This is a genomic window from Joostella sp. (genome assembly GCF_048266025.1).
Taxonomy (GTDB): domain Bacteria; phylum Bacteroidota; class Bacteroidia; order Flavobacteriales; family Flavobacteriaceae; genus Galbibacter; species Galbibacter atrarenae.
Genome location: NZ_JBLXAF010000011.1, coordinates 1 through 57,671, shown reverse-complemented (window position 1 = coordinate 57,671; position 57,671 = coordinate 1). Strand labels below are relative to the sequence as shown.

47 protein-coding genes and 3 tRNA genes (1 of these 50 running past the window's edge) are annotated in these 57,671 nt (G+C 34.4%); 12 read left to right on the top strand and 38 right to left on the bottom strand.

What is annotated here, in order from left to right:
- A protein-coding gene (locus ACN0TY_RS15560; protein WP_236960073.1) for a SulP family inorganic anion transporter crosses the window boundary here: on the bottom strand, positions 1-402 show its beginning. The gene continues 1,269 nt to the left of window position 1, outside the view; 402 of the gene's 1,671 nt are visible here — the first part of the coding sequence; the start codon lies at positions 400-402; its stop codon lies off the left edge, out of view.
- 167 nt (positions 403-569) lie between these two features.
- Between ACN0TY_RS15560 and ACN0TY_RS15555 the strand changes: the two genes are divergently transcribed.
- Positions 570-2,309, top strand: coding sequence for a M14 family metallopeptidase (locus tag ACN0TY_RS15555; protein WP_417445203.1), 1,740 nt, complete (start codon positions 570-572; stop codon positions 2,307-2,309).
- A 131-nt stretch (positions 2,310-2,440) separates the two neighbouring features.
- Here the strand turns inward: ACN0TY_RS15555 and ACN0TY_RS15550 are convergent, their stop codons facing one another.
- A complete protein-coding gene (locus ACN0TY_RS15550; protein WP_417445202.1) occupies positions 2,441-3,022 on the bottom strand; it encodes an NUDIX hydrolase in 582 nt (193 codons plus the stop codon).
- A 7-nt stretch (positions 3,023-3,029) separates the two neighbouring features.
- Between ACN0TY_RS15550 and pyrE the strand changes: the two genes are divergently transcribed.
- Both pyrE and ACN0TY_RS15540 read left to right on the top strand, forming a co-directional pair.
- Positions 3,030-3,671, top strand: coding sequence for an orotate phosphoribosyltransferase (gene pyrE, locus ACN0TY_RS15545; RefSeq protein WP_236960077.1), 642 nt, complete (start codon positions 3,030-3,032; stop codon positions 3,669-3,671).
- Between the two features lie 7 nt (positions 3,672-3,678).
- On the top strand, positions 3,679-4,074 hold the full coding sequence (locus ACN0TY_RS15540; RefSeq protein WP_236960078.1) for an SRPBCC family protein: 396 nt from the start codon (positions 3,679-3,681) through the stop codon (positions 4,072-4,074).
- A 76-nt stretch (positions 4,075-4,150) separates the two neighbouring features.
- Here the strand turns inward: ACN0TY_RS15540 and ACN0TY_RS15535 are convergent, their stop codons facing one another.
- From ACN0TY_RS15535 to porV, 9 genes are all read right to left on the bottom strand, one after another.
- Complete coding sequence (locus ACN0TY_RS15535; protein ID WP_236960081.1) at positions 4,151-5,620, bottom strand: DUF389 domain-containing protein; 1,470 nt, start codon at positions 5,618-5,620, stop codon at positions 4,151-4,153.
- Positions 5,621-5,628: 8 nt separating this feature from the next.
- A complete protein-coding gene (locus ACN0TY_RS15530; protein ID WP_417445201.1) occupies positions 5,629-6,702 on the bottom strand; it encodes a mannose-1-phosphate guanylyltransferase in 1,074 nt (357 codons plus the stop codon).
- A gap of 3 nt (positions 6,703-6,705) precedes the next feature.
- Positions 6,706-7,305 (bottom strand): SprT-like domain-containing protein, encoded by a 600-nt coding sequence (locus ACN0TY_RS15525; RefSeq protein WP_417445200.1) that lies wholly within the window; start codon positions 7,303-7,305, stop codon positions 6,706-6,708.
- Between the two features lie 14 nt (positions 7,306-7,319).
- On the bottom strand, positions 7,320-8,000 hold the full coding sequence (locus tag ACN0TY_RS15520) for an SDR family NAD(P)-dependent oxidoreductase (protein WP_417445199.1): 681 nt from the start codon (positions 7,998-8,000) through the stop codon (positions 7,320-7,322).
- A 44-nt stretch (positions 8,001-8,044) separates the two neighbouring features.
- The gene (locus ACN0TY_RS15515) at positions 8,045-9,013 is read right to left on the bottom strand and encodes a M28 family metallopeptidase (RefSeq protein ID WP_417445198.1); all 969 of its coding nucleotides are present in this window, start codon (positions 9,011-9,013) and stop codon (positions 8,045-8,047) included.
- A gap of 181 nt (positions 9,014-9,194) precedes the next feature.
- Complete coding sequence (locus tag ACN0TY_RS15510) at positions 9,195-10,841, bottom strand: 2-oxo acid dehydrogenase subunit E2 (protein ID WP_417445197.1); 1,647 nt, start codon at positions 10,839-10,841, stop codon at positions 9,195-9,197.
- Between the two features lie 5 nt (positions 10,842-10,846).
- The gene (gene pdhA / locus ACN0TY_RS15505; protein ID WP_236960093.1) at positions 10,847-11,845 is read right to left on the bottom strand and encodes a pyruvate dehydrogenase (acetyl-transferring) E1 component subunit alpha; all 999 of its coding nucleotides are present in this window, start codon (positions 11,843-11,845) and stop codon (positions 10,847-10,849) included.
- Positions 11,846-12,006: 161 nt separating this feature from the next.
- The gene (gene cdd / locus ACN0TY_RS15500; protein WP_417445196.1) at positions 12,007-12,498 is read right to left on the bottom strand and encodes a cytidine deaminase; all 492 of its coding nucleotides are present in this window, start codon (positions 12,496-12,498) and stop codon (positions 12,007-12,009) included.
- 136 nt (positions 12,499-12,634) lie between these two features.
- Positions 12,635-13,801: a type IX secretion system outer membrane channel protein PorV gene (gene porV, locus ACN0TY_RS15495; RefSeq protein WP_417445195.1), complete on the bottom strand. Its 1,167-nt coding sequence runs from the start codon at positions 13,799-13,801 to the stop codon at positions 12,635-12,637.
- Between the two features lie 345 nt (positions 13,802-14,146).
- Here porV and gldJ point away from each other — a divergent pair, with 345 nt between their 5' ends.
- Together gldJ and ACN0TY_RS15485 are read left to right on the top strand one after the other, a co-directional pair.
- Positions 14,147-15,790 carry a gliding motility lipoprotein GldJ gene (gene gldJ / locus ACN0TY_RS15490; protein WP_236960099.1) on the top strand — a complete coding sequence of 548 codons (1,644 nt, stop codon included), beginning with the start codon at positions 14,147-14,149 and terminating at the stop codon, positions 15,788-15,790.
- A gap of 68 nt (positions 15,791-15,858) precedes the next feature.
- Positions 15,859-17,136, top strand: a complete 1,278-nt coding sequence (locus tag ACN0TY_RS15485; RefSeq protein WP_417445194.1) for a UDP-N-acetylmuramoyl-tripeptide--D-alanyl-D-alanine ligase — start codon at positions 15,859-15,861, stop codon at positions 17,134-17,136.
- Positions 17,137-17,212: 76 nt separating this feature from the next.
- Here ACN0TY_RS15485 and ACN0TY_RS15480 read toward each other — a convergent pair whose 3' ends face one another.
- The 7 genes from ACN0TY_RS15480 to ACN0TY_RS15450 form a co-directional block, all read right to left on the bottom strand.
- Entirely contained in the window at positions 17,213-18,298 is a 1,086-nt protein-coding gene (locus ACN0TY_RS15480; RefSeq protein WP_417445193.1) for a DUF5007 domain-containing protein, read from the bottom strand.
- Positions 18,299-18,321: 23 nt separating this feature from the next.
- Complete coding sequence (locus ACN0TY_RS15475; RefSeq protein WP_417445192.1) at positions 18,322-18,972, bottom strand: fasciclin domain-containing protein; 651 nt, start codon at positions 18,970-18,972, stop codon at positions 18,322-18,324.
- A 27-nt stretch (positions 18,973-18,999) separates the two neighbouring features.
- Entirely contained in the window at positions 19,000-20,532 is a 1,533-nt protein-coding gene (locus tag ACN0TY_RS15470; RefSeq protein WP_417445191.1) for a RagB/SusD family nutrient uptake outer membrane protein, read from the bottom strand.
- A gap of 11 nt (positions 20,533-20,543) precedes the next feature.
- Positions 20,544-23,747, bottom strand: coding sequence for a SusC/RagA family TonB-linked outer membrane protein (locus tag ACN0TY_RS15465; protein ID WP_417445190.1), 3,204 nt, complete (start codon positions 23,745-23,747; stop codon positions 20,544-20,546).
- Between the two features lie 675 nt (positions 23,748-24,422).
- Positions 24,423-25,253 carry a ferritin-like domain-containing protein gene (locus ACN0TY_RS15460; protein ID WP_236960103.1) on the bottom strand — a complete coding sequence of 277 codons (831 nt, stop codon included), beginning with the start codon at positions 25,251-25,253 and terminating at the stop codon, positions 24,423-24,425.
- Positions 25,254-25,334: 81 nt separating this feature from the next.
- Entirely contained in the window at positions 25,335-26,063 is a 729-nt protein-coding gene (locus tag ACN0TY_RS15455; protein ID WP_417445189.1) for a ferritin-like domain-containing protein, read from the bottom strand.
- A gap of 283 nt (positions 26,064-26,346) precedes the next feature.
- Entirely contained in the window at positions 26,347-28,980 is a 2,634-nt protein-coding gene (locus tag ACN0TY_RS15450) for an MGH1-like glycoside hydrolase domain-containing protein (RefSeq protein WP_417445188.1), read from the bottom strand.
- Between the two features lie 350 nt (positions 28,981-29,330).
- On the opposite strand from ACN0TY_RS15450, the gene ACN0TY_RS15445 reads away from it, so the two are divergent.
- The gene (locus tag ACN0TY_RS15445; RefSeq protein ID WP_417445187.1) at positions 29,331-30,617 is read left to right on the top strand and encodes a chloride channel protein; all 1,287 of its coding nucleotides are present in this window, start codon (positions 29,331-29,333) and stop codon (positions 30,615-30,617) included.
- A 61-nt stretch (positions 30,618-30,678) separates the two neighbouring features.
- Here the strand turns inward: ACN0TY_RS15445 and ACN0TY_RS15440 are convergent, their stop codons facing one another.
- From ACN0TY_RS15440 to ACN0TY_RS15395, 10 genes are all read right to left on the bottom strand, one after another.
- A complete protein-coding gene (locus ACN0TY_RS15440; RefSeq protein ID WP_417445186.1) occupies positions 30,679-31,605 on the bottom strand; it encodes a ketopantoate reductase family protein in 927 nt (308 codons plus the stop codon).
- Positions 31,606-31,692: 87 nt separating this feature from the next.
- A tRNA-Val gene (locus tag ACN0TY_RS15435) sits at positions 31,693-31,770 on the bottom strand.
- Positions 31,771-31,838: 68 nt separating this feature from the next.
- A tRNA-Val gene (locus ACN0TY_RS15430) sits at positions 31,839-31,916 on the bottom strand.
- A 69-nt stretch (positions 31,917-31,985) separates the two neighbouring features.
- Positions 31,986-33,194: a bifunctional folylpolyglutamate synthase/dihydrofolate synthase gene (locus ACN0TY_RS15425; RefSeq protein WP_236960113.1), complete on the bottom strand. Its 1,209-nt coding sequence runs from the start codon at positions 33,192-33,194 to the stop codon at positions 31,986-31,988.
- A gap of 93 nt (positions 33,195-33,287) precedes the next feature.
- Entirely contained in the window at positions 33,288-34,205 is a 918-nt protein-coding gene (locus ACN0TY_RS15420) for an energy transducer TonB (RefSeq protein ID WP_236960115.1), read from the bottom strand.
- Between the two features lie 2 nt (positions 34,206-34,207).
- Complete coding sequence (locus ACN0TY_RS15415; RefSeq protein ID WP_417445185.1) at positions 34,208-34,594, bottom strand: ExbD/TolR family protein; 387 nt, start codon at positions 34,592-34,594, stop codon at positions 34,208-34,210.
- 175 nt (positions 34,595-34,769) lie between these two features.
- Entirely contained in the window at positions 34,770-35,459 is a 690-nt protein-coding gene (locus ACN0TY_RS15410) for a MotA/TolQ/ExbB proton channel family protein (RefSeq protein WP_236960119.1), read from the bottom strand.
- A 55-nt stretch (positions 35,460-35,514) separates the two neighbouring features.
- On the bottom strand, positions 35,515-36,879 hold the full coding sequence (gene nhaD / locus ACN0TY_RS15405; protein WP_417445184.1) for a sodium:proton antiporter NhaD: 1,365 nt from the start codon (positions 36,877-36,879) through the stop codon (positions 35,515-35,517).
- 33 nt (positions 36,880-36,912) lie between these two features.
- The gene (locus ACN0TY_RS15400; RefSeq protein ID WP_236960123.1) at positions 36,913-38,139 is read right to left on the bottom strand and encodes a Glu/Leu/Phe/Val dehydrogenase dimerization domain-containing protein; all 1,227 of its coding nucleotides are present in this window, start codon (positions 38,137-38,139) and stop codon (positions 36,913-36,915) included.
- Positions 38,140-38,203: 64 nt separating this feature from the next.
- Positions 38,204-39,262, bottom strand: a complete 1,059-nt coding sequence (locus ACN0TY_RS15395; protein WP_417445183.1) for an anhydro-N-acetylmuramic acid kinase — start codon at positions 39,260-39,262, stop codon at positions 38,204-38,206.
- 85 nt (positions 39,263-39,347) lie between these two features.
- Between ACN0TY_RS15395 and ACN0TY_RS15390 the strand changes: the two genes are divergently transcribed.
- From ACN0TY_RS15390 to ACN0TY_RS15365, 6 genes are all read left to right on the top strand, one after another.
- Positions 39,348-40,490, top strand: coding sequence for an acyl-CoA dehydrogenase (locus ACN0TY_RS15390; RefSeq protein ID WP_417445182.1), 1,143 nt, complete (start codon positions 39,348-39,350; stop codon positions 40,488-40,490).
- Positions 40,491-40,840: 350 nt separating this feature from the next.
- The gene (gltB, locus tag ACN0TY_RS15385) at positions 40,841-45,364 is read left to right on the top strand and encodes a glutamate synthase large subunit (protein ID WP_417445181.1); all 4,524 of its coding nucleotides are present in this window, start codon (positions 40,841-40,843) and stop codon (positions 45,362-45,364) included.
- A 1-nt stretch (position 45,365) separates the two neighbouring features.
- On the top strand, positions 45,366-46,826 hold the full coding sequence (locus ACN0TY_RS15380) for a glutamate synthase subunit beta (protein WP_417445180.1): 1,461 nt from the start codon (positions 45,366-45,368) through the stop codon (positions 46,824-46,826).
- A gap of 186 nt (positions 46,827-47,012) precedes the next feature.
- The gene (locus ACN0TY_RS15375; RefSeq protein ID WP_417445179.1) at positions 47,013-47,402 is read left to right on the top strand and encodes a hypothetical protein; all 390 of its coding nucleotides are present in this window, start codon (positions 47,013-47,015) and stop codon (positions 47,400-47,402) included.
- A gap of 81 nt (positions 47,403-47,483) precedes the next feature.
- On the top strand, positions 47,484-48,749 hold the full coding sequence (locus ACN0TY_RS15370) for a DUF819 domain-containing protein (RefSeq protein WP_417445178.1): 1,266 nt from the start codon (positions 47,484-47,486) through the stop codon (positions 48,747-48,749).
- Between the two features lie 49 nt (positions 48,750-48,798).
- The gene (locus ACN0TY_RS15365; protein WP_417445177.1) at positions 48,799-49,533 is read left to right on the top strand and encodes a DUF4369 domain-containing protein; all 735 of its coding nucleotides are present in this window, start codon (positions 48,799-48,801) and stop codon (positions 49,531-49,533) included.
- Positions 49,534-49,570: 37 nt separating this feature from the next.
- Here ACN0TY_RS15365 and ACN0TY_RS15360 read toward each other — a convergent pair whose 3' ends face one another.
- From ACN0TY_RS15360 to ACN0TY_RS15315, 10 genes are all read right to left on the bottom strand, one after another.
- Complete coding sequence (locus ACN0TY_RS15360; protein ID WP_417445176.1) at positions 49,571-50,008, bottom strand: hypothetical protein; 438 nt, start codon at positions 50,006-50,008, stop codon at positions 49,571-49,573.
- Positions 50,009-50,084: 76 nt separating this feature from the next.
- On the bottom strand, positions 50,085-50,522 hold the full coding sequence (locus tag ACN0TY_RS15355; protein ID WP_417445175.1) for a hypothetical protein: 438 nt from the start codon (positions 50,520-50,522) through the stop codon (positions 50,085-50,087).
- Positions 50,523-50,669: 147 nt separating this feature from the next.
- A tRNA-Thr gene (locus tag ACN0TY_RS15350) sits at positions 50,670-50,746 on the bottom strand.
- A 78-nt stretch (positions 50,747-50,824) separates the two neighbouring features.
- On the bottom strand, positions 50,825-51,100 hold the full coding sequence (locus tag ACN0TY_RS15345) for a hypothetical protein (RefSeq protein WP_236960149.1): 276 nt from the start codon (positions 51,098-51,100) through the stop codon (positions 50,825-50,827).
- A gap of 34 nt (positions 51,101-51,134) precedes the next feature.
- Positions 51,135-52,103, bottom strand: coding sequence for a type I phosphomannose isomerase catalytic subunit (locus ACN0TY_RS15340; RefSeq protein ID WP_417445174.1), 969 nt, complete (start codon positions 52,101-52,103; stop codon positions 51,135-51,137).
- Between the two features lie 57 nt (positions 52,104-52,160).
- Complete coding sequence (locus ACN0TY_RS15335; RefSeq protein WP_236960153.1) at positions 52,161-52,568, bottom strand: 6-pyruvoyl trahydropterin synthase family protein; 408 nt, start codon at positions 52,566-52,568, stop codon at positions 52,161-52,163.
- Between the two features lie 2 nt (positions 52,569-52,570).
- On the bottom strand, positions 52,571-53,101 hold the full coding sequence (gene idi / locus ACN0TY_RS15330; protein WP_236960155.1) for an isopentenyl-diphosphate Delta-isomerase: 531 nt from the start codon (positions 53,099-53,101) through the stop codon (positions 52,571-52,573).
- 157 nt (positions 53,102-53,258) lie between these two features.
- Positions 53,259-54,218 (bottom strand): type IX secretion system membrane protein PorP/SprF, encoded by a 960-nt coding sequence (locus ACN0TY_RS15325; RefSeq protein ID WP_417445173.1) that lies wholly within the window; start codon positions 54,216-54,218, stop codon positions 53,259-53,261.
- Positions 54,219-54,221: 3 nt separating this feature from the next.
- Positions 54,222-56,507 (bottom strand): Ig-like domain-containing protein, encoded by a 2,286-nt coding sequence (locus tag ACN0TY_RS15320; RefSeq protein WP_417445172.1) that lies wholly within the window; start codon positions 56,505-56,507, stop codon positions 54,222-54,224.
- 29 nt (positions 56,508-56,536) lie between these two features.
- On the bottom strand, positions 56,537-57,671 hold a 1,135-nt coding region (locus tag ACN0TY_RS15315; protein ID WP_417445171.1), incomplete at its 5' end, for a hypothetical protein.

The following is a 57,671-nucleotide window of genomic DNA, read 5'->3' as shown; positions in this document are numbered from 1 at the left end:
CATCATTACAGGGTGTGGGATTAGCCTTACGAATCTTCCTAATTTAAAAACCCCAGCTACTATCTGAAAAACTCCCATCATCACAACGGCAGCAAGCAAATAATAATACCCCATATTTTCAACAGGAACATCGAACATCATCCCTTTTGTATGTCCCTCAGAAATCATCGTTACAAAAATAACAGCTACCGCTCCAGCAGCACCAGAAATTAATCCTGGTCGACCACCAAAAATTGCTGTTATCAATCCTATAATAAATGCTCCGGAAAGTGCCACTAAAGGATCTATTTGCGCAACGAAAGCAAAAGCAACAACCTCTGGAATCATTGCTAATGAAACAGTTATCCCTGCTAAAACATCATCTTTTGCATTTGGAACTATCTTCCTAATAAATTCGGTCATAATAATATATCTTCTTAGTAGGGTTTAAATTTAAGTCACAAACCTACATATGAGGCAGTTAACTTTTAGAGGGTGCAAAACTACTCCATTTTTTTAGTTAGACAAATAGATTGCTCTACTATATTGTTATATTTTTGTTGCTCCTTAAATTATAAAAATTACTCCCAATGAAAAAGGCACTTATTATTCTAACAATAATAATTTCTACTGCATATCTTCATGCCCAAAACAATGATTTTACTACAGAATTTGAAAAATCAAAAGGAGAAGCTACTGCCACTTATGACGAAACTATTTCTTTTTATAATGAGTTAGCCAAAACTTACCCTTCAATAAAAATCATAGAGGAAGGAATAACGGATAGTGGTAAGAATTTACATCTTATTCTTTTAAACCCTTCTGGGGATTTCAACTTAAAAGAAGTCAGAAAAGACAAAAGGATTTTATTTATAAATAATGGAATTCATCCTGGGGAACCAGATGGAATTGATGCCACTATGATGCTATATCGAGATATTGCTCAAGGAAAAATTGAGATTCCTAAACATACCATACTGGCCACTATTCCTATTTACAATATTGGTGGTTCTTTGAATAGAAATAGTACTTCTAGAACAAATCAAAACGGACCTGTATCTTATGGTTTCAGAGGAAACGCTAGAAATTATGACCTCAACAGAGATTTTATAAAGAATGACACTAAAAATGCACAATCTTTTGCTGAAATCTTTCATTACCTACAACCAGATGTTTTTATAGATAATCATGTAAGTAATGGAGCTGATTATCAATATATCCTGACCCATCTTTTCACGCAACATAATAAGCTTGGCGGAGAAGCTGGCACATATTTACATAATAAGCTAATGCCAGAAATGATTTCTTCTTTAAAAGACAAAGAATATGATATTACTCCTTATGTAAATGTTTTCAATGAAGTTCCTGAAAAGGGATTTTCACAATTTTATGATGCGCCAAGATATTCCACAGGGTACACTACTTTATGGAACACATTAGGAATGATGGTTGAAACACATATGCTTAAAGATTATAAAAAAAGAGTGTATGGAACATATGAGTTAATGAAAAGCATGATTTCTATTATTGAAAAAGACTATAAAGAGATAAAAGAAGTTCGCGAGGCTACAGCCAAATCTTTTTTATCAGCAGAGAATTATGTTGTAAACTGGGAGGTTAACAAAGACAAACATTCTACATTAAACTTTAAAGGTTTTAAAGGGGAGCATATTGTAAGTGAGGTTACAGGATTAGAGCGTTTAAAATACAATCGAAACAAACCATTTACTAAAGAAGTTACCTATTATAATCACTTTAAAGCTTCAGAAAGCATTAAAATTCCTAAAGCATATTTGGTACCAAAAGCATGGGCTAAAGTGGTCAATCTATTAAAGCTGAATAATGTAAAATTAGAAGAGATTGAGGAAACAAAAAAATGGAATCTTGAAGTATATCATATTGCTGATTTCTCTACCGTTGGAAGTCCATATGAAGGTCATTATTTACATAAAAACACCTCTGTGAATGCTAGCAATGAAGCTATAACAATTAATCGTGAAGATTATTATTTGGTTAAAACCAGACAAACTTCTATTCGATATATTATAGAAACACTCGAACCAGCTGCAATAGATTCTTTTTTTAATTGGAATTTCTTCGATACTATTCTTCAGCAAAAAGAAGGTTTTTCTCCTTATGTATGGGAAGATAAAGCTTTGGAGTTCTTAAATAGCAATCCAAGTATTAAAGCTGAGTTTGAAGCAAAAAAATCTAATGATTCTGAATTTAGTAAAAATTGGTATGCGCAATTAGATTGGATTCATAAAAAATCTCCGAGCTACGAAAAAGCACATTTAAGATACCCTGTGTATAGAGTTGTTGAGTTTTAAGTTTGGGGTATAAATACCTAACATGAATCGTTGTGACAAGAATATACTTTCAATTATAGCACTTAATTCATTCACTAATAATTGAAAGTTTTGGATGGAATTAACTCATTTACCTTACTGGCTTAACTTTTTTAAAACAAGGTTTTTATATTCTCATAGGAGTTTTCCATAAGTTCAGAAAGATCTTTCTCTGGACGCCATTCTGCTAGTTCAATATTTTCTTTACACTGAGGAACGAGTTCCCCTTTGTATTTACTATGCATTAAAAACCAATGTGTTTCTTTGAGTTTGTAAACCCCATTCCTTTTAAAGATATGGTATGTTTTTTTTAGAAAAGAATCTATTTTTAGTTTTTTAACTCCCGTCTCCTCTTCTACTTCTCGAACAGCAGCATCTTCAATAGTCTCTCCTTTATCTACTTTACCTTTTGGCAAATCCCATTTCCCATTCCTAAAAATAAATAGAATATCGTCTTTTTTATTCTTAACTAGTCCTCCTGCAGCTACTACTAATGGTATTTTTTTTAGAAATTTTTTCAATAACACCTTTTCGTCTTCATAGTAAATATGAGCGCATTTTATCTTCCCCTTGTTTAACTGACTAATGACATCTTCGATATCTACAGTTTCCATTAGGAATAATTTAAAATCCGTTTCTTTTTCGATTCGGTTAGTTAAAATAATACGATGTTCATTTACAAAAACTTCATACATTTGCATCATGGTTTTAGATAAAGATACCGCTAAAAAGACAGCAGAACTTTTATTGCAAATTAATGCAATAAAGTTGAATCCAAAAAATCCTTTTACATGGGCTTCTGGTTGGAAGTCTCCGATTTATTGTGATAACAGAATTGTATTATCCTTTCCTCCTATTAGAAATTACGTTCGGGAGCATATGGCAAAGCAACTTGAAGAACTCTATGGTAAGCCAGATGTAATTGCTGGAGTTGCTACTGGAGCTATCGGAATAGGAATGCTTGTTGCAGAAGTGCTTAGTCTTCCTTTTGTTTATGTTAGGCCTGAGCCTAAAAAACATGGTCGAGGAAACCAAATTGAAGGTTTCTTAGACAAAGGACAGAGCGTAGTGGTTATAGAAGATCTAATTAGCACAGGAAAGAGTAGTTTAAACGCTGTTAAAGCTCTAAAAGAAGAAGGTGCCGTAGTAAAAGGAATGATCGCTATATTTTCTTATGGCTTTGATATTGCCGAAGAAAATTTTAAAGAAAGTAATGTTTCTTTACACACATTGAGTAATTATGAATATTTATTGCAACAAGCAGTAGATACAAATTACATCAATGAGAAAGAATTAAAGACGCTTCAGGATTGGAGAACAGACCCTGGAAATTGGAACAAATAACAATATCATGAAGTTAGAAACAGAAAAAAAATCCGTAAACAAATCTGCTGAAGAATTATATAATTTTTTAGGAGACGTAAAAAACTTTGAAAAATTAATGCCAGAAAGCATTAGTAAATTTGAAGTTTTAGAAGACGATAAATTTCTTTTTGCTTTAAAAGGAATGCCAGAAATCGTTTTAAAAATGAAAGAAAAGCAACCACACAACAAAATAGTATTGGGAGCAGCAAGTGAAAAATTACCGTTTACACTTACTGCAGATATTGATAGTGTTGGAGAAGATAAAAGTGAAGCTAAATTAACTTTTGAAGGTGAATTTAACGCAATGATGGGAATGATGATAAAAGGCCCTATCACAAACTTCATCAATACACTTACAGATAATATGGGGAAAGTAGCATAATTACCTTCTTTATAACGCATAAAAAGAGGCTATCTATATATTACTTTAGATAGCCTCTTTTTTATTTTCAGGGTAATTAATCTAAATGCTTTACCTCTACTTTTTCATTTTTCATTCTTGCTCGAAGCCACTTTGTTAACTTTTCTGACTCTTCCTTCGTTTTATTAGAAGATAATTTCTTATCCCATCTTACAATAAAAATAGGAACAGTGTCTATCTTTTCAAAGTCTGTTTTTATTTCATTTCCAAAACCAAACTCACTAATATCACTATAGTTAATTTTAACTTCCTTACTAATATCTTCAAAAGGCACTTCGTTATAAGCAAACCTACTTAAACGATGAATCTCTTTTTCTAAAACTTGTATTTTCTCTTCCTTAGTCGCTATTTCTTGTTTCTTAGCCTCATATAGCTCGTTAACATATTGAAATTTATCATCAGAATCGCTTTTCTCACCACCCATCACAACTAACTCAGTTCCTCTAAGTTTAGAATACGATTGCATTTGCATCTTCCAAGTTTCTTCAATATTCTCAGGAATAGCTTCATCCCCCATAAAAACTAATTCTATTTTCGGATTCACCCCTTTATTATATTCAACAGTAGAATATTTATCTAGTAGAAATCCGCCACCAGCAAACTTGTATGTCTTTACCTCTTCAGCAATAAATTTATTTGCCTGATTTTTAAAATTTGACTCTTGAAGTACATCATAAAATGTTTTCCCTGCAGGAATCATCACTAAAATAGCAAATACAGAAGCTATTTGTGCAATACGTTTTCTCTTCTTAGAGTTTACATATTTCACCATTGGGAACTTCAGTATTTTCAATACTAAAAATGTTGCCAAAGCGATAAAAATGGTATTTATAAGAAATAAGTACATGGCCCCTAAAGCATAGTCCATATTACCTTTTGCCAACCCAAAACCTACTGTACACAAAGGAGGCATTAAAGCTGTAGCAATAGCAACCCCAAAAATAACACTCGCTATTGTCCCTTTTTTAGCTCTCGCTATAACTAAGGCAGTTCCACCAAAAAAGGCTATTAATACATCTCGAATATCTGGTGCTGTTCTAGCCAAAAGCTCAGAAGATTCATCACGCAAAGGGAATATTTTAAAGAACAGAAAAGCGGTTAGAATACTTAAGACCACCATTACTGCAAAGTTTTTCAACGACCTTCTTAACGTATCAATATCGTTGATTGCCAAAGACATTCCTATCCCAAGAATAGGACCCATTAATGGCGATATTAACATGGCTCCGATTACAACAGCTGTAGAGTTTGCATTTAACCCTATCGATGCTATAAAAATTGAACAAATTAAAATCCAAGAGGTGTGGCCTTTAAAAGGAATATCATTAATGATACTCTCTTTAGTAGCTTCTTGATCTGTATTACTTCTAATATCTAGTAACTCTGAAAAAAATTGTTTTAAACTCCCCATAAACCCAGAGAAGTCTTTCTTCATTTTTTCCTCACTAGAATTATCGGTTGGCGTAATATTATCTTGCCCTAAGCCGTTTTTTTTATTTTCTTCCATCTTTTAAACTATATATTACCAAACTTGGTATTCATTTTTTTAAGAAGCTCTTTTATCTCTTGCTCTTTCTTCTTCGGATAAATTAGTAGTTTATCTTTCTCATCAATTACAATATAATTTTTAAGACCTCCAATCACTACTTTTTTATCTTTTGAAGTATGAACTATATTTCCCTTACTGTTTTCTAAAAGCACTTTTCCTTTTACAACAGCGTTTTTATTTTCATCTTTAGGAAGTTCATCATAAAGCGCTCCCCATGTCCCTAAATCATTCCAGTCAAATGATGCTGGCAACACAAAAATATTTTTCGATGGCTCCATAATAGCATAATCTATCGATATATTTTCCATTTCAGGATATGCTACATCTATGAATTGCTTTTCATTAGCGGTATTAAAGTCAGAAAAACCACTTAAAAACTGATTTAACATCCCTGATTGATACCTTTCAAAAGCTTTAATAACACTATTTACATTCCAAATAAAAATTCCTGCATTCCACAAAAAATTCCCCTTTTTTATAAAAGATTTTGCTGTCTTATAATCTGGTTTTTCACAAAACTGAACTACTTCTTTTATTGCGACATCTGCATCTTTTTTATGATGAATATAACCATAGCCTGTATTCGGAAAAGTTGGCTTAATACCTAAGGTAATAAGGACATCCTTATCTTTACAAGTATCAAAACAAAGCGCTACATCTTTTATAAAGCTTGCTTCATCTTCAATCCAATGATCACTTGGTGCTACTATTAATGATGCATTAGGATTCTTCTTTTTAATTTTTAGTGACGCATATAAAATGCAAGGTGCTGTATTCCTCATTGCAGGTTCTAAAACAATCTGCTCTTCATTTACATTTGGCAGTTGCTCCATCACTAAATCACCATACTCTTCATTCGTTAAAATAAAGATATTTTCTGTAGGTATAATTTTATTTAACCTATTAAAAGTCTTTTGAATGAGCGTTTCTCCCGTCCCCAGAATATCATGAAATTGCTTAGGTAATTCGGCTGTACTAACAGGCCAAAAACGAGAGCCAATACCCCCTGCCATCAATATCGCATAGTTGTTTTTATTCATCAATCAATCATTTATTAACTCAACCTCTGCATTTGGTTGAAAAAGATACACTCTTCCTGTATTGGCTTCAATACACTCATACCTTTTTACTCTTTTATTTCCTTTCTTAAATACCTTCCCATTATGAATCCTAAAAACGCTTCCTATTGGGAGTTCAAATATATAATTTTTATCGTTTTGAGGATCAAATTCTTTTAGTGCCACAGAAAGATATGCATCGGTATCACTACTAGCTTTCGGGTTTTTAAAATGCCTTGCTAAAACAGGCAATAACGAACTAGGAAACACCTCTGGACGAATAAATGGAAGCATTAATTGCTGAAAAGTATGTTTCCATTCTACTCCGTGAGGTTTTATAGATCTACCATATTTTGTGAAAGCAATTAAATGTGCTATTTCATGCACTAATGTGATAAGGAATCTATATTTATTTAAATTCGCATTCACTGTTATTTGATGACTTCCATCTGGCATCCTCCTATAATCCCCATGCCTTGTTACCCGCTCATTTACTATCTTTAAATGAACATGATTTAACTTTATCATCTCAAGACAAGGTGCTACAGCATTTTCTGGTATATATTTGGAAAGAACCTCTCGCATTTCTAGAATTATCTTTAAGGAGTACTATTACTAACTTGTAATAATTTACCGTTATAAAACTTATGTCCATTTAAAGAAAATTCTGCAATATAATCCGCCATTTCCTCTGGAGTTGTAGGAGCTTTATACCCCGGGAAAGCCTCCTCCAACATTTCCGTCTGAACAGCTCCTAAAGCCAACACATTAAATGAAGGTCCGCTTTCTTTATATTCTTCCGCTAACAACTCTGTTAAAGTTATAACAGCCCCTTTAGAGGAACTATAAGCTGATAATCCGGGGAACTTCATACTTCCTTGAACTCCACCCATACTACTCACAGTAACCACATGACCATTTTCAGACATAAAAGGAATTACAAGTTGTGTTAACCCAACAACACCAAAAACATTTACATCGTAAACATCTCTAAAGTCCTGCATTGTTATCTTACTAAAAGGCTTATTAACTATACTTCCAGCATTATTAATAAGCACATCAACCTTTTGCCACTCCTTTTCTATAAATCTCTTAACTTCCGCTAAGCTATTTTCATTACAAATATCACAATCAAAAGCAGTTACATTATCTAATTCTAATTTGTTTACTGGTCCGCAGTTACGAGAAAGTGCTAAAACTTGATGTCCCTGTTTTGCCAAAAGCTGCACCAATTCATATCCAATTCCTCTACTTGTTCCAGTAACTATTATGTGCTTCATCTCTCTTCTTATTAATATTTTTAAATAAAATAAAACTATTAGTTCTAGTTCATTTTAATTTCTTTGGTTGGAGCATTTGCCAACTTTTCTAAAACAGGAGTCATTGTATTTACAACTTCTGCAATATGATTAAAATCCATTTCACTAGCCTCATCTTTTACATGGTGATAATATGGATAGTTTTCAAAGTCGAAAGTACAAATAGTTTGCGCTGGCACTTTAAACTCATTGTAAAAAGGGTAATTATCAGATCTCTTAAAAAGGTTATATTCTCCTGCTTTTGGTAAAAAACCAACTACATTCTCTCCAGCATATCCATTCATAACTTCGGCCATATTACTTTCTTTATAACCTGTAAGATATGTTAACTCCTCTCTTTCCATAGGTACTCCTATCATCTCAAAATTCAACATTGTATAGAGATTAAAATTTTGAGCCTTTAATTTTGCAGCCAGATGCTTTGATCCTAAAAGCCCTTTCTCCTCACCAGAAAACAACACAAAAAGCAAACTTCTCTTATTTGTTTTATGAGTTCCAAAATATTTAGCGAACTCTATGACAGCACTTGTTCCAGAAGCATTATCATTAGCTCCATTTGCAATAGTATCATCTCCATCTGCTTTTCCATTACCTATATGATCATAATGTGCCCCAATAACTACAAATTCATCTTTCAATGCAGCATCATTTCCTTCAACCATCCCAACAACATTATAAGTTGGCTCATCGTAATTTGTTAATGTATCATGGTAGCTTTCAAAATAAGGTTTAACCCCGTTATTCTTAAAAATCGTTTCTATATATGCAGCCGCAGTATTAATCCCCTCTGTTCCAGCTTCTCTTCCATTTAATTTATCTGAAGCTAAAAAAGTTAAATTCTTCTCTACGGAAGAAGCACTTGTAATATTTTTTACTGCTGAATTTACTACTGTTGAAGTAGATTCGGAAACTGGGGCTGTAGTAGATTTACAAGAAAGAGCTAATACAGATAAGGCTAAAATATATTTTTTCATATGATTAATTTTCAAAAAGTGAATGAAGCTCATAAGGAGAGTTTCACATATTGGATAGATAAAAATTGATTAAACGATTACTAATAAACACCTCTAAGGATCTCTCGGAAGTAGTTTGTTTTAAATATACCAAAAATCCCGCATATAGCGGGATTTTGATACAATATAACAATAGATTTTCCTACGCTAACATAGTCACAGGATTCTCTAAAAACGCTTTTAATGTTTGTAAAAACTGAGCTCCAGTTGCACCATCCACAGTTCTGTGATCACAAGCTAAAGTCAACTTCATTGTATTCCCTACAACGATCTCACCATTCTTAACAACTGGCTTCTGTGTAATTGCTCCCACAGATAAAATTGCTGAGTTTGGTTGGTTTATGATAGAAGTAAAAGATTCTATCCCATAATTACCAAGATTAGAAACTGTAAAAGTACTACCCTCCATTTCTTTAGGCGTAATTTTCTTACTTCTAGCTTTACCAGCTAAATCTCTAACCTGAGCACCAATTTGAGTCATACTCATTTGGTCTGTAAATTTCAATACAGGAACTAAAAGACCTTCATCGATAGCCACAGCAACCCCTACATGAACATGGTGGTTGTATACAGTAGCATCATCTTTCCATGAAGTATTTACTTGAGGATGCTTTTTCAACGCCATCGCACAAGCTTTTACAATCATATCATTATAAGATATTTTAGTATCTGGTAATGCGTTTATATGACCTCTAGAAGCAATTGCATTATCCATATCTATCTCTACATTTAAATAATAATGTGGAGCTGAGAATTTAGATTCTGATAATCTTCTAGCAATAGTTTTACGCATTTGAGAATTTTTCTTCTCTTCGCTACTCTCTTCTCCAGCAGCTACAAATGGCATTGCTGTATTTTGAGGAGCATCTTGAGCAGGAGCTGCCGCTGAAGCTTTAGCTTCTGCTGGCTGCTGCTTATAATTCTCTATATCTTTCTTAACAATTCTACCATTCTCTCCTGATCCAGTTACGTTAGCTAATTCGATCCCCTTATCCTCAGCCATTTTCTTAGCCAATGGAGATGCAAAAATTCTTCCGTCTGTAGCAGTTTTATTGGTAGCTTCTTTCTTTTCTTCTGGTTTAGCTGTTTCCTTTTCAGTAGCTTTCTCTTCAGAAGCTTCTTTTTTAGCAGGAGCAGTCCCACCACCTTTAGAGGCAGCTAATACAGCATCAACATCCGTTCCTTCAGGACCGATAATTGCTAATATATCATCAACAGGAGCAGAAGAACCTTCTTCAAGTCCTATGTAAAGTAATTTCCCTCTGTAGAAAGACTCGAATTCCATTGTCGCCTTATCTGTTTCGATTTCAGCTAAAATCTCACCTTCTTCTACATCATCACCTACACTTTTAAGCCAAGAAGCAACAGTACCTTCTTCCATAGTATCACTAAGGCGTGGCATTGTTACTACCTCAACTCCTTCTGGAATCTCAGCAGCTTCAGTCTCACCTTCTTCTACTTTCTCTTCTTTTTTAGGCGCCTCTTTAGCGTCCTCTTTTTTAGAATCTGCAGAAGCACTAGCTCCATCTATAAGTCCAGAAATATCTTCGCCTTCTTCTCCAATAATCGCTAATAGCGAATCTACTGGGGCTCCATCGCCTTCTTCTATCCCAATATAAAGTAAAGTCCCTTCTTGAAAAGACTCAAACTCCATTGTTGCTTTATCAGTTTCGATTTCAGCTAAAATATCGCCTTCTTCTATTTTGTCTCCTACTTTCTTTAACCACTTTGCAACGACTCCTTCTTCCATGGTGTCGCTCAAACGCGGCATGTTAATGATTTCTGCCATTATCTTTAAAGTTTATGCTGTAAAAATGGGTAATCTTCTTGATCGTAAACTACGTCGTACATAACATTCTTGTCAGGGAAATCTGATTCTTCAGCGAATTTCTCACATTCCTTAACTAGATCTTTAACTCGCTTATCGATTTTACTAATATCGTCCTCTTTCGCGTATTTCTTATCTAAAATAATACTTTTCACCTGAGAAATAGGATCTATTTTTTTGTACTCTTCTACTTCATCTTTTGTTCTGTAGTGTTGAGCATCAGACATAGAGTGACCTCTATATCTATATGTTTTCATTTCTAAGAAAGTTGGACCTCCACCAGAACGAGCTCTTTCTACTGCTTCACTTACAGCTTCTGCTACTTTAACTGGATTCATTCCGTCTACAGGACCACAAGGCATATCAAAACCAAGTCCTAATTTCCAAATTTCTTGTTCTTTAGATGTTCTTGCTACTGAAGTTCCCATTGCATATCCGTTATTCTCACAGATAAAAACTACAGGTAAGTTCCATAACATTGCAAGGTTAAAAGTTTCGTGTAAAGATCCTTGACGAACTGCTCCATCTCCCATATAACACAAAGTAACACCATCTCTTTTGAAGAATTTATCTGCAAATGCAAGTCCAGCTCCTAGAGGAATCTGACCTCCAACAATACCGTGACCTCCATAAAAATTATGCTCTTTTGAAAAGATATGCATAGAACCTCCTAAACCTTGAGACGTTCCTGTTGCTTTACCATATAGCTCTGCCATTACTTTTCTAGGATCTACTCCCATTCCGATTGGCTGAACGTGATTACGGTATGCAGTAATCAGTTTATCCTTTTTAGGATCTATTGCATGTAAAGTACCTGCTAAAACAGCTTCCTGTCCGTTATAAAGGTGAAGAAAACCTCTTACCTTTTGCTGGATATAAACAGCTGCCAGCTTATCTTCAAACTTTCTCCAAAATAGCATGTCTTCATACCATTTCAAGTAAACTTCTTTTGTAACTTTTTTCATCTATATTTTTCTTTTTGCCAAAAAATTCGAATGTCCACACTTAACAAGTTTAACACAAATACAAACCTGACTACTAAGTAATGTTTTTTCTAACGAAATACAAAAGTAGCGTTTTAAGTAAAAGTGTAAAAATGAAAAAGTGCTTTTATATAAGATTTTTGTTAAATATTATTCAAAGTAGCTTTTCCAAAGGTAAGAGGCAACAAATCCTTTACAGAATCTGCCTTTACAACTTTCCCTGTTTCTCCCATAAAATAGATTTCTATAGGACGTTGCAAATTCTCTTCATATTCAAACATAGACTGCCTACAAGCGCCACAAGGCGGGATAGGAGTAATAACATTAAATATGTCTGAAGAAGCAGAAATCGCCATCATTTTAATGGGTTCTTTTGGATATAAAGCTCCAGCCTGATAAATTGCCACACGCTCTGCGCATAATCCTGAAGGGTAAACAGCATTTTCTTGATTATTCCCAACAACAATTTTTTCATTTTCCAACTGAAGTGCTGCTCCCACTCTAAATTTTGAATAAGGGGCATATGCATTTTTTCTAGCACCAATAGCTTTCATCATCAATTCTTTTACTTCCAACGGAAGCTCTTCAATAGTATCATAAACCGAAAGCGTGGTGGTTATTTCAATTTTCTTCATATAATATTCTACACATTTAGTAATGTATATGCAAAATACAATAATTATATGAATATCTAATGAGCATTAAATCCTTCAGAAGAAACAATAGAAGACAGCTCAAAAACAGTTACTAAAACCAAATAAATCCGTAAACTTAATTTACATATTCATCTCCCAAATTAAAAGTTAGCGAGAATCGCAAAGTATTTTCTAATGGATTCTTAACTTTAGATGTAGAGAATAAATATGAGAAATCTATGGTGGTTGATTTAAAACTAAATCCTGCTCCAAGAGTAAAAAACTTACGAGAACCTTTTTCTTCACTTTCATGGAAATAACCTGTTCGCAGAGCAAAAGAGTCATTATATACATACTCTGCTCCCAAAGCCCAAGTTATCTCTTTAAGCTCTTCACTTAATCCATCTGGTGCATCAGCAAAAGAAGTAAACATTCCTGTAAAAAAACTTTCTGTATAAAAATCATCTTGAGTATCAATAACGCCATCTCCATTAGAATCACTAGGAGTAGGAACTAATAGTTTATTAAACTCTGCATTTAAGGAAAGTTTGTTCAAGGCATCAAAAATAAAATCAAATCCTCCTCCAACTTTAAGGTTTGTTGGCAGTGGACTTTCTCTTCCTTCTTCGTCATACTTAATTTTAGGTCCAATATTAGAAATATTAAATCCAGCTTTCCATACACCATTAAAATTATTATAAACAAGCTCTTTAGAAGTATAAAAACCTGCCACATCTACGGCAAAAGAACTTGCAGCAGAAGCATCTATACTCTCACTAGGGATTTTTAAATCTGACCTTAAATACCTTCCTGCGACGGCCATTGAGAAAGTTTCGCTTAATTTCAATGAATAAGAAGCATCAATAGCCAATTCATTAGGGCGTTCTATTATAGGTGCTAAACCTTGAAGCGCTTCATTCTCTGTAATTGTTTCTATATCTCCTAAACTAAAATAACGAATACTTGTTGCCCAAGCACTTCTTTCATTAATCCGACTATAAAAAGTTGCATTTATCAAAGCTATATCATTAACTAACTGACTTAAATATGGCGTGTAGCTGATTCCAACTCCATATTGTCTACTAGCAAAAGCATATTTAGCGGGATTCCATTGTTGAGAAAATACATCTGTAGAAGTAGTAGCCCCAAGTTCTCCCATTCCTCCTCCTCGCGCATCCGAAGCTATTGATAGAAAAGGGACAGCAGTAGTTATTACTCTATAATCTTCTGGTGCCGACTGCGCCACCAATGAGCCTGAAAAAAGTAGAAATAAAAAAATAGTAGGGTAAGAAAATAATTTCATTATTAGCTTGGGTTGATTTATAAACAAATATAATTTATTATTATAATTCGACAACATCTGTAAACTCTAATTGTGACAATACAGCATTAACGAATCGTTAACAAATATAGTATATAGAAGAGTTGATTTTTAATAAAAAAATAGAAAATGGTTTAAATGAAATGATTTTTTTCGCTAAGATTCGCAAAAATCCAAAGCCATAAATAATAAAATTGGCATTTAAGCGTTTTACAACAGCGCAGTAGACTTTGACAACATTATACGCACAATTTCTATGAAAAAAATTGAATTAAAATACTTAATTACTATATTGCACACTTATTTAAGACAACTCAAATCTTAACTATGAAGAAGTATCTTTTTAACCCATATGTATTATGCTTGGTAGCGTTTGCGAGTTTTACTAGCTGTAACAACTCTTCTAAAAACACTTCCAGAGCTACAGGTTGGGAAATCAACTCTAAAGAAGGTGGTTTCCAATACAATACAAATTTCAAGGAACAAGAAACGGCTCCTGGCCTTGTATTTCTAGAAGGTGGTACCTTTACTAGAGGTAAGGTACAAGATGATGTAATGCACGACTGGAACAACACACCTACACAACAACACGTTCAGTCTTTTTACATGGATGAAACAGAGGTTACAAACAAGATGTACATGGAGTACCTTGATTACCTCAAAAGTGTATATCCTCCAGACGATCCAGCTTATGCCAACATATACAAAGGCGCTCTTCCAGACACATTGGTTTGGAGAAATAGACTGGGTTACAACGAAGTAATGACCAATAACTACCTAAGACATCCTGCATACGCAGAATATCCTGTTGTTGGTGTTAACTGGGTTCAAGCTGTTCAATTTTCTGAATGGAGAACCGACCGTGTTAATGAATTACTTTTAGAACGTGAAGGGTATCTAGCCAAAAACAGCAAATACTCTGCTGTAAATGGAGAAAGCGATGGAACTTTTAGTACAGAGACCTATTTAAATAGTCCTGAAAATGTTTATGGCGGTCAAATAGATTCTTTACAAGGGAAGGTAAAAAGAGATTCTACTAATGTTTTTGCTAAAAGATCGAGCGGTGTTATTATGCCATCTTATAGATTACCTACAGAAACAGAATGGGAATATGCTGCTGCTGCTCTTGTTGGAACTAGAGAATACAACAACTACAGAGGTAGAAAAAAATATCCTTGGGAAGGTGAATACACTAGATCTGGGAAAAGAAAAAACCGTGGAGATCAACTTGCTAACTTTAAGCAAGGAAAAGGAGATTACGGTGGTATTGCAGGTTGGTCTGATGATAGCGCAGATATTACAGCTCAAGTAAAATCTTATGCTCCAAACGATTGGGGATTATATGATATGGCTGGAAATGTTGCAGAATGGGTTGCCGATGTATATAGACCGATTGTAGATGATGAAGCAAACGATTTTAACTACTACCGAGGAAATGTATACATGAAGACTTCTATTGGAGAAGACGGAAAAGTACAGATTGTTGGTAGAGACGGAATTAAATACGACACTCTAAGTAACGGTAGAATTGTTGCGCGTGATCTTCCTGGAGAAATCGCTATGGTTCCTATCGATAATAACGACACTTACCTAAGAACAAACTTTGACACTAGTGATAACAGAAATTATCGTGATGGTGATAAAGGTTCTACAAGATATTACGATATGTTTAGTGATGAGGATAGTGAGGATGATTCTAAAAGAATGTATAACGCTCCTAAAAATAAAATCGTTAGAGATTCTTTAGGAAACATTATGAAACAAATAGATGACTCCAATACAAGAACTACTCTTATTAACGACGAAGTTAGAGTTTACAAAGGAGGTTCTTGGAAAGATAGAGCTTATTGGTTAGATCCTGCACAAAGAAGATATTTACCGCAGTATATGGCTACAGATTACATCGGTTTCCGTTGCGCAATGTCTAGAGTTGGTTCTAAAGCAAAAGAAAAAAAGACACCAAGACACTAAAAAAGTCTACACAATATTTTAATAAAAAAGCTCTGAAAATTTCAGAGCTTTTTTTATACTTTTAATTTATGAAAATAGAAGCACTACACAGCATATTCCTGACTACATCTGGAGTTGTTACAGACACAAGAAAAATCGAAGACAATTCTATATTTTTCGCTTTAAAAGGCGAAAATTTTAACGGTAATTCTTTTGCTGAAGAAGCCTTAAAAAAAGGCGCATCTTATGCTGTTGTAGATAAAAAAGAATACAAAACTTCTGATGCTATAATCCTAGTCGAAAATTGCCTAAAGACACTTCAAGAACTAGCAAAGTTCCATAGGAATTATTTAAACATCCCAATAATATCACTTACTGGAAGTAATGGAAAAACAACAACTAAGGAATTAATCAATGCTGTTTTATTTAAAAAATTTAAAACAGTTGCTACAAAAGGAAACCTAAATAATCATATTGGTGTTCCGCTCACCTTATTATCTATGGATAAAACCACAGAAATAGGGGTTGTAGAAATGGGCGCCAATCATTTAAAAGAGATTGAAAACCTCTGTAAGATAGCCCTTCCAGATTATGGATACATCACAAACTTTGGGAAGGCACATTTAGAAGGATTTGGAGGAGTTCAAGGAGTGATAAAAGGAAAAAGTGAGCTTTATAATTTCTTAATCGAAAACAATAAAACTATATTTTTTAACGGAGATGATCCGATACAAGTTGAAAAGCTTGATACATACAGTAAAAAGATTGGATTTAGTGATTCTAACGATACTACTTATAAAATTTCATTAGAAAGCGCTGCCCCGTTTGTATCTGTTAACTACAAAAACCTCAGCATCAATTCTAATTTAATTGGCACATACAACTTTACCAACATTGCAATCGCTATTATTATTGGGAGTCATTTTAAAATAACCCCTGAAGCTATTAAAGAAGCTATAGAAAAATATACCCCTAGCAATAATAGATCTCAAATAATAAAAACTAAAAGCCATCAAGTCATTTTAGATGCATACAATGCAAACCCTTCGAGCATGAGGGTTGCCTTAGAAAATTTTGATCAATTAAAGGAGTATTCTAAATTAGTTATTCTAGGAGACATGTTCGAGCTTGGAGATGAAGCTGAAGAGGAGCATCAATATATAGCTGAGCTTGCAGAAAAACTAAGCTTTGATACTACTATTCTTGTTGGTGAGAATTTTTATCAAACAGAGACTAAAGCCTTAAAGTTTAAATCCTTCGAAGACCTTAAGGAGCACTTAAAAACACACAAACCTATAGGAAAACATATCTTAATAAAAGGTTCACGAGGAATGGCTTTAGAACGAATATTAGACTATTTGGCATAATTTAAAATAACAAAAGGGAGCTGTTTAATATATAATAACTCCCTTTTACAACAAAAGCAAATAATTTAAATCGTTATTATTCCTTTTTCTTGGTATAAGGTATCCTCATTCTGAGTTCCCAAGTTCCAGTATCATTTATTTTAACAGCCCAACGCATATACCCACGGTTTCTAATCTCTCCCGTATCAGAATCCGTAAATGGCGCCCAATCTATAGCCTCATGATCTCTTTCATACGCCTCTTTATCAAAAACAAAAGTATCAGGAGTAGTTATATAATACATTTGATAACTTCTGTCTCCGCCAAAAGTTCTACTATATTGTGGAAAAGGAGGAGCTGGTAAAGAAAAAATGGTTGCCTCGTCATCAGTTTTTGTATCTACTGAATTATCGTGATAGTTTTGAAAAAAGTCAGCTCCTCTTGGCGCAAAAACAACTTTAGATGGATCTATAGGGTTATCATAACTATCCGTGATCACCATTCTTGTTTGCACTCCTAAACTAGGCTCATCAGACACTTTAGTTATTGTAAAATACTGATGACTTCCATCCAAAATACTAGGTACAGCATCATCAGACTGTCCGTCAATTCTATCTTGAAAAAGATTTACAGATCTTCCGTTAGCCCTCAGTAGTTCAACTCGAGAAACCATAAGCCCCTCAAACTGCACAGGAATGAAAGGAGTTAATTTTAGTGACACAAAATTATCTAACTGCTTAGACCCTTTAACATTCGAGGCATTTACACTTATATTAAAAATGTCTCCATCAACAAACTTACTAGCTTGAGTTACCGCCAATTCTCCACTAACATCATTTATTAAAATAGGAGGATGGTTTTCCAACTTTAATTTTTCTTCTACCTGAGCAAAAGTAGTATCTGTTTCTCCATTGAAAGCTGATGTCCACACTAGTATTTCTCGCTCTTTATTAAGTTCGTCTGTTAAATTCCCATTCTCATCTGTGATACCTGTTATCTCCCAATGCAAAGGGTAAGTTGACCCATCTGAAATTGGAATTACCCCCACTGTAAAAAGTCCTTTAGGGGCTATAAGAGTATCTACGCTAGATTGTATATTATCACTAATATATCCCACTTCTGGAGGTGTACACGAAACAACGGCAATACCCAATAAAATCAAGTAATTAATTATATTTTTCATCTCTTAAGTTTCTATTTTACAGGTTAGTCATTTGATTTATAATTAAAAAGTACGTGGGTTCCCTGCAATACATGAATAATTCCGTTCGTTGATTGCAAATCTGAAGTTTTAACTATTATTTTATCATCATCCTCTATATCATCCCATACATCCCACTCTTCTTCATTTTTATATGTGAAATAAACAAAATCTGGAAGGTAGCCTAATTGATCACTATAGTCATTAGAAGGTTCTAATGAAATCCTTCTAGTCTCCCCATTTATTGAAGTATAAATCTCCCCCTGCTCTATAGGAATATTAGCACGTGTTAACTTACCTTCAAAAATGTATCCTCCAAGGTATTTGGTTAATGTATCCTTAGGAATATCATTTACGGTAAACTCTGCCTCTGAATCTTCTTGTCGTAAATCGGAAAGAAGTCTATCCACATACTTATTGATAGCTAAATTATTTGGAGCAAACAATGTAACATCTCCATTCACTACTTCCGCCATCTCTGCTTTATCGATAAGCATGGCTAAGGTATCTAATTGTGAGTGTGATCGTAAAAAATCCATTGTCTTAACCCCTAATTCAGGACTACTAACACCTCCATCATCTAAATACCCTCCATTATCATCACAGGAAACCATTAGAATTCCTAAAAGAAGAATAACACCTAATATATTTTTCATATTCTCTTAAATTTTAATTAATCTTTTTTAAATCTTTCCTTGCCAATAATCAGTTTGAACTATAGCTGAATTATTGGAAATAATTTCAATTGAAATAGGCCAGTAATAACCTTCACTACTATTTCTAGATTCATCAGCCCATGTAACACCTTCAAAATAATTCATTCTAATTCTATCATAAGCAGCTTGTCCTTCCCCCACTAACTCAATAGCTCTTTCATCGAAAATTGCTTTCATTAGCGACTCTTTATCTGTAGAACCCGTATAGTTAACTACGTTTGCCTTATTTCTAATCATATTTAAATCCGACACAGCTAAAGCTCCTTTACCCTGTTTCGCATAGGCTTCAGCTCTTAACAAATAAATATCTGCTAGACGAAAAATCAATATATTTGATTCTAAAAACTTATCATAAGTACTCTGTGAAGAAGGATCTTGAGATCCATGCGAATATTTATTTAGAAAAGAGAATTCCTCATTTTCCTCATATTCAAAAAAGAACAAATCACGACGTGCATCATTTTCCCTCTCCTCATCATTAAACATAAAGTCATTCCCATAAAAATCTGGATTCATATATGGACTTGCGCCTGTAGTTACACTTTCCCATATTGGAAAATTTAATGTTAACCCAGTAAAATATACTGCTCCACTTCGCATTATGATAGACTCATTCAAAGAAGAATCAAAGTTAATTTCAAAAAGTCCCGTCTTTGATTGTCCTATACACATAGCATCAAAACCTTCCTTCCCCTCATTTGCATAGTCTATAAGTGATGTTCCACTATTTTGAATAACAGAAGTCGCTGCATCGATAGATGCTTGAATCATTTCTGGATTATCATTATCTCTACTAGCATACCATAATGTAATATGTGTTTTTAAAGCCTCTGCACTCGCCTTATTTGCAGTAATTGCCCAACTAGCTTGCCCTGGCGAAGAATATTCTAACAAACTGATAGCTTTATTTGTTGCCTCAAGAGCGTAATCTAATACTTTAAGCTCATCCTCTCTGGGCTTAGTTACTATATACCCATCATCGTTCACTAACTGACTAGAATTCTCAATAGACTCATCTATAATTGGTACATCCCCCCATATTCTTGACATATAGAAATAACTCAATCCTCTTATAAATGCAGCTTCTCCAAGTATTCTGTTCTTTTCTGATGGACTATCAAATAAATCTACCGGCATCTCCTCTACATAGCTCTCTATAGTTACCGCCCAGTTAGCAGCTCTATACAACTGAGACCAATCTCTAGATTGCGTTCTATAATTTAACACATAATTTCCAGAATTCTCTATTGGATTAATAAACGACTGCCTACTATCCATAAACGTTAAAGCAGGGAACTCCCCCCATATTAAAAAATTAGAGTCGTAAGTAATCCCAGCTTTAAATAACCCATAAGCACCAGCTAAAGCCTGCTCTGCGTTACTTTGACTTATCCAGAAGACATCTGGATGAGTTATATTTAAAGGCTCCTGATCTAATACGTCTGAACAACTAGCAAAAAAAGCAGCGCCTATTATTAAAAACTTTTTTATTTGTTTCATTTTAATGTCTTTTAAAATTTTGTATCAATACCCAGTGAAATCGTTTTGGCTGCAGGATAACCATTTCCATAAGTATACCCCTTTGCATTAACCATTGATGCATCAACTACTGTTTTTGATTTTTGCCATTGCCATGGATTTAAAACATTTACAAAAAATCTAAGTCTAGAAAGTCCTATTTTTTTCATAAAACTCTCCTTTCCATCAAAAGTATACCCAACTGATGCATTAGTTATTTTCCAGTAATCACCATCCTCTATCCATAATGTTTGACGAGGTTTAAAGCTATAAAATGGTCTAATACTATTCGTTGAAGGATAAAAAGCTGGAAATCTCGCACCCGCAGCACCATCACCAGGCTGTTGCCAAAACGACAAATCATTCAAGTCAGCCAAACCACGAATAGCCCATCTGTCTCCTCCTCGGTCATAAGCATCCATATAACTTTGAAGTACTGAATTGTATATCTCTGAACCAAAAGAAAATTGGCTATATGCCTGAAAATACCATTTCTTATATTGCATGTTAATATTAAACGATCCTTGTACATCTGGAATAGGAGAAATATCACGTATTAATTGTTGATCATTTTGATCATCTAAAAAGTAATCTCCATTATAATCTTTCCAGATTGGTATTCCTGGTCTAAAATCTGCCCAAGCTCCTTTACCACTTAATGGATCTCCTGTATAAGGATTAACTGGCAAGTCACTAATATCATCCAAAATATACTCGTTATTAAACATAAAGTATAAATTAAGAGGCTGACCTATTACATACCCATATCGGTTGTTAGAGGACGTCCCCCCTATAAAGTCTCTATTCCCATTAGGTAGTTTAGATACATAATTCTCATTTTTACTAAACCCGAGCATTAACTCCAACTTGAGATCATTATTTCTTGGGAAAACATGATATCTAACCATAGACTCCCAACCATAATTAATTACTCCTGCTATATTAGTCGCAGCACTATTGTACCCTGAATATGCAGGGAAATCAACATTAAAGAATAATTTTTCAGTGTTTTTATGATATGCATCGAAAGTCCAACTCAACCTTCTATTAAACATTTCCAATTCAAACCCTAAGTCCCATTGCTTCGTTTCTTCCCACGAAAGCGCATCATTTGCAATAGAATTATAATTAGGAATCACTCCTGTTACACCTCCATAGCTAGACACATCCATTAAACTAGTGTTATGATTAGCAACACCTCCATAACCAAGATTATAAGCTCCATATCTTAAATAATTCTCGCGGAATTGTTTACCATTAACTCCCCAACTCGCTTTGAATTTTAAATAATCAACTACTTCCTTAATTGGCTTAAAGAATGGCTCATCAGACATAATCCAACCTACTGATAGCGACGGAAATTTAGCCCATCTAACATCTTCTCCAAAACGAGAAGAGCCATCTATACTATAATTAGCAGCTAACATATAACGATCCTTAAACTTATAACTCATCCTACCAAAAAACGATACTAAAGAATTTTCTGATAAATCTGTTGCTCCAGCTACTTGATCTTGCGTATATCTATTATTGATTACTTGTACAGCGTCACTTCCAAAGCCCACAGCACTTAATCTCATACTCTCATATTTATTATAATCGACTCTATTCCCCAGCACCCCAGTAATTACATGATTATCATTTATGTCTTTAAATAAACTTAAATAAGTCTCTGCAGTAACATTTTTTCTTGTATAGTCTGCGGCACTAGCAAATCCATCTCCGTCCTGACGGATTGTAGAAGGCTCATAAAAATTCTTTTTATTACTATCGTACACAAAGCTTAACTGAGAATTCAACTTCAATCCTTTTATCAGTTCAAATTCAGCAAAGTTTGAAATACTAGCAAGTATTGTTTCATCTGTATTGAGTTTATCATCCAACTCTCCTCTAAGCGATTGAATTCTATCTTCCGTTAAAGTAAACAATGATGATTGAAGATTAGCTGGACTTGTTGGAAGGGTAGAATTTAAATTAAATCGTCCGTGACTTGGATTTCCTTGCCCTGTCTGCTGATCAGTATAAGTAAGCCTAGTTATAATTCTATCAGAAAATCTTTTACCAGTTCCTAAACTAAGATTTGTTGAAACTGTAACCCTATCTAATCCTGTGCCAGCAACAACACCTTCTCTATTATCATAACCAAGAGACACTCTATAATTCATCTCTTTATTTCCCCCTCTAACACTAAAATTATACTTTTGAGCAACTCCAGTTTTATAAAACAAATCTTGATAATTTACATTATTATTAAAGGAAGGATTTATACTATCCGTTAACATAATTGGCAATCTATCTGATTGTAATTCGTTTGGCTGCCACCATCTTTCTACTAAATCAATTTTTTCTCTTCGCTCAGAAGCTCCTACATACATACCTACCAAATCTGGTTTTGGTTGCAACCCTAAACTCGTAGAAAATGAAAATTCAGGTTTAGCCAAATTCCCACCAGACTTTGTTTCTATAATAATTACCCCATTAGCCCCTCTTGAACCGTATATTGCAGCCGCAGAAGCATCCTTCAATATATCTATGCTTTTTATATCATCAGGATTTAATGAAGCCAAAAAGTCTATATTGGAAACTCCATACCCTGCCAAGTCATCCAAACTTGTTTGGACTCCATCGATAACATACAAAGGCGTACTAAATGCTAAATCAGCATCAATATCACTACCCACACTAGTATTCCCTCTAATAACCAACGCACCACGACCTCCAGGAGCTCCCGATAAATTAACATTCTGTATTCCTGAAGCTTGCGTCGCAATCAATCCTGAAACATTTAACACAGGAATACTCTCTATAGCTTCACTATTTATACTAGATATAGAACTAGTTACATCCCTTTTATGCACTTTCTCATAACCTATCAAAACAACATCATCTAACATAGTCACATCTTCAACGAGACCAATATCAAGTGTTTTATTCTGACCAACAGGGACACTCTTTGTTTCAAAGCCCAAAAGAGACACAACTAAAACAGAGTTCTGATCTTTAACTTGAATAGAGAATTTACCATCAAAATCTGAATCTACCCCTATCCGTGTTCCTTTTAGCACAACACTAACACCAGGAAGCGAAACCCCAGTCTTAGCATCTGTAATTGTTCCTGTAACAGTATATGTTGCATTTTGAGCATTAACACATACCGCATACAATAAGAACAAGTAGACAAGTAATTTTTCTTTCATAATTCTTAATTAGTTTGATTAAAATAACAGTTTAAAACTTTCAAAAAAGTAAAATATCACAGTAAAATGAAATAAAATTTATTTCTATTCAACTTAGAATTAAAAAATAAATGTATAGAATATTTTTATTAAATATAATAAAATTTAGAAAATAAAAGCTATTATATATAATAAAAGTTATTTTTATCACTAAAAATTAATGAAATACACAGAAAACTAACACTTATGAAAAAATAAAAAAAGAAATGATATGAAGATTTTAAGCAAAAAAAGAGAATTCGTAAATAAACCACAAAAAAACACCCTAGATCATAACATCTTCAAATTTTTACCAACTCAAAAAAATCTTTTTAATTATTCTAGTAAATGTATTTAAACTTGGAAATGAAGCTGAAGAAGAACATCAATATATAGCTGAGCTTGCAGAGAAACTAAGCTTTGATACTACTATTCTTGTTGGAGAGAATTTTTATCAAACAGAAACCAAAGCCTTAAAATTTAGATCCTTCGAAGACCTTAAGGAGCACATAAAAACTCACAAACCTTCAGAAAAACATCTCTTAATAAAAGGTTCACGAGGAATGGCTTTAGAAAGAATATTAGACTATTTGGCATAAAAAAAGGTCGTTTAAGGAATTGCACTCCCTAAACGACCTAAACAACCAACTTAAAAAATTATTCTTCTACTATAAATAAGCTAGCGATAGACACTGCATCATCTCCAGATAATGCTTCGTCGTATGCTTCTGTTGAAGCATCCATACCAAAAGCAGCTCCTGTTCCTAATGTAGTAACATCCAGTCCACCTTGCATTACATTATCCTCTCCATTATAAACTGCTTGTGTAGCCTCTGGCATTCCTGCACCTCTTTCATTTCCAGTAATCCATCCTTTTAAGCCTCTTAACCTTCTAATTTCTGAAGCATGCCTAGCTTCGACAGAATGAATCTGTAAGGCTGCAGTTAAAAACGGGGAACCTAATAAATTTCCTGCTTGCCCTTTGTAAGCTCTCACCCCTGTATCTTCAAAAGCTTGCGCTAATGCCAATAACTGTGCGTAAGCTGTTTCTTGCCCTACTCCATTATCATTAAAAGGATCGAAAGCGCCGCCTACAGTAAAATCAAACGTTGGTTTTGATACTGGAGTAACTCCTGCTCCTTCTAATCCTGCTATTAAGAAATCTACGTGTGCTTGTTCATGTTTAGAAATCTGCATATAAACTGTTTCTGGTCTACCTGAAGGCAATACTCCAGATTGTAATGCTAGATCGTAGAATTCATCTTCTAAATATTCTAAGGTTAATGCCAATTGTAAAGCTCCAACTGGATCTGTATCCATAGATTGTGCGTAAGTCTTTTTAGGCATTGCTGCCAATCCAAAAGGCACAGCTGCTATAGCTGCTTTTTTTCCTAAATTACCTAATGTTCCAAATATATCTCGTCTTGATGATGTTCCTTCTAAAATATTACTAGTAGTAAAATCATCTAAAAAATTTATAATATTCATAGTTTTCAATTTTAAAGTTAAGTCAGCTTTTTACTGCTGAAAATAAATTATGTTATTTATCAATGTGTGAAGTCCTTATAATTAAGGTAAGTTATTAGCTGTAAATTCAGTTTTAATAAACCCAGTTTCACCTACCGCTGCCAAAATCTCTGATGGGCTTAGTGCAGCGTCCAATCCTGTACCTACAGTTACAACATCATCTCCTGCAAAATCCGCAGAACCAGGATTAATCAAAGTTCTTATCGCTGATGCATGTCTAGCTTCAACGGAAACAATTTTTCCTGCTATTAATAAATAATCTGGATTAGAAATTAAACTTCCAGCACCATTATAAGCTGCAACTCCAGTATCTTCCAACACCTTTGCAGTTCCTAAAACTTGATCTCTGTTATTAAAATCTAAACCTCCATAATCAAACTCTAAAGTTGGTAGTATAAGTTCTGTATTTCCATCTACAGCAGCAGAAATTGCAGCTTGGAAAAAATCTCTATGATTTACCTCATGGTAATATAAATCTGTAAGCACTTGTCTCTCTTCGTCAGAAATATTAGCATAAAAAGAATTAACAACCTTGGTATAAAAATCTGCTTCTAGTTGCTCTAATGCATAAGCATAATTTAAAACTCCAAGATCACCTTCTCCAAGATCGAATATACCATCGGTTGGCGGCATCATCATATCTTGATCGTCATCGTTATTACAAGCTAATAATAACCCTGTACCCGCGACAGCCAATCCACTCAATTTTAAAAATTGTCTTCTTTTATTAAAGCTCTTTGGCTGATGAACTTTTATTATCTCTTTTTTCATAATTGATGTTTTAATGATTAATCTTCACCTATACTAACGAAGAAAAAAGGAGAGCGGTTTTCTTAAAGCTGTGTTAAATTCATTTTATATGATATTCATATGATGATTTGCAACCCAAAAAACCTGTAAAATCCTATAAAACATAGGATTATAAGAAAAATGTTTTTTGAAAATAAAAAATCCACGCTTAAGAAAAAGATTCCCAAGCATGGATTTATAGTCACTTTATTTTATAAATAATCAATCGTTATTTCAGCAAAACTAAAGTCATAAAACCGACTAACTAAGATATATCATCTATTAAATTTGCCACTAAACTTGTCCAACCCGTCTGATGAGAAGCACCCAAACCACGTCCGTTATCTCCATCAAAATACTCATAGAACAAAATCAATTCATCAAATAAAGGATCCTTATATTTCGCCGGATGATTTGCATTTATTGGTCGGTTTCCATTTTTATCCTTTTCAAACATTTTAATTAAACGCTCACTGAGGTCATTGGTGATATGAGAAAGCTCTTTTTTAATCCCACTCCCACTAGGAAACTCAAAGCTTAAAGCCCCCATATTATGACTTTCATACTCTTTTAAAGCTTGTATGAATAAAAAATTAATTGGCATCCAAATTGGACCTCTCCAATTAGAATTCCCTCCAAAGAGATGAACTGTAGATTCTGCTGGCTCATAATTAATGCTATAATCTATATTTTCAATACGAATATGATAAGGCTCTTCATGTGCTTTGGATAGCGATCTAATTCCATAATCGCTTAAAAATTCTTTCTCATCTAAAAAACTTTTCATTAACACCAATAAACGATCTTGTGGGACTAACGATAATAACAAATCCTCTCCATCTACAAAAGACTGGATTACTGGATATTTAAATGTCTCCTTCCTATATTCTTTAAACCAATTAACACTACGTTCAAATTTTGGAAGCTTACTCAACACCTCCTTTTTAATATTTAACACCGCAGTCATCGATAACAATCCTGCTATAGAACGCACTTTTATGGGCGTAGATTCTCCAGAAGGAAGCGTTAATTTATCATAGAAAAACCCTTCTTCCTCATCCCAAGTTCCTTTAGAATCAATATTAATTTTATTTAAAGCCTCAGCAATGAAAATAAAATGTCCAAAATATTTTACTGCCATATCCTCAAAAGCATCATCCTGTAAAGAAACTTCAAGACTCATCTCAAGCATACTCAAACAATATAGCGCCATCCATGAAGTACCATCAACCTGTTCTAATTTCCCATTCCCTGGAACGCCATAACTTCTATCAAAAACACCTATATTATCTAAGCCTAAAAATCCACCTTCAAAAATATTATTGTTATTGCTATCCAATCTATTAACCCACCACGTAAAATTTAAAGCGAGCTTATTTAACATCTGCTTTAAAAATTTTATATCTCCAGCACCATTTTCTTTCTTATCCAATTTATAAACTTGCATTGCCGCCCAAGCTTGGACTGGAGGATTAACATCACTAAAAGACCACTCGTATGCTGGAATCTGACCGTTTGGCGCCATATACCATTCTTTAGTAAAAAGTATAAGCTGATTTTTAGCAAATTCTGGATCCACCTTTGCAAAAGACACACAATGAAAAGCAGAGTCCCAAGATGCATACCAAGGATATTCCCATTTATCTGGCATCGACATTATATCGTGATTACGTAAAGTTTTCCAATTATTATTTCTCCCTGAAAGTCGTTCAACAGGCGGAATAGAGACTTCTGAATCTCCTTTAAGCCAAGTTTCTACCTCATAATTATAATACTGTTTTGTCCATAACAACCCAGAATATGCTTGTCGCTGAATAGATTTACGCTCTGGTGTGCTCCCTTTGGTTACCGAATCATAAAAATGATCACACTCTGCTATTCTTTTATCAAAAACAACATTAAACTGCTCTCCAAATGGATCTTGCAATCGATCTTTACTGAGTCTTAATTTTATAGTCCTCGTTTCTCCTCCTTGAAAGCTTAATTTATAAACAGGAGCAAATTTAGTACCCTCACTTTTTGCAGTTACTAATGAAAGATCACCGTTAATTAAAGAGGTATGAAAGAGGTCTTTTTTATAAGGATGATTGTTTTTTTTATTATAAAGCACCTCATCGTTGGTTTCATTTTCCGTAAAAAATAATAGATCAGCCTCTTCAAAATACAAATTATATTTACCCACATAAATATGATCTATGGACACAAAATCCCCACTTTGACTATGCTCTTTTTTTATGGAAGGTTTCTCTTCCATATCTACAAAACTCCAAAAATTACGAATCCAAAGCGTAGGTAACAAATGTACTGACGCTTCTTTATCAGCTACATTCTGTACCGTAATTTTAATAAGCATATCTTCATTATCTGCCTTTGCGTACTCTGTAGTAACATCAAAATATTCGTTGTTTTTAAAAGCATCAGAATCTAATATTTTATATTCGAGTTCGTGCAGTCCTCGTTTCCTATTTTCTTCTACAATCTTTTTATAGGGAAATTCATTCTGTGGATATTTATAAAGATGTTTCATATAAGAATGAGAAGGTGTATTTTCCAAATAATAATACAGCTCCTTTACATCTTCACCATGATTCCCTTCAGGACCTGTTAATCCAAAAAGTCTTTCTTTTAAGATGGAATCTTTTCCATTCCATAGAGAAATTCCAAAACATATATTACAATAACGGTCGCTAATTCCTGCTATTCCATCTTCCCCCCAGCGGTACGTCCTACTTCGAGCATTATCGTGTGTAAAATAACCCCATGCATCACCATTAGCACTATAATCTTCACGAACTGTCCCCCATTGCCTCTCACTTAAGTAAGGCCCCCACTTAAGCCAATCTTTCTTCTCCGAATAATTTTCTTGTAATCGCTCGTGTTCTTTAGTATTAATCTTCATATGCTAAAAAATTTCTATTATAATTTAATGCTTTTATAGCTACTGAAAAAGTTCCTTGACCTACAGACTCATAAAGCACTAAACTTCAAGTAAATAAAATTATTGAATATAAAGCACACTATGCAAATTTTGGATTGTTTTATCATGGAGCACTCTTGATTTTTGATGATTTTTCAAAAAGAAGCTATTAATTAATTCAAATTAGAGGTTAAATCAAAAAAATAAGAGAGTTAAACAACAACAATGTATTATAAAAGCAAAAGGCAGTAATTATGATTTTATGAGATCTACAGCTTTATTTTTTATAATTTTGCATCCTTAAATTTAGTTGAAGAGAGGAAGTTAACTCCATGAAAAAAGAAACCATTAAAAAAAGTTACTACGGATTAATTACAGGATCAATTATTGTCGGACTCCTTGCTACAGCTTTAGGTTATACTCTGAAATTAATTACCGAGCTTTTTGAAGAACATCTTTTTGAAGGTATCAAGAAACTACCCATACTTTATATTATAGTGCCTTCAATTGGAATTACACTCATCTATTTTACTCGAAAATATCTTTTCAGAGGAAAGAAAAATAAAGGCATTGCTGAAATCTTTCACACTTTAGACCACAGAAGGGACGAACTCCCTTTTTACAAAGTTCCGTCCCATTATATTAACGGATTTCTCACTGTTATTTTTGGCGGCTCTACAGGAATTGAAGTATCTACAGTAGTAGCTACGGCTGCTATAGGAGCTTCTATCCACAGAAAGGATGGCGTTGCAAACATCTATAAAACGGAACTAATTTGTGCAGGAGTAGCTGCTGGTATAACCGTTTTGTTTGGAAGCCCTATTGCTGGAATCCTTTTTTCTATTGAAGTAATCTCAAGAAAAGTAACCAAAACTATTCTTTTAAGTTGTAGCATTACTGCTTTATTAGCTTGGACTTTTGTGCATTTTTTTGATAAAGGACCTCTTTTTAACTTAGAAGTTTCTTTTTGGAATACAAGCGCTATTCCTTTTATGATTATACTGAGTATTCTTGCTGGATTAATGGCTGTTTACTTCACTAAAAGCGTCATTTTTATAAAAGAAAAATTCTCTAAAATTGAAAATAATTTTATCCGTGTGAATCTTGGTGCACTGCTCGTTGGGATTTCTATTTTCTTCTTCCCAGCATTATATGGAGACAGTTATCACGGGGTAATAGAACTATTAGCCCCCGACCATTATATTCAGTTTTCATTAGGATTTATTGCGACATTATTTTGTATTATCATCCTCAAACCATTGGCGGCGTCTTTAACTTTAGGCGCAGGTGGTGATGGCGGAGTTTTTGCCCCTAGCATTGTTACAGGTGCTGTTCTTGGTATTTTTGTTGCTACCTTTTGTAATCATTATCTGCATACCGATTTAATCGTATTGAATTTTGCTTTAATCGGTGCTGGAGCTATGCTAAGTGCTGCAATCCACGCTCCTTTAACCTCGTTATTCTTAACATGTGCTATTGTAGGTGGAGGCTTTCAACTATTCATTCCTATATTGATTGGTGTGTTTATCGCTAAATATGTTGCTAAATATTTATGTAATTACACCGTATATACTTATCAACGAAAAAAAAGCAAGCTATCTATTCAATTAAAACGTTAATTATTACTCTATTTTCAATAGAGAGAAAACAACTACCGATACTGTTTCTTACCTAAAACTATCATTTACTTCTGGATTTTGTTTCCATAGGCTTCAAACATTCATAAATAAATTCATTTACTGGTGTAGCCACGTTTAAACGAGCTCCTTCTTTAACTATATACCCATTAAAATTTTCAAGCTCTGAAGGTTTTCCTTCCATAATATCACGTTGTGTAGAGGCTGTACTTTGTGGATCTAGTTTATCTATTGTTTTAAATACATTTTCTACATCTTTAACTGTCAAATTCATTTGTTTTGCTTGTGCTACATGCAAAATCTCATTCGCAATCTCTTCCATTTTCTTATACAAATACGGACTTGATCTAATTACTCCAATAGGCACGCGAGTAAGTCCCCCAATGGCACTTATGGTAGCTATAAACATAAATTTTTTCCAAATTTCACGATGAATGTCATCAGCAATAAAACTTACAATTCCAGCTTCATTAAAAACTGCATTTATAGCACTTACTCTATCTGACTTCTCATTATCAATCTCTCCAAAAGTTAAGGTTGGATGAATCGCAAAATGACAAATTACCCCCGGAGATTCTATATAACTTATTAGATTACAAAGACCCGCTAATACTTGCTCCTCAGACAAACATTTTAAAAGCTTACCGTGGTTATCGGCTCCATTCTGCAGGGGCAAGACTGCTGTGGTTTCTTTTAAAAAAGGTTTGATTGCTAAAGCAGCTTCTTCTAACTGCCAACTTTTTACTCCCAGCAAAACTAAATCTGGCGTAGGAATATCTTCCAAACTATTTGTTGCAATATCTGGATATACTTTAAAATCTCCTTCAAAACTTTTTACTTGAAGTCCATTCTCTTGGATTGCCTTTAGGTGTGAACCTCTACCATAGAAACTAACGTGGTGATCTGTTGTTGCCAGTTTTCCTCCAAAATAACCTCCAACACCACCAATTCCGTAAATTAAAATATTCATGATTAAGATTTAATGACATAAAATTACGAAAAGAGAATCTAGAAGAAAACAAAAAAGCCACTCAGTTTCCTGAATGGCTTGTTATAGTGGTGGGCGATACTGGATTCGAACCAGTGACCCCCTGCTTGTAAGGCAGGTGCTCTGAACCAACTGAGCTAATCGCCCTCTAAAGGGAAATCAAGTAAATGAAAGCTTGTTATAAAAAAAGACTCCCGTCAAGGAAGTCTCAAAATTGGTGGGCGATACTGGATTCGAACCAGTGACCCCCTGCTTGTAAGGCAGGTGCTCTGAACCAACTGAGCTAATCGCCCTTCATTTGCTTGATTGCGGTTGCAAATATAGAACAGTTTTTCATTTCAACAAAGAAAAAGATGAAAAATTTAGAGTATTTCAGCAACCACAAAAGTACTACCTCCTACATATATAAAATCTCTTTCTTGAGCACTCTCTTTAGCCGCACTAAAAGCATCTGAAACTGAACTATATACAAACCCCTCCAAGCCATAAGCACTTGCATTCTCTTGTAAAACTAAAGCATCTAAGCCTCTAGAAATTTCTGGCTTACAAAAGTAATAAGTAGCTTCTTTTGGTAATATTGGAAGTATATCTGTCAGTTTTTTGTCTTTAACAAAACCTAAAACAATATGTAAATCGTTATATTTTTGTTTTGAAAGCTGATCCATAACAATAGAAAGTCCTTCTTTATTATGGGCCGTATCACAAACAATTGTCGGATTAATTCCTAATTGCTGCCACCTCCCCATCAAGCCAGTATTTCGAACCGTATTTTTTAATCCGTTAATCAAATTATCTTCTGTAATTGTAAAACCTTCTAATTGCTTTAAGGCACAGACAACCGCTTTTATATTTTTTTCCTGATACGCTCCTAACAAATCGCTTTTATAGCTTACATCCAAATGAGCAGCCAAGGTTAATGATGTATTACATTCTTTAGCGACCTCTTCAAAAACAGGATATGTTTCTGGATGATATTCACTGATTACAACAGGCACATTCGGTTTTATTATACCCGCTTTCTCCCATGCAATTTTAGGCAACGTATCTCCGAGCATATCTGTATGATCTAACCCGATATTCGTTATTAAAGAGATTTCTGGAGTTATGATATTTGTAGAGTCGTATCTCCCTCCTAATCCTACCTCAATAATGGCGATGTCTACTTTTTCAGCTGAAAAATAATGAAACGCCATCCCTACAGTCATTTCAAAAAAGGAAAGTGTATTTACCTCTAAAAAATTCTTGTTTTCTGAAATAAAATCGATCACAAATTTCTCTGAAACCTCTTCTCCGTTAATTTTTATACGCTCACGAAAATCCTTTAAATGGGGAGAAGTATACAAACCAACTTTATAGCCTGCCTCTTGAAGCACAGATGCTAACATATGACTCGTAGACCCCTTTCCATTAGTTCCAGCTACATGAATAGATTTAAAATTCTCATGGGGATTATTAAGATGTTCTATTAAAGCAACGGTGTTGGTTAACTTAGGCTTAAAAGCCGATTGCCCTTGTTTCTGATACATGGGCAATCTACCAAACATCCAATCTAGGGTTTGCTCGTAAGTCATATTATATAAATAAGGCTATTAAATATGTAGTTTGTGTATTGTAAACTTCTAGTAAGCAATAAATTTTCAGGTGTAAATAGCTCGAAGTAAATGTTATTCTCCTAATTTAAAATTAACGACCACAAAGCCAACTTGTCGAGATGGTGCATTTGGATCGGAGTTCCATTTATACGAACGCGCAGTTTTACTAGCTGCTTCTTTTAAACAAGGTGCTGTATTTGTGGTCCCTCTCACTCCAGGAGTAGCATTAATAACTTTTCCTGAGCGATCAACTTCAATCTTCACAACCACTGTACCCGATTCATTACAATCTTGAACAAATTTATCTCCCGACTGTAATTTACGTCCATTTAGGCCATATCCTGAACCTCCTGAACCAGATCCTCCATCACCAAAATAACTAGTGGCATATGGATCGCCATCCGGCTGTCCTTTATCTCCTGCACGGTTATCATCACCTTCACTTCCAGTAGCTGTACCATCGGAACTATTCAGCCCACCCATCATAGCATCAAGATTCTTCTTTTTAGCTTCTTGTTCCTTTTTAATACGCTCTTCTTCCGCTTTTCGTGCTAATTCTTTACGTTCAGCCTCTGCTTCTGCCTTTTTCTTAGCTTCCGCTTCGGCTTTCTTCTTAGCATCGGCTGCTTTCTTAGCTTCAGCGGCTTCCTTTTGTTTTTTTATTACAACAGACTCTTCGTTGTTTTGAGTAACAACATCTTCAGCTTTACTAGGAGCTGATTCTGCAGGAGCTGTAGGCTCTGGTGGAGTCGCTTCCACTGGAGTTTCTTCAACAACAGGCTTCTTAACTGGTGTACTTTTTATTTTTTCTTTTGGTTGTACATTTCCACTACCATAATTTGTAGTTCCGAAATTTACCGAAATACCATTTTCTATTGGTGGATCGAGATAACTTAACCCAATATAAAACATCAGAAATAGCAGTATCGACAACAAAACTGTTGTTACTGTAAAGGATTTCTTTTTATGTTGGGTATCTAAAAGCGACATCTCTATTTAGGTCTTACTGCTAAAATTACTTTATAATTATTCTGATTCGCAATATCCATAATATTCACGGCATTATCGATAGGAACACTTTTCTCTGCACGTAAAATAATTGTAGGCTCATCTACTCCTTTTAATCTACGTTTTAACTCTGTTTCTACAAATTCAAATTTCACTTTTACATTATCAACATAAATATCTAAATCTTTATTAATACTTACGGATACGTTTTGTGTATTTGTAGACTTCCCTTTAGCTTTTGGTAAAAGTAAATCTAAGGCATTTGGAGAATTTGAGGTAAGCATAAAGAACACCAAGAGCAGAAAAACAATATCAGTCATGGAGCTCATACTGAACTCTGGAGACACTTTGTTTCTTCCTTTTAATTTCATCTGTTACTGTTTAATAATTCTTTAATAGTCAGATGGAATACCAAAGTTTCAACTAGAACGATCTAGTTTCTTTAAGTATTTCATAATCTAATATTTCAGTGTTTCTAATTACAAAATAGATAGTCTGATAAAAACAAACTATCTATTTTGTATTAAAGTTTATAGTTATTTAAAACTACATAGGTTCTTCAAGAAGATCTAAAAACTCTACAGCATTAGCCTCCATATTATGTACTACCTTATCGGTTTTTACTACCAAATGGTTATAACCAATATAAGCTATAATACCTACAACAAGACCAGCAACAGTAGTTGTCATGGCTGTATAAATACCACTTGCCAATTGTCCCATTTCTGCTTGACCTCCGCTAGTTGCCATTTGATGAAATGCAATAATCATTCCTATTACAGTTCCTAAGAAACCAATCATTGGAGCAGCTCCAGCAACAGTAGCTAGAACACTAACATTCTTTTCTAACTTGTAAACTTCTAATGTACCTGCATTCTCAATAGCCTTATTTATATCTTCCAAAGGCTTCCCTATTCTAGAGATTCCCTTTTCTGTTAATCTTGCTACTGGAGAATCTGTTTGTGCACACAGTATTTTAGCTGCTTCCAGTTTACCATTAGATACATGGTCTTTAATTTGAAGCATAAAATTTTTATCAATTTTTGAAGCTGCTTTTATGGCAAAGATTCTTTCGAAATAAATGTAAAGTGCTACAAATAACAATACAAAAAGCACTGCTATTATCAGCATACTAGCTGTACCTCCATTCAAAATCAAATCTATCACTGAAAGCGTTTTCTCTTCAGAAATAACCTCTTGAGCGACTTCTTGAGTTGCTTCTTGAAATAATATCATATATTATTATTTAAACTTATTGGGTTTGATTTATAACGTCCTTTTAGATATAAAATTATACGTTTAACACGAAATTTCTTAGCAGTACAAAAACAACAGCTCCAGATAAGAATCCTATTAACGCTAACCAAGCTATTTTTTTCAAATACCAGAAAAAGTCAATTTTTTCCATTCCCATTGCTACTACACCAGCAGCAGAACCGATAATAAGCATACTTCCTCCTGTACCTGCTGAATAAGCAATAAAATGCCAAACAGGATCATCTACACCAACTGAGAACATCCCCATACTAGCTGCTACTAACGGAACATTATCAATAACCGCTGAACCTACTCCTAAAATAAGAACTACTAAATCTGATACTTTCTCTCCTGCAGACTCTGTTCCTAACATAGGCATTACAGCGTCCATCTTTTCAGCAAAATGGAATAACATTCCAAGAGATTCTAAAGCAGCTACCGCCATTAATATCCCTAAGAAGAATAAGATACTTGGAAGCTCAATTCTTGCAAGCGAGTGGTGCACTGGACTATGGTGTCCTTCAAAATCTCCACTATCTTCATTTACTCCAGAGATTGCGAATTTTTTATTACTGTAAATCTCAGCAAAAGTTGCTACTACTGCCAAAGAAAGCATCATACCAACATATGGAGGCAAATGTGTTACTGTTTTAAAAAGAGGAACAAAAACGATCATCCCTAAACCTAAATACAACATAATTGTACCGTATTTAGATTTCGATCCAGTGTCTGAAAAATCACCTTCAATGTTCCCTTTAAATATTTTTAATCTTGAAGCAATTAAAACTGGCACTACCATACAGAAAATTGATGGTATTAAAACGTGCTCTATTAATAATGCAGCAGATACTTTATGCCCTATCCATAACATGGTAGTTGTAACATCTCCAATTGGTGACCATGCACCTCCAGCATTGGCTGCTATAATAATAATACCCGCAAACCAAAGACGAAGTTCTCTATCTTTTATTACTTTTTGAAGTATTGTTATTAATACAATTGTAGCAGTAAGATTATCTATTATTGCTGATAATATAAAAGCAAGAATACTAAAGATCCATAATAACTTACGCTTACTTCTAGCTTTTATATAGCCTTTTATAGTTGCAAAACCATCGAAATAATCGATTATCTCAACAATTGTCATCGCTCCTAATAAGAAAACAAGAATCTCTGCTGTTTTTCCTAAGTGATGAAGCAATATCTCGTCAATATGTGTTGCTTCTAATTCTTTTAGCTCCGCATTAACTTCAAAAACATCCATGTGTGTTAATGCGATTATTGCCCATAAAAGAGCCATCATCCCTAAAGCGGGAATCAATTTGTCAATTTTTAAATTATGTTCTAAGGTGATTGCCAAATAACCGAGAACAAATACAATGATAATTATGCTTTCCATAGTACTTTATAGTTGTTAGTATATAATTTGCGTCTAAATTAATTGTTTTAATGCTATTTCAAAAGCGGTACTGCTAATATTTATTTTATCAGCATTATGTTCATACGTGTTTTGTAATGCTTTTCTGATAGTATTAGAAGTGTCTTCGAAGATTGCTTCGTCCGTCATTTCTGTTCTTCGCTCCATAAAATAAGCAAAAACTCTTGCCATTCCACAGTTCGAAATAAAATCTGGAATCAGACTTATTCTTTGATCTGTATATTCCATTATAGGTCCAAAAAATATTTCTTTATCAGAGAAAGGAACATTTGCACCACATGAAACCACCTCTAAACCAGTTGCTATTAACTGAGAGATTTGTTCTTTTTTTATAAGTCTTGATGCTGCACAAGGTAAAAATATTTCTGCTTGGAGATTCCAAATACGATCGTTCATCTCCTCAAAAGGAATCATATCTGGAAGATCTAAGGTATTCCCCTTTTTATCTAAAAAGAATCCTTTTATAGTTTCGAAAGTAAATCCTTCTTCATTAATAACCCCTCCGTTAATATCTATGATACCAACAATTTTTACTCCCATTTGAGACAAATAATAGGCTGCTGCAGCTCCTACATTTCCAAAACCTTGAACAATTGCTCTTTTTTCAGTAATGTTACCTCCATAAATATCATAATAGTGTTTTACAGACTCTGCAACTCCATAACCGGTAATCATATCTGCTACCGTATATTTCTGTTTTGTATCTGGAGAGAAGTTATTATTTTCTAAAACTTTAATAACACCTTGCCTTAGCTGTCCAATTCTATTAATTTTATCAGCTTCAGATGGCTTAAAATGTCCGTTAAAAACACCTTCTTGAGGATGCCAAACACCACAATTCTCGGTAATAGGAATCACTTCGTGTATTTCATCTACATTTAAATCTCCTCCGGTACCGTAGTAACTTTTAAGTAAAGGCGATACTGCCTTATACCAACGCTCTAAAACACCTTTTTTTCTAGGGTCTTTAGGATCAAAATTAATTCCTGATTTTGCTCCTCCAATTGCTGGACCAGAAACTGTAAATTTAACTTCCATTGTTTTTGCTAGCGAAAGCACCTCATTTGCATCGAGTCCAACTCTCATTCGAGTTCCTCCTCCTGCAGCTCCCCCACGAAGGGAATTAATAACCGTCCACCCTTCAGCATCCGTTTCAGAATCTTTCCAATTAAAAATTATTTCGGGGGACTTATTTTCGTATTGTTTAAGTAATTCTTTCATTAATTTATTTAAGTATTCACAAATATATAAAACTAAAAAATCTGACCTCGATTTTTATACTTTTTTAAGGATTGTATATTTTTCCGCTACTATGATCTTTTGACGCGCCTGTAATAGCCTTCAAGCAGTTTACTTCTCCTCTATCTTTTAAAACGCCTAATAATCCAAAAATTATAGCTTCTTTAAATTCTATTATTTCATTTTCAGGAAGAAAAATATCCGCACCACTATATGTTTTCAATTTATCAATAAAAAAAGTATTATAAGCCCCTCCGCCAGTAACTAAGACTGAGGAAGATTTTTTTAAAACTGCGGCTGTTTGATATGCAGAATGCTCTACATATGTTCTCAATATATCTTCAGGAGCAATTTTATAGCCATCTATAATAGGAAGCACATCACTCTCCACCCATTCTATTCCTAATGACTTAGGAAATGTTTTCTTGTAAAACGGAAGACTATTTAACTCTTCCAGCAACTCACTATTTAGATTACCTGAAGAAGCAATTTTACCACCATCATCGTAATCAAACCCCAATTGATGAACATAATGATTCAACACATTATTAACTGCACAAATATCAAAAGCCCTATAAACTCCATCATCCATAACAGATACATTTGCAAAACCTCCTAAGTTCAAGCAATAATCATAATCAGAAAAAAGCAGCTTATCTCCAATAGGAACTAACGGAGCTCCTTGCCCTCCTAATTGAACATCTTGCACCCGAAAATCGCATATCACCTTATTAGATAACTTTTCAGCAATAAAAGGCATATTTCCTATCTGATATGTTTCCCCAATTTCAGGTTTATGAAAAATAGTGTGTCCATGAGAAGCTACAAAGTCTATTTCTTTAATATTATTTTTCTGAATAAACTTACTGATTATTTCAGCTAAAAAAATAGTATACCTTTCATCCAAATCTTTAAGCACCTCTTTATCTATATGAATAGCATTTTTAAGCGTTCGCTTCCAATCAGCACTATATTCATATGTTTCGGCGTTTATAACTTCAAAAGTCCAGTCTTTTTTATATGTGAAACGAATATTCACAAGATCGATTCCGTCTAATGATGTTCCAGACATCACCCCTATAACGTTGTAGTTTTCCTGTTTCATTGAAGTAAAAATAAACAAGAATCATTGAAAATGTTACATTTTAAAATTATATTTGAAGAACTTTATAAAAATATCACAAAATAGGATGGATTTTAAACTTTCTGAAGAACAATTACTGATAAAAGAGGCTGCAAGAGATTTTGCTAAAACTGAATTATTACCTGGAGTAATAGAGAGAGATGAAAAGCAAGAATTCCCTACGGAGCAAGTGAAGAAAATGGCGGAGCTTGGTTTTTTAGGAATGATGACTTCTCCTGAATATGGAGGAAGTGGAATGGATACCGTTTCTTATGTTATGGTAATGGAAGAGCTTTCTAAAATTGATGCTTCTTCTTCTGTGATTGTTAGTGTAAATAACTCTTTAGTATGTTGGGGTTTGGAGCATTACGGAACTGAAGAACAAAAACAAAAATACTTGAAACCACTAGCTTCTGGTGAAATTATTGGAGCTTTTTGCTTATCAGAACCTGAAGCTGGTAGTGATGCTACCTCTCAAAAAACTACTGCAATAGATAAAGGAGATCACTATATAGTTAATGGAACTAAGAATTGGATTACAAATGGTAATTCTGCGGATGTATATCTTGTTATCGCACAAACACATCCCGACAATAAACATAAAGGTATAAATGCCCTTATTCTTGAAAAAGGAATGCCTGGTTTTGAAGTAGGCCCCAAAGAGCAAAAATTAGGAATTAGAGGAAGTGATACGCACTCTTTAATTTTTAACGATGTTAAAGTCCCTAAAGAAAACCGAATCGGAGAAGATGGATTTGGATTTAAATTCGCCATGAAAACGTTAGCTGGTGGTAGAATCGGAATTGCGGCTCAAGCACTTGGAATTGCTTCTGGAGCCTACGAACTTGCAAAAAGCTATTCTAAAATAAGAAAATCTTTCGGCACAGAAATATGTAATCATCAAGCCATTGCTTTTAAACTTGCAGATATGCACACCCAAATTGAGGCAGCTAGACACCTTGTTTTAAAAGCAGCTTGGGACAAAGACAATGGAAATGACTACGACCTTTCTGGCGCTATCGCAAAACTACACGCCTCCACAACAGCTATGAATGTAGCAGTAGAAGCAGTACAAATTCATGGTGGAAATGGGTATGTTAAGGAATACCATGTAGAACGACTTATGAGAGATGCTAAGATTACTCAAATTTACGAAGGGACTTCAGAAATTCAAAAAATTGTAATTTCAAGAAGCATTTTAGCCGACTAAACCCCTCTTAAAAAAAAGAGTTTATCATAAAAAATACACTAAAAAACCAATCACCCCTGTTAAAAATAGGGTTGATTGGTTTTTTTTATGTAAAAAAACGACTACACCCCCGTATATAACAAAATCTAACAGTCTATTTACACAAATAATCACTTAGACCCCTCTTAAAAATAGGGATTAACATTATTATGTCTTTAAATTAACGATTTGATAATTTGAGCATACCCAGAATTACGATATTACATTTTTCTCAGGGTTTATTTCCGAACGATTGATTAATTTCATCTTTAACATCAAAACGTTGACAAATATGCATCTTTCTTGGTAGATTTGTGGAAACCACGTAATTTATGAAACCACAACAACAAGGACTATACTCCCCGGAGTTTGAACACGATAATTGCGGTGCAGGTTTTATCTGTAACCTAAACGGAGTTAGAACAAACGACATCATACATAAAGCACTAGACATTCTAATACGTTTAGAACATAGAGGTGCGGTAAGTGCAGATGGAAAAACAGGAGATGGTGCCGGAATACTTATAGAAATTCCTCACGCCTTTTTTAAACAAGCTTGTAAATTCGAAATCCCCGAGCCTAAAGAATATGCGGTAGGAATGTTATTTCTACCTAAATCTAAGAATCAGTCTCAAATATGCATTAATATCTTTGAAGAGAACATTAAAAAGCAAGGCCTAGAAATTATTGGGTGGCGCGATGTTCCAGTAGATCATGCATGTATCGGGGAAATTGCTGCAGAGACAGAACCATATATCAAACAAGTATTTATTGGTAAAAACAACCAAGAACTTTCTGAAACAGAATTCAATGCTAAACTTTTTGCTGGTAGAAAAATTGCCGAGCATGCCATTTTAGATTCTAATCTATCGGAAGCAGAGTTCTTTTATTTCTCAAGTCTTTCTACCAATACAATTATATATAAAGGACTTTTAATGCCTCAAGACATCAGTGCTTATTACAGAGACCTGATGCAACCCGAAGTAGTAACAAAGTTAGCTTTAGTGCACCAACGATTCTCTACAAACACATTCCCTACATGGGATCTTGCACAACCTTTCCGTTTAATGTGTCATAATGGAGAGATTAATACACTAAGAGGAAACCTTAGTAGAATGAAAGCTAGAGAAGAGCTTTTTAAAACTGAAATTTTCGGAGATAGCATTAAAGATATTCCACCTATCGTTTTAGAAGGAAAATCTGATTCTGCATCGATGGATATGGTTTTAGAACTCCTATTACAAACTGGACGTTCATTACCAGAAGCAATGATGATGATGGTACCAGAAGCTTGGGAGAAACACCAATCTATGTCGGATTCTAAAAAAGCTTTCTATGAGTACAATTCTTGTATTATGGAGCCTTGGGATGGCCCTGCATCGATTCCTTTTACTGATGGAAATTACATTGGAGCTCTTTTAGACCGTAATGGATTAAGACCTTCTAGATATACTGTTACTAAAGATGGTTACGTAATTATGTCTTCTGAAACAGGAGTTATTGATGTAGCTCCTGAAAATGTGGAGCATCACGGACGATTAGAACCGGGTAGAATGTTCTTAGTAGACATGAATGAAGGACGTATTATTGGCGATGAAGAGGTAAAAGAGAGTATTGCAAGCAAAAGACCTTACAGAAAATGGCTTAACGAAAACTTATTACAACTTTCTAGCATTTCATATACAGGAAACAAAACTCCTATTGAAAAGGAACCATTTGTAACGCGTCAAAAATTATTTGGATACACAAAAGAAGATATAAAAACCCTTATTACACCAATGGCAACTCTTGGAAAAGAAGCCATCGGATCTATGGGTACAGATACTCCTCTTGCTGTATTATCAGACAAGCCTCAGTTGCTTTTCAATTATTTCAAGCAACTTTTCGCACAGGTTACTAACCCACCATTGGATGGAATCCGTGAAGAAATTGTAACAGACATTAGCTTATCAATTGGTGGAGACAGAAACATCTTCGATATTGTTCCTGAGCAATGTAAAAAACTTAAAATCCAAAATCCAGTTATCTCAAATGAAGACTTGGATAAGATTAAATATATTAACCACCCGGACTTTAAGGCCGTTTCAATTTCAATCCTTTATGATATAAATAAAGGGTTGAATGGCCTTGAAGCACGTTTAGATGAAATGGTAAGAGAAATTTCTGACGCCATTGACGAAGGGTGTAACACCATTATTCTTTCAGACAGAAATGTCTCTAGTACAATGGCTCCTATTCCTTCTGCTTTAGCGTGTTCACATGTACACCATTCACTTAAAAGAGAAGAAAAAAGATCTGCAATAGGTATTGTAATAGAATCTGCAGAACCAAGAGAACCTCACCACTTTGCAATGTTATTTGGATATGGCGCTAGCGCGATTAATCCATACATGGTAAATGAGATCATTGAGAAAGCAATTGCAGATGGAGATATTAAAAACACGTTCGACGAGGCTATTGTAAATTACAACAAAGCTATCGGAAAAGGTATTGTTAAGATTATGAACAAAATCGGAATCTCAACTTTACACTCATACAGAGGTTCACAAATTTTTGAGGCTTTAGGATTAAATAAAAAGTTTGTAAATAAATATTTCTGTAACACTACCAGTCGTATTGAAGGTATAGGGATCTATGAAATCGAAAAAGAAATTCAGAATCGAATTGTTAAGGCTTATACTGACAGTGAAGCTTTATCAGATTTAGATTTAGAAATTGGTGGTGATTATCGTTGGAGAAGAAATGGGGAAAGACATATGTTTAACCCAACAACTGTTTCCAAACTACAACAAGCGGTAAGAACTAATAAATTTGACAGTTATAAGGAATACTCTAAAATGATCAACGAGCAAACAGAACGCTTGATGACACTTAGAGGAATGTTTAAATTCAAACAGTTAAATCCAATTCCTATTGAAGAAGTAGAACCTTGGACAGATATTGTAAAACGCTTTAAAACTGGAGCGATGTCTTTCGGCTCTATCAGTAAGGAAGCACATGAGAATTTAGCAATTGCCATGAATAGAATTCAAGGTAAGAGTAATTCTGGTGAAGGTGGAGAAGATCCAGATCGTTTCCATAAAGACCTTAACGGTAACTGGAGAAACAGTGCCATTAAGCAAGTTGCATCTGGACGTTTTGGAGTTTCTATAAACTACCTTACCAATGCTAGAGAAATACAAATTAAAATGGCTCAGGGAGCTAAACCTGGTGAAGGAGGACAATTACCAGGACCAAAAGTAAACCCTTCTATTGCCAAAACTAGAAATTCTACTCCTTATGTAGGATTGATATCACCTCCTCCGCATCACGATATTTATTCTATTGAAGATTTAGCACAGCTAATTTTCGATTTAAAAAATGCAAATCGTGAAGCTAGAGTAAATGTAAAATTAGTTTCTGAAGTAGGTGTAGGAACTATTGCTGCCGGTGTTGCCAAAGCAAAAGCAGATGTAGTGCTTATTTCTGGTTTTGATGGTGGTACGGGAGCATCTCCTTTAACATCACTTCGCCACGCAGGATTACCATGGGAGCTTGGTATCGCAGAAGCACAGCAAACTCTTGTTCTTAATGATTTAAGAGGAAGAATTGTAATGGAATGTGACGGACAATTAAAAACTGGTCGTGATGTGGCTATTGCTTGCTTATTAGGAGCTGAAGAATTCGGTTTCGCAACCGCTCCATTAGTAGCTTCAGGTTGTATTATGATGCGTGCTTGCCACCTTAATACTTGTCCTGTAGGTATTGCTACGCAAGATCCTGAATTACGTAAGAACTTTAACGGAAAACCAGAGCATGTAATTAACTTCATGTATTTCATTGCTCAGGAATTACGCCAGATAATGGCAGACCTTGGGTTCAAAACTATTGAAGAAATGGTAGGTCAAAGTCAGAAATTAGATATGGATAAAGCCATTAAGCACTATAAAGCGCAAGGGGTAGATCTTTCTAATATTCTTTATAAACCAAGAGTTCCAGAACACGTTAAACTTCATAATACAGAAAAACAAGATCATCAATTAGAGAAAGTTTTAGATTTCGATATTCTAAATCTTGCTCACCCTGCGGTATACCGTAAAGAGAAAATGACTTTAGATTTCCCTATCAATAATATGAATCGTACTACAGGTGCTATTCTTAGTAATGAGATTTCTAAAATCCATGGTGAAGATGGGCTTCCTGAAGATACGCTTACCTTACATTTTGAAGGTTCTGCCGGACAAAGTTTTGGGGCTTTTGCAACAAAAGGACTTACACTTCAAGTGAATGGAAATACTAATGACTACTTCGGAAAAGGATTATCTGGAGCTAAATTAGTCGTAAAAGCACCTGAAAAGGCTACTTTCAAACCTGAAGACAATGTTATTATTGGTAACGTTGCCATGTATGGAGCTATAAATGGAGAAGCATATATTAACGGTATTGCTGGAGAGCGTTTCTTAGTTAGAAACTCTGGAGCTAAAGCTGTTGTAGAAGGGATTGGAGATCACGGTTGTGAATATATGACTGGTGGGGTAGCTGTTATTCTAGGACAAATAGGAAGAAATTTCGCCGCAGGAATGAGTGGTGGTATTGCTTACATCTATAATCCAGAGAATAAACTAGACACCAATAACTTTAACATGGAAATGATTGAATTGGAAGATCTTGATGATAATGATCAAGACCAATTACAAGCACTGATTGCTGAACATGTAAAATATACTGATAGTCCGCTTGCAAAACGAGTGTTAGCCGACTGGGAAAGTAACAGCAATAAGTTTGTTAAGGTGATGCCTACGGAATACAAAAAAGCTTTAGCATTTCTTGCTAAGGAAAAAGAAGAAATTAAGAATAAAGAATTAACAACAGCATAAAATGGGAAAACTAAGAGGATTTTTAGAATACGAAAGACGCGGCGAAGACAATATTGCTGTTGAAGAACGTGTAAAAAATTACAACGAGTTTACCAAAGAACTCGAAACTGAAGAATTAAACGAGCAAGGTGGAAGATGCATGGATTGCGGAATTCCTTTTTGCCACAGCGGATGCCCATTAGGGAACTTAATCCCAGATTTTAATGACGCAGTATATAAAAATGACTGGAGTAAAGCATTACGCTTGTTACATGCTACCAATAATTTCCCTGAATTTACAGGGAGATTATGCCCAGCACCTTGTGAATCTGCTTGTGTACTAGGGATTATACAACCTCCTGTTTCTATTGAACTTATTGAAAAATATATTGTAGAACGCGGATTTAAAGAAGGATGGATTAAAGCTAATCCTCCAAAAAAACGTACTGGAAAAACAATTGCCGTTGTAGGTTCTGGTCCTTCTGGACTAGCTGCAGCACAACAATTAAATCGTGCTGGACACACAGTTACAGTTTTTGAACGTGATAAAAAGGTAGGTGGTTTACTTCGTTATGGAATTCCAGATTTCAAATTAGAAAAGAAAGTAATCGATCGTCGAGTTGCTATCTTAGAAGAAGAAGGTATCAAATTTAAAACCAATGTACACGTAGGAAAAAACTACGATGCGGCACAGTTAAACGATTTTGATGCCGTTGTTCTTTGTGGTGGAGCTACACAACGCAGAAAATTACCAATTCCAGGAGCTGATGCTAGCGGAGTTGTTCAAGCTATGGATTTCTTAAAACGTAACAACCAAGTTGTTGATGGCCTTGAAGAAACTACAGAATCTCTTCATGCTGCTGGAAAAAATGTAATTGTTATTGGTGGTGGTGATACAGGTTCCGACTGCGTTGGAACATCTAACCGTCATGGAGCAAAATCGGTTACTAACTTTGAGATTATGCCGATTCCAGCCACTTCAAGAACTGACGAAAACCCATGGCCTTATTGGCCTTTTACACTAAAAACTACTTCTTCTCATGAGGAAGGTGTAGAACGTAATTGGAGCATATTAACCAAAGAGTTTGTAAAAGACGAAAAAGGAAATTTAAAAGCCATTAAAACTGTTGAAGTAAAATGGGTTAAAATACCTGGTGAGCGCCCTCAATTAAAAGAAGTTGAAGGTTCAGAAAAAGAATGGCCATGCGAACTTGCTTTATTAGCACTTGGGTTTACAGGCCCTGAAGCGACATTAAGCGAGCAACTAGGACTGCATACAGACGATAGAAGCAATATAAAAGGTAACAATAAGTATCAAACTAATGTGCCACACATTTTTACTGCTGGAGATATGCGCAGAGGACAATCATTGATTGTTTGGGCTATTTCTGAAGGTAGAGAAGCTGCACACCACGTAGACACCTATTTAATGGGATCTTCATCACTTCCTGTAAAAGAAAAAGGAGATTTACCAGCTGCTTAAAAATTTAAAAAGAAACATTTATTTTAATTTGTTTAATAGCCGTTATCAAAACTTTTGATAGCGGTTATTTTTTTATTGACACGCCTACTCTAGTGCAAAAGAGCGCATCACTTTAAGTTGAAAATTCTTATATTTACTATCATATGTAGTTCAAGCAACATTAAAGCAATCCTGAAAGTGAGTGATATGAGCATATTTTTTCTTCTGAAACTTCAAAATTCAGTTTCAAAACAATCTCTTGTAGTCTTAATAATGCTCGTAACTACCATAGGTTTTTCTCAAAACAACAGCAAGCAAGACAGCCTTCTCTTAGGAACGTATAGTACTACTACACAAAGTAACGAATCCGATTTCAATCCGTTTGTTTACGCCGACAAATTAGAAACTCAACTTTCTCCACACATTATTAGAACATATAATATTGATGAAATTAGAAATGGAGAACTCACTACTTACAATTCAGATTTGGATAAACTATACTTTAAAAATTCGAATAAATTTTTTCATGATGATTTAGATAAATTCATCCCAAAGCCACCGGACTTCAACTCACATTACCTTCCACTTACAAAATAAGCGACACTGACTTTATTTAAAACGTCTTATTCATTGTGATTCTTTATTTACATTTTTGTATTTTCCCGAAAATTTTTTTTGATGCAAGAAACGCCCATTTTCACAAGCGATACCATTGTATTAGGTATCATCATGTTATGTTTAGGATTCGTATTTTATACTTCAGCAATAAAAACTGGATTTTGGAGTAAGTTTTACAAAATAGTGCCTTCTGTACTTATGTGCTATTTACTCCCATCTTTATTCAACTCGTTCGGTGTTATTTCTGATGAAACTTCCAACTTATATTACGTTGCAAGTAGATATTTATTACCAGCTTCATTAGTTTTAATGACATTGAGTATCGATTTAAAAGCAGTATTTAACTTAGGCCCTAAAGCCTTGATCATGTTTTTTACAGGAACAATAGGAATTGTAATTGGTGGACCTTTAGCTATCTTACTTATTTCTGCCATTTCTCCTGAAACTGTTGGCGGCGTTGGACCAGATGCCGTATGGAGAGGACTTGCAACACTTGCTGGAAGTTGGATTGGAGGTGGTGCAAACCAAGCTGCCATGTTAGAGATCTTCAAATACAATCCGGAGAAATACGGAGGTATGGTCTTAGTAGATATTGTTGTTGCAAATTTATGGATGGCAATAGTTCTTCTTGGCGTTGGTAAAAGTGATAAAATTGATAAATGGCTAAAAGCAGATAACAGCGCTATCGATGACTTAAAAAACAAGATGAAAGCTTTTGCTGAAAAAGTTACAAGAACTCCTACCCTCACCGACTATATGATGATTTTATCTATCGCATTTGTTGCTGTAGGAATTGCACATTTTGGAGCTAATAATATATCCGATTTTTTAACTAGTAACTTTGATGCTGTAAGCGATAAAAAGAGTGCGCTCTCTTCTTTTGGGTCGCAGTTCTTTTGGATGATTACTATTGCTACATTAATTGGAATCTCACTATCGTTCACCAAATTCAAAAATTATGAAGGTGCTGGCGCTAGTAAATTCGGTTCCATCTGTATCTATATTTTGGTAGCTACTATTGGAATGAAAATGGATATCTTTAAAATATTTGAAAATCCTGGACTTATTGCAATCGGTCTTGTTTGGATGACTATTCATGCGGTATTACTTATTATAGTTGCTAAAATCATCAAAGCTCCATACTTCTTTTTAGCTGTTGGAAGTCAAGCAAACGTGGGTGGAGCTGCCTCTGCACCAGTTGTGGCAGCAGAATTTCATCCGTCATTAGCTACTGTGGGAGTCCTTTTAGCTGTATTTGGTTATGCTGTTGGAACCTATGGCGCTATTTTCTGTGCTTATTTAATGGAATTAGCCTCAAAAATGTAGCAATTAAAATAAGAATTACGCATATTTGCCCTTCAGAAAAAAACAACTTATGTATAGATTATTAGCACCTTTATTACTGGTTTTAGTACTTGCTTCCTGCGGAAAGAATAATGATAACATGACTGTTAAAGGAACCGTTGAAGGTTTACGCAAAGGAACATTATATTTTCAGAAAATAGAAGATAGTACAATGGTTACGATAGATTCGTTAGAGATTGATGGAAATTCGGATTTTAACTTTTCTACATATATTGAAAGTCCAGAAGTTTTCACGCTTTATCTAGATAAAAACGACGGGAACCTCCTAAACGATCGTCTTGATTTTTTTGGAGAACCAGGGATTATCACCATAAATACTACTAGAGATTATTTTGCTCCAGAAGCTAAAATTGAAGGATCAAAAAGTAATGATACATGGTCAGAATATAAAAGTATTCTTTCTAAATTTTCTGGAAAAAACTTAGACCTTATTAAAGAAAGTATCGAAGCTGAGAAAAAGGGAGATCTAAAGTTAGTAGATTCACTAAATCAAGTTTCAGAAAAAAATTCAACACGCAGTTATTTATACACGCTTAATTTTATATTAAACAATAAAGATTCCTACGCTGCGCCTTACATTACACTTGCAAACGCATACAACACTAATGCAAAATATTTAGACTCTATAAACAACTCATTAACTCCAGAAGTTGCAGCATCTAAATATGGAAAAATGCTAGATACATTTGTAAAGGAAGTAAAAGAAAAAGAGCAAACTGCAGCAACAGAGGAGATCACTGAATAACATCTGTTTCTAAATTATATTTTTAGGTTGGTTGATATTATTTCAACCAACCTTTTTTTATACTTTTTCCTGAAAATATTATAAGGTAGACTGCAATTACTATGATCATTATCGGCATTAAATAAGCTCCAGGCCCATAAACTTCAAGAGAGGAAGCAATTAAAAAATTATATCCCATTTGAATCAGAATAGCAATCAACGAAATTATAAAAACTAGCTTCGCTGTCTTCACTCTAAATATTAATAGAATACATCCTAATGCACCTCCAATAACAGCAATACCGTATGCAGCTTTAACCCATATAGGATTATTAAGATACAATTCTTGTTGTGCTTTTGGCAGAGCCTGAATAGCTTCATCTGTAATAGTCATATCAGCAATAAATGCACCCACACCCATTAAATTCCATAGCAATGCAACTATGGTAACAAGCCAAAACCACCACGGGATTTTAGTAGAAAATTGATCATCCATAATAAATTAAGTTAGTTGGTTAGTTTTTAGAAAATCACAACTCTATATAGAGTTATAAAGTATTTTAATTGGCATTTTATTCAAGCCAATTCCTTTTGATACTATAGTTTGAAAAAAACACATAAAACAATCCTGAAAACATAATAAAAATAGGGAGAATTACTGCTTCTGGACTAAAGTTTTCTAGAGAAGTAATCGATATTAAATTATAGCTCATTTGCACAACGATTGCAACAAGGGAAAGAATGAATAAAGGTTTTGCCCATTTCTTCCTTAAAAGCAGACCTAAGCTTCCTAAAATACCTGCAAAAACCACTACTGCATAGACTACTTCTAGCCAAGTAGGATATTCTTTTAATAATTCTTGTTCTGGAACAGGAAAAGCTAATAAAGAGGTTTGAGAAAAACTCATTTGCCCTACAAAGGCACCTATAGCGGTTAAGTTCCATATAAGGGAGAATATCGCAATCATCCAAAACCAAATAGGAACTCTAAATGTATCTCTTTTACTCATAACACTATGTATTTTAAGATATTACACCCTCTAAGATACATTTTTATTGAAGAATTAAAAAATGAGGATACTACTGCTCATAAAACTCAACACTCTGTAGGACAAGTTATAGGCATAAAAAAAGCCTCTCAAAAATGAGAGGCTTTTTGGAGCCGATGGAGGGACTCGAACCCACGACCTGCTGATTACAAATCAGCTGCTCTAGCCAGCTGAGCTACATCGGCGTTTCGGTTAAAAAGTGTGCAAATATAATATTGAAAACTAAACCTGCAAACTTTTTTACCAAAAAAATATTTTTTTTCTTAAGCAGCAGAAAGCTTGTTTAATTTCTCAACCAAAGAAGTCGCTTTTTCTTCAAGTTCTTTGTTCACTTCCTTTAAATGAGCTTTTCTATTATCAACACTTTTATCATTAACCTTAGCGATTAAATCATCAAAAGTTTTAATAGCTTCATCTATTATTTTATCTCCTTCTTTAGAATTTGGAGTTTGGGTGCTTATCTCCCAGATATATACTGCTTCTATAATATCTCCTAAAACGAAGTTTATATCTCTCTTTAAATCTCTAATATTAGCCATAGTATTTTATTTTGCTGCAAAAGTACACCTTTTTTTAAATATGTACCTCTAATATTTTAGCATCCTTTGCACTAATAATTACTTCGTTTATAGCCGCTGGAATTAAAATTGTATCCCCTTTTACTAACTTCTCGCTATTTTCTCCTACAGTAACCTGCGCTTGACCATCTACACATATGTAGATTGTAAAAGAATCTCTATTTACTAATTGCTTAACAAAAGTCCCTACAACATCTAGATAATTGGTTACAAAATAATCACAATTAACCATATTATTAGAAGAGTTATAAGTTGTCTCATAACTAGTTTTAAAATCGTCTTTCTTCTGATAATCGATAGCATCTACGGCTTGTTCTGTATGCAATTCTCGTGTATTACCATCCTTATCTTTACGCTCGTAATCATAAATACGGTATGTAACGTCGGATGTCTGTTGGATTTCCGCTAAAAGGATTCCCGCGCCGATAGCATGTACTTTCCCTGTATTTATAAAGTAAGTATCTCCAGTAGTCACTTCTTCCTGATTAAGAATTTCAAGCAACTTTCCATTTTTTAGATGCTCTAAATATGTTTCCTTTGTCAGCGTTTCATTAAAACCTACAATAAGTTTCGATCCTGGATCTGCCTGCATAACATACCACATCTCCGTTTTCCCGAAAGAATTATGACGTTCTTTTGCAAGAGCATCATTTGGATGAAGCTGAACAGATAAGTCTAATTTTGCATCTATAAACTTAATTAGAATTGGAAACTTATTTCCAAAGCGATTATAAACATCCTTCCCTAGAAACTCTTCTTTATAGGTGTCTATTAATTCTTGTAACGTATTTCCTTTTAATTCACCATTACTTACTACGGACACATTCCCTTCTACTCCAGATAATTCCCAACTTTCAGAAGCTGTTTCTGTCTTAACGTCTTTGCCTAACACTTCTTTAAGCTTTGTTCCTCCCCATAAATATTCTTTAAATATTGGGTTAAATTTGATTGGATATAATTTCATCTTCTACTATATAATTTTAATAAAAACCTTACTGTTTTTAGTTACTCCCAAAGAGTACTACGCTCCAGTATAGGTTACATAATTTCTTGGTGTTTCATACAATACAACTTCTAAGTCGAATTGCTCTAAAAAGGGTTTTAAGCGATTGTAAATAACAATTGCTATATTTTCTACAGTTGGATTTAACGATGCAAATTCTGGAACTTCTATATTTAGGTTTTTATGATCTAAATGATCTTCTACCTCTTTTTCTATAAGTTCTTTTAAGATTTTTAAATCGATTACGAATCCTGTTTCTGGGTCTATTGGTCCAGAAACACTAACAATCAATTCATAATTATGGCCATGATAATTTGGATTACTACACTTACCAAAAACCTCTTTATTTTTCTGATCGTCCCAATCTTTACGGAACAATCTATGGGCGGCATTAAAATGTGCCTTCCTACTTACTTTCAATTTCATAATTATGTGGTAGATTGTTCTTCAATATGAATATAAAACTTTTCAAAAATAATCTTGAACCAAGCAGTATATAAATCTGGATTTTCTTGCATGTCTTTTTTAATATCTTTTAAAGACATCCATTTCCAACTAGCAACTTCGTCAGGATTAATATTAGGTTCTTCATTAAATTTACCCACTAAAATATGATCATACTCATGCTCTGTTAAACCATTATCAAATGGAGCATGATATATAAAAGACAACACTTCTTCTAGTTCCGTAGTAAAGCCCATTTCTTCTTGCAAACGACGTTTTCCAGCATCGATATTACTCTCTCCCTCTCTTTGGTGACTACAACATGTATTTGTCCATAAACCAGGAGAATGATACTTATGAGCTGCTCTTTGCTGAATCATAGTCTCACCAGCATCATTAAAAACGAAAACAGAAAAAGCTCTATGAAGTAATGCCTTTTCATGTGCTTCTATTTTTTCCATCAGTCCAATTTGCTGATCATTGGAATCCACCAAAATAACTTTTTCTTTTTCCATTTAGCTTTTTTCTTTCAACAATATATTCTATTACTATCAATAGATTTGTAAAATAGTACAACAAACTTACAAAAATGGTTAACCATATCATAAAACAAAAAAATCTCGCCATAAAGCGAGATTTTCACATTGAATGTTCTAAACCTATTGCTTTTGCTTAGAAAAATCTTGGACCGGTTACACGTCGATAATTCCTTGAAAACTCATATCTAAGAAATATCTCCACGGTACCGTTATTAAATTGCGTACCTCCTAAGGCTGTTACCTCACGATCGTATGCTAAACCAACTGCTAAAGCTTCATTAAGCTGAAAACCAACCATACCCGTTACTGATGCTCCAAATCTATACCCAACACCAAAAGTCACACTTTCATCATACATAAAATTAGCAGACATATCTACCTGTAAAGGTGCTCCTGAAACATATTTTGTTAATAGTGTAGGCTTAAACTTCCATCTATAATCAAGATCAAAAACATATCCTCCCATAAGGTAATAATGTACACGAGAGGCAGCTACATAAGATGTGCTAGTATTAGAGTTATTAGACGTATCAAAATGATCTGTTGTAAGCATATTAGGGACAGAAAAACCTATATAGTACTTATCGGCATGGTAATAAATTCCAGCTCCAATATTAGGAGAAAACTTATTATCAATATTATTCTGACCAGTAAGCTCAACATCATCATATTGATTCAGTTTTGTAAAATCTATATTTAATAAACTCCCCCCTACTTTTAATCCAAAGGAAAGATTTCCTTGGTAAGAAGTTTGAATGGTATAGGAAATATCAGCATCAAAGAACGTCTCCTGCGTTACACCTTCCCCTAATTGATCGTTTATTATTGACAAACCAACTCCCAGTCTACTATATTTAATCGGCGCATGCACATTTACTGTCTGCGTTTGCGGAGCTCCATCTAAACCCAACCATTGATTTCTATATAAAGCCGTAGCGCTAAGCATGCCTCTACTACCGGCATAAGCTGGATTTATACTCATTGTATTGTACATATATTGAGTGTACTGTGCATCTTGCTGAGAAAAAACTGAATTTATCCCAATCGAAATAAACAATATCACTAATAATTTATAATTCTTCACTTCATTCATATCTTAATAATTGAGATAGATATATCCTGCCATACTTTTTCTAGTCTCCTCCTTAATATATTCAATGGTATAATAATAGGTTCCCACAGGCAATTTATTTCTCTGTCCAACGGTTACTCTACCTTCAGAATACCCTCTAAACGTATTGCTACTTTGGCCATATCCTTCTGTTTCATAAACTAAAACTCCCCACCTATTAAAAATCTTAACCGTATTATCTGGATAGTCTTCTATCCCGTAGATTTTCAACTCATCATTTCTTCCATCACCATTAGCAGTGATTAACTGATGTACTCTTAAATCCTCTTCTGGTGCTGGCGGAGCTGGTGGAGGACTTAATGGCGAAGCGTTTACAGTAATAATACCTTGTTCATTATTCCATTTTCCATCTTCATTAATAACTCTTACTATATACCCAAAAACATCCTCTGCATCAAAGCCAGGGTTTACAACATATGAGATTGTATTATCTGGATTAACTGTTACCGTTCCGTTTAAAGGATCCGAAACACTCACCATCTCTAATTTAGTATCTTCATTAAATGTATCATTTCCTAAAACATTAAAAATCACTTGTGAAGGATCAGAAGAATCAACATTAAAGAAATCATCTTCTACATCATTAACAGGCGTTACTTGAATACTAACAAAAGCAGATGAAGAATCTTGATTTCCTGTTAGATCTGTATAATTAATACTATATTCAAAAGTAATGGGTCCTACAAAATCTGGATGAGGAGTAAAAACAATTTCATTATTATTTACATATGCTGAACCATTTATAATAGCAGGCTCTACCTCCACTTCGTAATCAGTGATTCCTCCTATATCATCATTTGCAAGAACATTTATTGTCAGCACAGTATCTTCTTCCATTTCCCCTTTATCATTTTCAGCTAATACTCCTTTGCCATCTCCTTCTCCTACAGTAATACAAACTTCTGCAGTATCGCTACCACCATTACCATCACTTACTGTATATTCAAAACAATCTTGACCTACAAATCCAGGCTCTGGTGTATACGTTAAAATTCCGGGTGTATTCTCTTCCACTAGTCCATGATCAGAAAGAGCAGTATAATCCGAAACAGACAATGGATCTCCATCAGTATCGGTATCATTTATAAGCACATCTATCGATACAATATCTCCATTGGTACTTTTTACATCATCTACCGCAATAGGATCATCATTTACTGGAGTAACTTGTACAGATACCGTAGCAGAAACTTCATTCCCAGCTGCATCTGTTAATGTATGGATGAAGAAATCAAGACCATTAAAATTCTCATTTGGAATATATTCAAACACCCCATCTGAAACTTCTGTTACCGTTCCATATGCAGGTGCTGTAGCAAGCGCGTAATCATCTACACCACTTCCGTTACCTCCAATATTATCATTATCACTAACATCAATCTGATTATCATTACCAGTTTGACTGTCTTCTAACACCGTTAACTTATCATTAGCAGCATGTATAAGGTCAATAGTTACAGTTGCAGAATTCGTTTGCTCGACATTATATTGATCTAACATACTAAGTTGATATGTAAACTCATCATATCCCACAAATGATGTTCCTGGAGTATAAACAAAATAATCATCATTAGGATCCAACGTTTCTTGACCAAATAATTCTATTGTACCATGGCTCGGATTTGTATAATCAAACACTCCCATAGATGGTAAAGAAATATCATTCTCTGTCATTTTAATGATTGTCTTTCCTGTTGGATTATTATCCAACACTGCTACAATATCATCTACTAATTCAAATTGCTCTCCGAAGCAAGCAACAAAAAAAGTAGGCAATTCAATTAAATTACCTGCCTTAGTAACAGTAGCCTCATATTTCTGTTTAGCCTTATCAGCAATAACTTTAGGAGCTTTATTTACACCCAACGAACTATCATTCCAACTTACGGTAGCATTACTACTCACGCTACTAGAAACATCTAAAGTAACCTCGTTCTCTGGAGAACTACAATAAGTTAGTATAAAATAATCACTCGTATTTTTACCACATATAGTACCATCATACACCGCATAATACACTCCTGGTAAAAATACCTCAAGTGTATTATCTGTTTCAGACTCTTTTAATAAAACTGCATCACTGGCATTATCGGAAGAACCGTCTTGCACAAACCAACGATAGTTACTAATAGTACCATCTGTTGAATTTGTAACAGGGGCTTCCAAAACAAATTGCGCACTCGCTTGATAGGAAAGTAGCAAAAGCAATCCTATTGCAAATTGTTTGATATGTTTATTTTGATGTTTCAAAATGATTTTTTTTAGATGATATCAAACAATTATTTTACTACGAATACCACGTTGATAAGTGAGTTGTAATCTGCCGGAGGGTTTTTAACTGTATAAGTCATTTTCCCATTAACATCAATACTAGTGACAGTAAATACATTTGTATCGTATGCTGTAACATAATAATATAATTCATCACTAGCATATGTCGGAATAGCATTAGGAGCTCCTGCACTTGATATTACAGGTGATCCGAATTGTTCAACATATTGCTGATATAAATCGATTTCAAAATTTCCATTTACTGAAGCATCTATAGCAATTGAAGGCGGATAAAAAATTCTAGCTGCTTTAGATATTGTATTAACTTCTTCAGTCACTACCTGAGTTGCAGTATTTACTTCATCTATTGCTGCTTGGGTGTTTTCAGCTGTTAACCCTGATGTAGAATTCTCGTATGGTACTTCTGTTGCTGTTTGATCGTCGGTGCTATTTGTATTCAATTCCTCCAATGCTCCCTGAACTGTTGATGAAGTAAGACCACTAATTGTAGTGATATCTACCTCTGTCGCTGTCTGATCATCGGTACTTCCTGCTGCCAACTCATCTATCGCTGCTTGTGTGTTTTCTGCTGTTAACCCTGATGTAGAATTCTCGTATGGTACTTCTGTTGCTGATAATGTTTTATACGATACATTTCCTGATCCATCAGCAACTGGAACCTGTCCTGCTGTTGATCCTACAGAGCTTAATTTGACTGCTGTGATTGCACCATCTTTAACCTCCAAACTAACATCATTAAATACGGAATTAGCACCCCCAGTAACTGTTAGGTCTGTAGAGGTTATATCTCCATCCCCCTCGATAGCAGTTACATCTACTTCTAACGCTCCACTTGTGGCATTTTGAATTAATCCTGCGCCCGCAACATCATTATTTATATGTTTAGCTTCAACTGCATCTGCTAAAATCTTATACGGATTAATCGCTCCATCAGCAATATCTACTTCTGTAATTGTCTTATCAGCTATCTTCTCTGAAGTGATTGTACCAACAGCTAAATCTGCTGTTACAATAGTTCCATCTGATATCTTTTCGCTCGTTATTGATTCATCTGCAACACTAAATTCTAAATCCTTCAAAACTGAATTAGTCGCTGCATCTGCACCATTTACTTTTATAATA

Bases quoted from the DNA above. Each gene is read 5' to 3' on its own strand.
- ACN0TY_RS15555 (WP_417445203.1), top strand. From the start codon at position 570: ATGAAAAAGGCACTTATTATTCTAACAATAATAATTTCTACTGCATAT.
- ACN0TY_RS15550 (WP_417445202.1), bottom strand. From the start codon at position 3,022: ATGTATGAAGTTTTTGTAAATGAACATCGTATTATTTTAACTAACCGA.
- pyrE (WP_236960077.1), top strand. From the start codon at position 3,030: ATGGTTTTAGATAAAGATACCGCTAAAAAGACAGCAGAACTTTTATTG.
- ACN0TY_RS15540 (WP_236960078.1), top strand. From the start codon at position 3,679: ATGAAGTTAGAAACAGAAAAAAAATCCGTAAACAAATCTGCTGAAGAA.
- ACN0TY_RS15535 (WP_236960081.1), bottom strand. From the start codon at position 5,620: ATGGAAGAAAATAAAAAAAACGGCTTAGGGCAAGATAATATTACGCCA.
- ACN0TY_RS15530 (WP_417445201.1), bottom strand. From the start codon at position 6,702: ATGAATAAAAACAACTATGCGATATTGATGGCAGGGGGTATTGGCTCT.
- ACN0TY_RS15525 (WP_417445200.1), bottom strand. From the start codon at position 7,305: ATGCGAGAGGTTCTTTCCAAATATATACCAGAAAATGCTGTAGCACCT.
- ACN0TY_RS15520 (WP_417445199.1), bottom strand. From the start codon at position 8,000: ATGAAGCACATAATAGTTACTGGAACAAGTAGAGGAATTGGATATGAA.
- ACN0TY_RS15515 (WP_417445198.1), bottom strand. From the start codon at position 9,013: ATGAAAAAATATATTTTAGCCTTATCTGTATTAGCTCTTTCTTGTAAA.
- ACN0TY_RS15510 (WP_417445197.1), bottom strand. From the start codon at position 10,841: ATGGCAGAAATCATTAACATGCCGCGTTTGAGCGACACCATGGAAGAA.
- pdhA (WP_236960093.1), bottom strand. From the start codon at position 11,845: ATGAAAAAAGTTACAAAAGAAGTTTACTTGAAATGGTATGAAGACATG.
- cdd (WP_417445196.1), bottom strand. From the start codon at position 12,498: ATGAAGAAAATTGAAATAACCACCACGCTTTCGGTTTATGATACTATT.
- porV (WP_417445195.1), bottom strand. From the start codon at position 13,801: ATGAAATTATTTTCTTACCCTACTATTTTTTTATTTCTACTTTTTTCA.
- gldJ (WP_236960099.1), top strand. From the start codon at position 14,147: ATGAAGAAGTATCTTTTTAACCCATATGTATTATGCTTGGTAGCGTTT.
- ACN0TY_RS15485 (WP_417445194.1), top strand. From the start codon at position 15,859: ATGAAAATAGAAGCACTACACAGCATATTCCTGACTACATCTGGAGTT.
- ACN0TY_RS15480 (WP_417445193.1), bottom strand. From the start codon at position 18,298: ATGAAAAATATAATTAATTACTTGATTTTATTGGGTATTGCCGTTGTT.
- ACN0TY_RS15475 (WP_417445192.1), bottom strand. From the start codon at position 18,972: ATGAAAAATATATTAGGTGTTATTCTTCTTTTAGGAATTCTAATGGTT.
- ACN0TY_RS15470 (WP_417445191.1), bottom strand. From the start codon at position 20,532: ATGAAACAAATAAAAAAGTTTTTAATAATAGGCGCTGCTTTTTTTGCT.
- ACN0TY_RS15465 (WP_417445190.1), bottom strand. From the start codon at position 23,747: ATGAAAGAAAAATTACTTGTCTACTTGTTCTTATTGTATGCGGTATGT.
- ACN0TY_RS15460 (WP_236960103.1), bottom strand. From the start codon at position 25,253: ATGAATATTATAAATTTTTTAGATGATTTTACTACTAGTAATATTTTA.
- ACN0TY_RS15455 (WP_417445189.1), bottom strand. From the start codon at position 26,063: ATGAAAAAAGAGATAATAAAAGTTCATCAGCCAAAGAGCTTTAATAAA.
- ACN0TY_RS15450 (WP_417445188.1), bottom strand. From the start codon at position 28,980: ATGAAGATTAATACTAAAGAACACGAGCGATTACAAGAAAATTATTCG.
- ACN0TY_RS15445 (WP_417445187.1), top strand. From the start codon at position 29,331: ATGAAAAAAGAAACCATTAAAAAAAGTTACTACGGATTAATTACAGGA.
- ACN0TY_RS15440 (WP_417445186.1), bottom strand. From the start codon at position 31,605: ATGAATATTTTAATTTACGGAATTGGTGGTGTTGGAGGTTATTTTGGA.
- ACN0TY_RS15425 (WP_236960113.1), bottom strand. From the start codon at position 33,194: ATGACTTACGAGCAAACCCTAGATTGGATGTTTGGTAGATTGCCCATG.
- ACN0TY_RS15420 (WP_236960115.1), bottom strand. From the start codon at position 34,205: ATGTCGCTTTTAGATACCCAACATAAAAAGAAATCCTTTACAGTAACA.
- ACN0TY_RS15415 (WP_417445185.1), bottom strand. From the start codon at position 34,594: ATGAAATTAAAAGGAAGAAACAAAGTGTCTCCAGAGTTCAGTATGAGC.
- ACN0TY_RS15410 (WP_236960119.1), bottom strand. From the start codon at position 35,459: ATGATATTATTTCAAGAAGCAACTCAAGAAGTCGCTCAAGAGGTTATT.
- nhaD (WP_417445184.1), bottom strand. From the start codon at position 36,879: ATGGAAAGCATAATTATCATTGTATTTGTTCTCGGTTATTTGGCAATC.
- ACN0TY_RS15400 (WP_236960123.1), bottom strand. From the start codon at position 38,139: ATGAAAGAATTACTTAAACAATACGAAAATAAGTCCCCCGAAATAATT.
- ACN0TY_RS15395 (WP_417445183.1), bottom strand. From the start codon at position 39,262: ATGAAACAGGAAAACTACAACGTTATAGGGGTGATGTCTGGAACATCA.
- ACN0TY_RS15390 (WP_417445182.1), top strand. From the start codon at position 39,348: ATGGATTTTAAACTTTCTGAAGAACAATTACTGATAAAAGAGGCTGCA.
- gltB (WP_417445181.1), top strand. From the start codon at position 40,841: ATGAAACCACAACAACAAGGACTATACTCCCCGGAGTTTGAACACGAT.
- ACN0TY_RS15380 (WP_417445180.1), top strand. From the start codon at position 45,366: ATGGGAAAACTAAGAGGATTTTTAGAATACGAAAGACGCGGCGAAGAC.
- ACN0TY_RS15375 (WP_417445179.1), top strand. From the start codon at position 47,013: ATGAGCATATTTTTTCTTCTGAAACTTCAAAATTCAGTTTCAAAACAA.
- ACN0TY_RS15370 (WP_417445178.1), top strand. From the start codon at position 47,484: ATGCAAGAAACGCCCATTTTCACAAGCGATACCATTGTATTAGGTATC.
- ACN0TY_RS15365 (WP_417445177.1), top strand. From the start codon at position 48,799: ATGTATAGATTATTAGCACCTTTATTACTGGTTTTAGTACTTGCTTCC.
- ACN0TY_RS15360 (WP_417445176.1), bottom strand. From the start codon at position 50,008: ATGGATGATCAATTTTCTACTAAAATCCCGTGGTGGTTTTGGCTTGTT.
- ACN0TY_RS15355 (WP_417445175.1), bottom strand. From the start codon at position 50,522: ATGAGTAAAAGAGATACATTTAGAGTTCCTATTTGGTTTTGGATGATT.
- ACN0TY_RS15345 (WP_236960149.1), bottom strand. From the start codon at position 51,100: ATGGCTAATATTAGAGATTTAAAGAGAGATATAAACTTCGTTTTAGGA.
- ACN0TY_RS15340 (WP_417445174.1), bottom strand. From the start codon at position 52,103: ATGAAATTATATCCAATCAAATTTAACCCAATATTTAAAGAATATTTA.
- ACN0TY_RS15335 (WP_236960153.1), bottom strand. From the start codon at position 52,568: ATGAAATTGAAAGTAAGTAGGAAGGCACATTTTAATGCCGCCCATAGA.
- idi (WP_236960155.1), bottom strand. From the start codon at position 53,101: ATGGAAAAAGAAAAAGTTATTTTGGTGGATTCCAATGATCAGCAAATT.
- ACN0TY_RS15325 (WP_417445173.1), bottom strand. From the start codon at position 54,218: ATGAATGAAGTGAAGAATTATAAATTATTAGTGATATTGTTTATTTCG.